The organism is Paenibacillus thalictri (assembly GCF_004307995.1).
Taxonomy (GTDB): Bacteria; Bacillota; Bacilli; order Paenibacillales; family NBRC-103111; genus Paenibacillus_AF; species Paenibacillus_AF thalictri.
Window position 1 is genome coordinate 173,015 of the sequence record NZ_SIRE01000007.1, and the last position, 57,671, is coordinate 230,685.

General features: G+C 52.4%; 42 protein-coding genes (1 of these 42 cut by a window edge). 30 read left to right on the top strand and 12 right to left on the bottom strand.

Features of this window, described 5'->3' with window-relative positions; genetic code table 11:
- Positions 1 to 29 precede the first annotated feature (29 nt).
- The 6 genes from EYB31_RS11195 to EYB31_RS11220 all read left to right on the top strand — a co-directional run bounded on the left by EYB31_RS11195 (position 30) and on the right by EYB31_RS11220 (position 10,156).
- A complete protein-coding gene (locus EYB31_RS11195; RefSeq protein ID WP_131013409.1) occupies positions 30 to 3,128 on the top strand; it encodes a hybrid sensor histidine kinase/response regulator in 3,099 nt (1,032 codons plus the stop codon).
- A complete protein-coding gene (locus EYB31_RS11200; RefSeq protein WP_165452343.1) occupies positions 3,125 to 4,252 on the top strand; it encodes a response regulator in 1,128 nt (375 codons plus the stop codon). Before EYB31_RS11195 ends, EYB31_RS11200 begins: the two co-directional genes overlap by 4 nt.
- Positions 4,253 to 4,294: 42 nt before the next feature.
- Positions 4,295 to 4,846 carry an HAD-IIIA family hydrolase gene (locus tag EYB31_RS11205; protein ID WP_131013411.1) on the top strand — a complete coding sequence of 184 codons (552 nt, stop codon included), beginning with the start codon at positions 4,295 to 4,297 and terminating at the stop codon, positions 4,844 to 4,846.
- 160 nt (positions 4,847 to 5,006) lie between these two features.
- On the top strand, positions 5,007 to 5,144 hold the full coding sequence (locus EYB31_RS40185) for a hypothetical protein (RefSeq protein ID WP_165452344.1): 138 nt from the start codon (positions 5,007 to 5,009) through the stop codon (positions 5,142 to 5,144).
- 318 nt (positions 5,145 to 5,462) lie between these two features.
- Positions 5,463 to 7,049 carry a dockerin type I domain-containing protein gene (locus tag EYB31_RS11215; RefSeq protein WP_131013413.1) on the top strand — a complete coding sequence of 529 codons (1,587 nt, stop codon included), beginning with the start codon at positions 5,463 to 5,465 and terminating at the stop codon, positions 7,047 to 7,049.
- A complete protein-coding gene (locus EYB31_RS11220; protein WP_131013414.1) occupies positions 7,046 to 10,156 on the top strand; it encodes an S-layer homology domain-containing protein in 3,111 nt (1,036 codons plus the stop codon). The genes EYB31_RS11215 and EYB31_RS11220 overlap by 4 nt, the downstream gene beginning before the upstream one ends.
- A gap of 369 nt (positions 10,157 to 10,525) precedes the next feature.
- Here the strand turns inward: EYB31_RS11220 and EYB31_RS11225 are convergent, their stop codons facing one another.
- Positions 10,526 to 11,452: an AraC family transcriptional regulator gene (locus EYB31_RS11225; protein WP_131013415.1), complete on the bottom strand. Its 927-nt coding sequence runs from the start codon at positions 11,450 to 11,452 to the stop codon at positions 10,526 to 10,528.
- 189 nt (positions 11,453 to 11,641) lie between these two features.
- Between EYB31_RS11225 and EYB31_RS11230 the strand changes: the two genes are divergently transcribed.
- The 3 genes from EYB31_RS11230 (at position 11,642) to EYB31_RS11240 (ending at position 14,193) form a co-directional block, all read left to right on the top strand.
- Positions 11,642 to 12,379, top strand: a complete 738-nt coding sequence (locus EYB31_RS11230) for an SDR family oxidoreductase (RefSeq protein WP_131013416.1) — start codon at positions 11,642 to 11,644, stop codon at positions 12,377 to 12,379.
- 204 nt (positions 12,380 to 12,583) lie between these two features.
- Positions 12,584 to 13,351 carry a cysteine hydrolase family protein gene (locus EYB31_RS11235; RefSeq protein WP_131013417.1) on the top strand — a complete coding sequence of 256 codons (768 nt, stop codon included), beginning with the start codon at positions 12,584 to 12,586 and terminating at the stop codon, positions 13,349 to 13,351.
- Positions 13,352 to 13,623: 272 nt separating this feature from the next.
- Positions 13,624 to 14,193: a hypothetical protein gene (locus EYB31_RS11240; RefSeq protein ID WP_131013418.1), complete on the top strand. Its 570-nt coding sequence runs from the start codon at positions 13,624 to 13,626 to the stop codon at positions 14,191 to 14,193.
- Positions 14,194 to 14,955: 762 nt separating this feature from the next.
- Here the strand turns inward: EYB31_RS11240 and EYB31_RS11245 are convergent.
- A complete protein-coding gene (locus EYB31_RS11245; protein WP_131013419.1) occupies positions 14,956 to 15,510 on the bottom strand; it encodes a redoxin domain-containing protein in 555 nt (184 codons plus the stop codon).
- A gap of 184 nt (positions 15,511 to 15,694) precedes the next feature.
- Entirely contained in the window at positions 15,695 to 16,429 is a 735-nt protein-coding gene (locus tag EYB31_RS11250) for a Crp/Fnr family transcriptional regulator (protein WP_131013420.1), read from the bottom strand.
- A 178-nt stretch (positions 16,430 to 16,607) separates the two neighbouring features.
- Here EYB31_RS11250 and gap point away from each other — a divergent pair, with 178 nt between their 5' ends.
- The 9 genes from gap to EYB31_RS11295 all read left to right on the top strand — a co-directional run bounded on the left by gap (position 16,608) and on the right by EYB31_RS11295 (position 29,174).
- Positions 16,608 to 17,693, top strand: coding sequence for a type I glyceraldehyde-3-phosphate dehydrogenase (gene gap / locus EYB31_RS11255; protein WP_240762344.1), 1,086 nt, complete (start codon positions 16,608 to 16,610; stop codon positions 17,691 to 17,693).
- Complete coding sequence (locus EYB31_RS11260; RefSeq protein WP_131013421.1) at positions 17,669 to 17,890, top strand: GapA-binding peptide SR1P; 222 nt, start codon at positions 17,669 to 17,671, stop codon at positions 17,888 to 17,890. Before gap ends, EYB31_RS11260 begins: the two co-directional genes overlap by 25 nt.
- 46 nt (positions 17,891 to 17,936) lie before the next feature.
- Complete coding sequence (pckA, locus tag EYB31_RS11265; protein ID WP_131013539.1) at positions 17,937 to 19,517, top strand: phosphoenolpyruvate carboxykinase (ATP); 1,581 nt, start codon at positions 17,937 to 17,939, stop codon at positions 19,515 to 19,517.
- A 251-nt stretch (positions 19,518 to 19,768) separates the two neighbouring features.
- Entirely contained in the window at positions 19,769 to 20,539 is a 771-nt protein-coding gene (locus EYB31_RS11270) for a GntR family transcriptional regulator (protein ID WP_240762312.1), read from the top strand.
- Positions 20,540 to 20,592: 53 nt separating this feature from the next.
- Positions 20,593 to 22,227, top strand: a complete 1,635-nt coding sequence (locus tag EYB31_RS11275; RefSeq protein WP_131013423.1) for an extracellular solute-binding protein — start codon at positions 20,593 to 20,595, stop codon at positions 22,225 to 22,227.
- A gap of 63 nt (positions 22,228 to 22,290) precedes the next feature.
- Positions 22,291 to 23,226: an ABC transporter permease gene (locus EYB31_RS11280; RefSeq protein WP_131013424.1), complete on the top strand. Its 936-nt coding sequence runs from the start codon at positions 22,291 to 22,293 to the stop codon at positions 23,224 to 23,226.
- A gap of 16 nt (positions 23,227 to 23,242) precedes the next feature.
- Positions 23,243 to 24,139 (top strand): carbohydrate ABC transporter permease, encoded by an 897-nt coding sequence (locus EYB31_RS11285; protein ID WP_131013425.1) that lies wholly within the window; start codon positions 23,243 to 23,245, stop codon positions 24,137 to 24,139.
- Between the two features lie 41 nt (positions 24,140 to 24,180).
- Positions 24,181 to 26,154 carry a CehA/McbA family metallohydrolase gene (locus tag EYB31_RS11290; protein WP_131013426.1) on the top strand — a complete coding sequence of 658 codons (1,974 nt, stop codon included), beginning with the start codon at positions 24,181 to 24,183 and terminating at the stop codon, positions 26,152 to 26,154.
- A gap of 230 nt (positions 26,155 to 26,384) precedes the next feature.
- On the top strand, positions 26,385 to 29,174 hold the full coding sequence (locus EYB31_RS11295; RefSeq protein WP_131013427.1) for a phosphodiester glycosidase family protein: 2,790 nt from the start codon (positions 26,385 to 26,387) through the stop codon (positions 29,172 to 29,174).
- Positions 29,175 to 29,235: 61 nt separating this feature from the next.
- Here EYB31_RS11295 and EYB31_RS11300 read toward each other — a convergent pair whose 3' ends face one another.
- The 3 genes from EYB31_RS11300 to EYB31_RS11310 are packed head-to-tail and all read right to left on the bottom strand — an operon-like array spanning position 29,236 to position 32,700.
- On the bottom strand, positions 29,236 to 30,288 hold the full coding sequence (locus EYB31_RS11300) for a Ger(x)C family spore germination protein (RefSeq protein ID WP_131013428.1): 1,053 nt from the start codon (positions 30,286 to 30,288) through the stop codon (positions 29,236 to 29,238).
- Positions 30,285 to 31,355 carry a GerAB/ArcD/ProY family transporter gene (locus EYB31_RS11305; RefSeq protein ID WP_131013429.1) on the bottom strand — a complete coding sequence of 357 codons (1,071 nt, stop codon included), beginning with the start codon at positions 31,353 to 31,355 and terminating at the stop codon, positions 30,285 to 30,287. Before EYB31_RS11305 ends, EYB31_RS11300 begins: the two co-directional genes overlap by 4 nt.
- Positions 31,348 to 32,700: a spore germination protein gene (locus EYB31_RS11310; protein WP_165452345.1), complete on the bottom strand. Its 1,353-nt coding sequence runs from the start codon at positions 32,698 to 32,700 to the stop codon at positions 31,348 to 31,350. The genes EYB31_RS11305 and EYB31_RS11310 overlap by 8 nt, the downstream gene beginning before the upstream one ends.
- 120 nt (positions 32,701 to 32,820) lie before the next feature.
- Here EYB31_RS11310 and EYB31_RS11315 point away from each other — a divergent pair, with 120 nt between their 5' ends.
- Positions 32,821 to 33,555 carry an SDR family NAD(P)-dependent oxidoreductase gene (locus EYB31_RS11315; protein ID WP_240762314.1) on the top strand — a complete coding sequence of 245 codons (735 nt, stop codon included), beginning with the start codon at positions 32,821 to 32,823 and terminating at the stop codon, positions 33,553 to 33,555.
- Between the two features lie 100 nt (positions 33,556 to 33,655).
- On the opposite strand, the gene EYB31_RS11320 is transcribed toward EYB31_RS11315, so the two are convergent.
- On the bottom strand, positions 33,656 to 34,570 hold the full coding sequence (locus EYB31_RS11320; RefSeq protein ID WP_165452346.1) for an ArsR/SmtB family transcription factor: 915 nt from the start codon (positions 34,568 to 34,570) through the stop codon (positions 33,656 to 33,658).
- Between the two features lie 120 nt (positions 34,571 to 34,690).
- Here EYB31_RS11320 and EYB31_RS11325 point away from each other — a divergent pair, with 120 nt between their 5' ends.
- Together EYB31_RS11325 and EYB31_RS11330 are read left to right on the top strand one after the other, a co-directional pair.
- Complete coding sequence (locus tag EYB31_RS11325) at positions 34,691 to 36,460, top strand: glycoside hydrolase family 2 protein (RefSeq protein ID WP_131013433.1); 1,770 nt, start codon at positions 34,691 to 34,693, stop codon at positions 36,458 to 36,460.
- A 57-nt stretch (positions 36,461 to 36,517) separates the two neighbouring features.
- Complete coding sequence (locus EYB31_RS11330) at positions 36,518 to 37,510, top strand: aldose 1-epimerase (RefSeq protein WP_131013434.1); 993 nt, start codon at positions 36,518 to 36,520, stop codon at positions 37,508 to 37,510.
- A gap of 122 nt (positions 37,511 to 37,632) precedes the next feature.
- On the opposite strand, the gene EYB31_RS11335 is transcribed toward EYB31_RS11330, so the two are convergent.
- The gene (locus EYB31_RS11335) at positions 37,633 to 38,520 is read right to left on the bottom strand and encodes a helix-turn-helix domain-containing protein (protein WP_165452347.1); all 888 of its coding nucleotides are present in this window, start codon (positions 38,518 to 38,520) and stop codon (positions 37,633 to 37,635) included.
- 268 nt (positions 38,521 to 38,788) lie between these two features.
- On the opposite strand from EYB31_RS11335, the gene melA reads away from it, so the two are divergent.
- The gene (gene melA, locus EYB31_RS11340; protein WP_131013436.1) at positions 38,789 to 40,258 is read left to right on the top strand and encodes an alpha-glucosidase/alpha-galactosidase; all 1,470 of its coding nucleotides are present in this window, start codon (positions 38,789 to 38,791) and stop codon (positions 40,256 to 40,258) included.
- A 270-nt stretch (positions 40,259 to 40,528) separates the two neighbouring features.
- Positions 40,529 to 41,812 (top strand): MFS transporter, encoded by a 1,284-nt coding sequence (locus EYB31_RS11345; protein WP_240762346.1) that lies wholly within the window; start codon positions 40,529 to 40,531, stop codon positions 41,810 to 41,812.
- Between the two features lie 231 nt (positions 41,813 to 42,043).
- Here the strand turns inward: EYB31_RS11345 and EYB31_RS11350 are convergent, their stop codons facing one another.
- The 4 genes from EYB31_RS11350 to EYB31_RS11365 form a co-directional block, all read right to left on the bottom strand.
- Positions 42,044 to 43,468, bottom strand: a complete 1,425-nt coding sequence (locus EYB31_RS11350) for an ABC transporter substrate-binding protein (RefSeq protein WP_131013438.1) — start codon at positions 43,466 to 43,468, stop codon at positions 42,044 to 42,046.
- Between the two features lie 71 nt (positions 43,469 to 43,539).
- Positions 43,540 to 44,361 carry a carbohydrate ABC transporter permease gene (locus EYB31_RS11355; RefSeq protein WP_131013439.1) on the bottom strand — a complete coding sequence of 274 codons (822 nt, stop codon included), beginning with the start codon at positions 44,359 to 44,361 and terminating at the stop codon, positions 43,540 to 43,542.
- Entirely contained in the window at positions 44,358 to 45,245 is an 888-nt protein-coding gene (locus EYB31_RS11360) for a carbohydrate ABC transporter permease (RefSeq protein WP_240762316.1), read from the bottom strand. The genes EYB31_RS11355 and EYB31_RS11360 overlap by 4 nt, the downstream gene beginning before the upstream one ends.
- Positions 45,246 to 45,565: 320 nt before the next feature.
- Positions 45,566 to 47,854 (bottom strand): helix-turn-helix domain-containing protein, encoded by a 2,289-nt coding sequence (locus EYB31_RS11365; protein WP_131013441.1) that lies wholly within the window; start codon positions 47,852 to 47,854, stop codon positions 45,566 to 45,568.
- Between the two features lie 350 nt (positions 47,855 to 48,204).
- Between EYB31_RS11365 and EYB31_RS11370 the strand changes: the two genes are divergently transcribed.
- The 7 genes from EYB31_RS11370 to EYB31_RS11400 form a co-directional block, all read left to right on the top strand.
- On the top strand, positions 48,205 to 48,936 hold the full coding sequence (locus EYB31_RS11370) for a glycerophosphodiester phosphodiesterase (RefSeq protein WP_131013442.1): 732 nt from the start codon (positions 48,205 to 48,207) through the stop codon (positions 48,934 to 48,936).
- A 16-nt stretch (positions 48,937 to 48,952) separates the two neighbouring features.
- A complete protein-coding gene (locus EYB31_RS11375) occupies positions 48,953 to 50,482 on the top strand; it encodes an MDR family MFS transporter (protein WP_131013443.1) in 1,530 nt (509 codons plus the stop codon).
- Between the two features lie 347 nt (positions 50,483 to 50,829).
- Positions 50,830 to 52,080, top strand: coding sequence for an ankyrin repeat domain-containing protein (locus EYB31_RS11380; protein WP_165452348.1), 1,251 nt, complete (start codon positions 50,830 to 50,832; stop codon positions 52,078 to 52,080).
- Between the two features lie 93 nt (positions 52,081 to 52,173).
- On the top strand, positions 52,174 to 52,752 hold the full coding sequence (locus EYB31_RS11385) for an SMI1/KNR4 family protein (RefSeq protein ID WP_165452349.1): 579 nt from the start codon (positions 52,174 to 52,176) through the stop codon (positions 52,750 to 52,752).
- A 56-nt stretch (positions 52,753 to 52,808) separates the two neighbouring features.
- Positions 52,809 to 53,714, top strand: coding sequence for an HPr(Ser) kinase/phosphatase (gene hprK, locus EYB31_RS11390; protein WP_131013446.1), 906 nt, complete (start codon positions 52,809 to 52,811; stop codon positions 53,712 to 53,714).
- Positions 53,715 to 53,904: 190 nt separating this feature from the next.
- A complete protein-coding gene (locus tag EYB31_RS11395; protein ID WP_165452350.1) occupies positions 53,905 to 56,286 on the top strand; it encodes a helix-turn-helix domain-containing protein in 2,382 nt (793 codons plus the stop codon).
- A gap of 276 nt (positions 56,287 to 56,562) precedes the next feature.
- Positions 56,563 to 57,671, top strand: partial view of an ABC transporter substrate-binding protein gene (locus tag EYB31_RS11400; RefSeq protein ID WP_165452351.1) — the 5' portion only. The gene runs 595 nt beyond the window's last position; only the first 1,109 of its 1,704 coding nucleotides appear in the window; its start codon is at positions 56,563 to 56,565; its stop codon lies beyond the right edge, outside the window.

Consider the following 57,671-nt stretch of genomic DNA (forward strand, 5'->3'; position numbering starts at 1 on the left):
ACGGCTATTCCAGGCGATGGTGGTGGATCATGCTTCAAAGCAGGCGAATCCGGTTTGCCTTTTTATTTGCCATTGTACTTGCATTGTCCGCCGCTTTGGCTCTGCCGGTCTATTGGCTCTCTCCCGATAAGGCGGAGCCGGCGGCGAAAGACGGTGTGTTGGATTTGCGCGGCTGGAGTCTGGATACGGACGGAACGGTGCGCCTTAACGGCATATGGTCGTTGTACCGGGAGCGGCTGCTTTCATCCGCAGACGGTGGAGCGGCCGGGCCTGAGCTGTTGGCGAAAGTGCCCGGCGTATGGACCGGCTACGGCATGCCGGGCCGCGATTATGCGACATATCGTCTTCAAGTGCTCATGTCGGAGACTGTCGGACCACTCGCCTTGCACATTCCCGCCATTGCGCCGGCTTACAAAGTTGTCATCAACGGGCGTGTCGTCGCCGCAACGGGGGAGATTGCCGCCGACGGCTCGCAAGTCCATGCCGCTTATGCGCCGAAAACGGTCGCATTCGATCCTCCGGGCAAGGAATTTGAGCTGTTTGTGCAAGTCGCCAACGGCATTTATCCGCAAGGCGGGATCTGGTACAGCATGACGCTTGGCACCGAACGCGACATGCTGAACATGAAGCAGCGGCAATGGATGATCGATATGGCGGTGTTTGGCGGCGGGGCGCTGCTTGGCTTGTATCAAATGATGGTGTTTTTGCTGCGTCACGCAGAGCGGTCGACGTTGTATTTCGGCGTCTGCTGTTTGCTTGGCGCCGTCCGCCAATGGGTTGTGGGCGGTATCTATCTTGTCGACATTTTTCCGGCCGTGGACATTGGGCTGATCATTCGCCTTGAGTATTTGACTTATTACGGCGGCATTACGATGGCTCTGCTGTTCGTGAGGGAACTGTTCCCTCAGGAATTTAACCGCTCCCTTATCAAAACGCTCGCTTGGATCGGTTGCGCTTTCATCGGCACGGTTGTGCTGCTTCCGGCCGAAATGTTCACATCGCTGCTGTGGGTTTACAAGCTGGTATCGCTTGTGTGCCTGGCTTATTTTATATACGGGTTTTCGCTGGCTTTATGGCGGGGGCGTGGCGGAGCGCTGTTGCAGCTTTTTGGCTGGCTTGTTTTTATGGCCGCGGCCGTTCACGATATTTTGTACAGCAACAGCCAAATTGTATGGATCGATCTGCAGCTTGTTCCTTACGGCTATATTTTGCTCGTCTTTATTGAAGCGATGGAGCTGGCTCGCCGGTTTACGAACGCCTTCCGCGTCATTGGGGCGATGTCCGAAGAATTGATGGCGATGAACCGGATGAAAGACGAATTTTTGGCCAACACATCACATGAGCTGAAGACGCCGCTGCATGGGATATTAAATCTGTCCCAGGCGCTGGCCGAAGAAAAATACGGACCGCTCAGCGGGATTCAGCGCGAGCAGCTGGGAGGCGTCGTTTCGGTTGCCCGCCGGCTGTCGAACCTGATCAACGATATTTTGGATTTGTCCCGCTTGAAAAATAAAGGCATCCAGCTGCAGCCAAGATCCGTCGACATTCGTGCGGTCGTCACGGCGCAGCAGGAGGTGTTCCGCCACTACATCGGCAGCAAGCCGGTCACGCTGCGGCTGGAATGGCCGGAGACGCTGCCTCATGCGTTTGCCGACGAAAGGCGGCTGCTGCAAATTTTGTACAATCTGATCGGCAATGCGATCAAATTTACTCCTGCCGGGGAGGTCAAGGTTTCGGCGCAGGCATCCGGACATATGCTGCATATCGCGGTTGCCGATACGGGCATTGGAATCCCGGCGGAAAAACAAGAGATCATTTTTCAATCGTTCGAGCAGTTTGGCACGTCCGTGGCCCGGGAGTACGGGGGAGCGGGGCTTGGCCTGGGCATCGCCAGGCAGCTGGTGGAGCTTCACGGCGGGACCATCTCGGTTGCGTCGGAGTTTGGCAAAGGTTCGGTTTTTACGTTTACGCTTCCCGTCAGTGAGGAAAGCGGCGACCAAACCGCCGAATTTCGGCCGGCGGCGGACGATGGCGCGGCAGCGGCGCGGCTGCCCGCGGAATGGCCGAAGACTGCGGCGGAAACACGTGTTCCGGGGCTTACCGCCAATCCGGAACAGGGGATATTGGCCGTCGACGACGATCCGGTTAATTTGCGCGTCATTATGGCCGCTTTAAAAGACGAACCTTACGAGGTATTTACGGCGTCGGGCGGAGAAGAGGCGCTTGCACTGCTGAGCAGCGGCCGTTGTCCTGTCGGGCTTGTGATATTGGATGTCATGATGCCCGGATTGTCGGGATACGAGACGTGCCGGGCAATTCGCCAAACGCATGCGCTTTCCGAGCTGCCGGTGCTGCTGACGACGGTGCGCAGCGAACCGGAAGATGTGATGTTTGGATTCGAGGCGGGTGCCAACGACTTCCTGACTAAGCCGTTTCATCCATATGAGCTGCGGGCCAGAGCGCAAACGCTGCTGCAGATGAAGCGTTCCGCGGAGGAGGCGGTCCGTTCGGAAATGGCATTTCTTCAGGCGCAGATCAAGCCGCATTTTTTATACAACGCCTTAAATACGATCGTCACTTTTTCCTTGGAGGAGCCGCAGACCGCACACAATTTGCTGCTGCAGCTGAGCAGATACTTGCGGGGCAGCTTCGATTTCAAAAATAAAGAACGGCTTGTTCCGCTGCGCAAAGAGCTGGAGCTGACGGACGCTTATCTGCGCATCGAGCAAGCCCGGTTCGGAAAACGGCTGCGCATTCGCATCGAGGTGGACGACAGCGCCGATTGCTTGCTCCCGCCGCTGTCGATACAACCGTTGGTGGAAAATGCCGTAAGGCACGGCGTCACGAGGAAAGACGAAGGCGGCACCGTGACCGTAACCGTTCGCAAGGACGGCGAAGACACGGTGATTGCCGTGGAAGACGACGGGGTCGGCATTGCGGCGCCCCATGAGGACCTGCTTGCGCAGGAAGCCGGACGGGAAGGAGGAGTCGGGCTGAAAAACATTCATCAGCGGCTGCTTCGTTTGTATGGCAAAGGGCTGGACATCAGCAGCGGGGCTGCCGGCACCCGAATAACGGTACGCATTCCGCCTGCCGCGGGCAAGGAATGGAGGAGGGAACGATCTTGATTCATGTCATTGCCGTAGACGATGAGCCGCCTGCCTTAAGAAGAGTGGGTGCGCTCCTGCAAACGTTCGACGAAGTCCAGGTCGCCGGCCTGTTCGAAAGCGGCCAGCTTTTTCTCGATCATGTGCTGACAATGCCCGGGCCGATTGATCTGGCGCTGCTCGATATGGAGCTGCCCGGTATGAACGGGCTGGAGCTGGCGCGCCGCCTGCGGGCTGTTCGTCCTGAAATCCAGATCGCTTTTTTGACGGCTTATGAGGAATATGCACGCGACGCTTTCGATGTAGAGGCTATCGACTATTTGCTCAAGCCGATCGCCAGAGAGGACCTCGCCCGGACACTGGACCGCTGCCAAAAGCGGAGCAGCCGCATCATGCAGCAAGCACAACCGGAACGCGGCATCTCCGTAAGCAGTTTCGGGCCTTTTTCCGTGACGACGGAAGCGGGGGAAACGGTGCGGTTCCGCAACTCGAAGAGCAGGGAGCTGCTCGCTTATTTGCATTATCATGGGGGAAGGCCTGTCAGCAAAGTCAAGATCATGGACGATTTGTGGTATGGCCGCGATGCGGCGCGGACACAAGTTAACCTGCACTCCACCGTCTATCAGCTGAGAAAAGATCTGGAGGCCGCGGGGTTGCCCCGCGTGCTGGAACAGTCGAAAACGGCGGGCGGCAGTTATCAGATAAGCTGGAACGTTGCGTTTGACGATCTTGCCGCATATGAGGAAGAGTGCCGGCTGTACCGGCAAACGTTATCGATCACGCATGTGATGCGGGCGATTCAGTTATACGGAGACGGTTATTTGGAGGGCAGCGGTTACGGTTGGGCGGCGCCTCGTCAAGCGGAGCTTGAACTGGGGTACGCCGGGCTGCTTGAGGTGATGGTGGATACCTATGTCAGGCAGAAGCGGTTTGATATTGCGCTGAAACCGCTGCAAAAGTGGGTCCGCCTGCAGCCGCTGGAAGTGCGGCTTCACGGCAAGATGATTGCCTTGCTGCTGCTTATGGACAGAGAGGCGGATGCGATTTCGTATCACAGGCTGGCGTTGGAGCTGCTCGAACTGGAAGATACGCCGCATATGCTGGATTTGCCGGGTTTGCGCGTTGATCCGTTTGCGATGTTTTGAGTTAAGTGGGCTTATTATGCATCTTAAGGAGGCGTATTTGCGATGAAACCGATTCAGGCTGTGTTTGTGGACCGTGACGGCACTATTGGCGGGACCGGACGTTTTATTCACCCTAGGGACTTCACACCGTATCCCGGTTCGCTCGAAGCATTGCGTTTATTAAAAGATCGCGGCATTAAGATCTTTGCGCTGACGAATCAGCACAACATCACAAAAGGTATGGCGTCGGAAAAAGATTTTAGGGATGAATTTGAAGCCTGCGGTTTTAATGCTGCGTACATATGCCCGCATGAGCCGGATGATGGCTGCGAATGTCATAAACCGAAACCCGGCATGCTTCTCAAAGCTTCGCAAGAACACGGCTTGGATCTTGCGCGATGTGCGGTAATTGGCGATGTAGGCTCAACGGATATGCTCGCGGCGGCGGCTGTCGGGGCCCAGAAAATTCTTGTTTTGACCGGTTGGGGTAAACCGTCCTTAGAAACTTACCGGGATAAATGGTACGATCAGGCGCCGCCCGATTATGTTGCTGAGAATCTTTTGGAGGCGGCACAATGGTTGATTAGCATGGGGGAAATGCCGGAACGCGCTTAATCTGGTGGTGTTTCCGTGAAGATTAGCTCATTTGTTCATTCGCAGCCGCGACGGAGGCCACTTATGGACGGTTCCGCACTATGCGGAGTTGCTGTTCGCGACGATCCGGCGGTGTGTATGTGTTACCCCGATTTTATCAAGGATGGCGGGCGGCATTTTATTGCCGAGACGCAAAAAAACGGTTGCCCGCGTTCATGAAATCCACTCCCAATTGCTGGAGGCCATGTGGAACCAGCATCAGAATAACAGCGCGGCCACGCGCAGGCCGAGACCGCTTGCCGGTACGGCCTTTATTTAAATCCGTCTGCCTGGCTGGTGGCTGAATCCGCACGTATCCTGTTCTGTCATCCGAACCACACGTGTATAATGACTCATCTCACAAATTTCCACAAATTACCATAAATAAAATACAGCAATATCAAGGTTCCCCTTTACGCTTCACAAATGTTCAGAATCTGTTTAGAGCGGATGTGTATAATGAAGCACGTGAAAGTTTCAATCGATAGATCGGAGGATGAGAGCAAGAGGTATGATGGTTGAATCAGAAGTTTACTGAAGTCAATAAGTAAAGGGGAATCTATGAGTGGTTTATTTGCGAAATTGGAAGTTTGTCATTATGAGTATTGCATTGGCAGCAGCGTTATCTGTTTTCGCTTTCCCGGCCAAACCGACGGAGGCGGCTGCAAGCTGGGCACCTGTAGGCTCTGCAGGATTCAGCTCCGGAAAAGCGACTGACATATCACTGACAGTAGACAATGGGGTCCCTTATATTGCATATCGCGATGCGAATGTCGGCAACAAAGCTACGGTTATGAAGTATGACGGGACCGGATGGGTGCAAGTGGGGACTCCAGGGTTTTCAACCGCAGGAATTACTCGCTCTTCCCTGGCGATCGTGGAGGGGGTTCCTTACATCGCATTTTCAAGCGGGTGGCCGACGGTGATGACGTATGACGGAACCAATTGGGTGCCAGTCGGCTCCGCAGCCATTGACACCGTTTCAACCAACTCCACTTCGCTCGCCATGAAAGACGGGATGCCTTATGTCGCGTATTCAGATTTAGAGTCAACATCCCAGAAAATAACGGTTAAGAGGTTTGACGGAACCAACTGGGTGCCGGTAGGAACTCCGAAATTCGCTTATGGGGACACCATTTCTTTAAAGATGAATAATGGAACCCCCTACATGGCTTATCGCGACCTTGGAGACTGGGGCAGAGCGACAGTCAAAATGTTTGACGGGACGAATTGGGTACAGGTGGGACCTGCGGTTTCGAACGACAACGTGTCCCACGTTGTTTTGACCTTCGTCAATGGGACACCGTATATCGCTTATACAGACTCTTCAAACGGTAATAAAACAGAGGTCAAGAGTTACAACGGTACATCGTGGGAATACGTGGGGAGCGGATTTTTGAGCTCCGGTAACGGTGCTTTTAACTCGTTTGCGACAAATAATAATGGGGACCTGTATATTGCTTTCACCGACTTTGGAAACGGAACTAAGGCAAAAGTCATGAAATTGGTTGGAACGGATTGGGTGAAGGTGGGCGATTCGGACATTTCCGCCAATAAGGCAACTTATATTTCTCTGACTTTGGACGGCAATATCCCGTATGTCGCTTATTCGGATGATGGAAGCGGGGGCGCCGCTACGGTCATGACATTCCAGGATGATGCCACTTACACCCTCGGCGCCATTACGGACAAGACAGCATCCGTGCTGGCCGAGGGTTATTCGGCGAATACGCAGGAAGTCAAGACCATCATATTAACCAATACGGGTACCGGCAAATTGACCCATTTGACAGCAGCTTTGAGCGGCGCGAATGCGGCCGATTTTGTGCTGACCCCGCCGGCAGGCTCGCTGAACAGCGGGGCATCGGATTCCGGCTTAACGATCAAAGCCAAGGACGGCTTGGCGGCCGGCACCTACACGGCAACGGTGACGGTGACGGCGGATCATATGACGAATGTGACGTTTACGGTCACTCAGGTGGTCAATAGAAGAAAAGGGGATGTGAACGGCGACGGGCTGGTCACTCCGGCGGACGGGCTGTATATTTCCCGATATATGAACGGGCAGCTTGTCTTGTCGAAGTCGGGCCCGGAATTTCAGATATTGGATATGAACAATGACGGCGAGCTTGACGCCATGGATATCAGAATGCTTATGAACCTCTACCTGGGGGTGGCACAATGATGAATCAGCGAACAGGCCGGCGAACCAGGCGTTTAGGCAGCAGTTTACTGGCTCTGCTGCTTTTGATAAGTTTGCTCGTTTCCGGCGCTCCGATCGCCGGCGCAAATAATGCTCCCGACATTACGCTTAAAATCGGCGCCGTGTCGGGAAAGCCGGGGGAGCAGGTCAACGTGCCCGTTACAATAGACCCGGGCTCGCACAACATTCAGTACTACAATCTCAGCATAGCTTATGATCCCGCCGTGCTTGAACCGGTTGCGGGTGGCGGAGCGGTTACGGACGAATCGAGTTTTGACAGCAATGATCTGTTTATGCCCGACACCTCGACATCCGGAGTGGTCGGAGTTAATTTTGTTGCGGTAAACCTGATCACGGCGAAACAAAATCTGTTTACGATGCATTTCACGATTAAAGCGGATGCCGTATTGGGCGACTCAAACGTAACGTTTGCATCAAGTACCGTCATTGACTTGGTCACGCAGCAGACTCAGAACGTCGATGGCAAGATCGCGGTAACAGGATCGGCGACGCTTGGCATTGGCGAAATCAGCGGTTACCCCGGGGATACGGTCGCAGTTCCGGTTAAATTGGAAGAAGCGACGCGGGGCGTCGGTTCTTACGGCGCGCAAATCGCTTATGATTCGACTGCGCTCGAAGTAACGGAGATTACCGGGGCTAACGGAGATTATTTCGACTCCGTTTTCGACAATGCGGCGGGCAAGCTGAAGGTGATCTGGATTAACGGTGGAGGCGAAACCCGGCCGATTGAAGCTCCGCAGAAGTTATTTACGATCTTCCTTAAGATTAAGGCAAATGCCAACCCGGGCGATTATCTGCTGACGGTCGACGATCCGAACGACAAGGCGCAGTTGACGATGACAGATAAGAAATCAGTTGAGCTGCAGAAGACAGTGACGGCCGGCAAAGTCAGCGTATCGGCTGTACCGGTTCCGGCCGCTCCGTCTGGTCTGAGCGCTACGGCGGGCGATAGGCAGGTGTCGCTAAGCTGGAGCACGGTTCAGGGAGCCACCTACTATAACGTCTACTCCGGAACGGCAGCCGGAAACTACGATTCGACGCCTTTGGCCACGGCATTGACCGGGCTGAGCTATCAGGCTGTCAATCTGACGAACGGCACGACCTATTATTTTGCCGTCAAGGCGGGCAATGCGTCGGGCGAAAGCCCTTATTCCAACGAAGCAAACGCCACTCCGCAAGCAGAACTGCCGGGTACGCCGACACTGGCGCCCGCTGTGGCGGGAAATGGGCAGGTGAGCCTGACCTGGAACGCCGCGACGAACGCAGCCGGCTACAACATCTACCAGCGTACGGCCACGGGAACGTACGGTACGCCGGCAGCGACGGTGAACGGCGCCACCTACAGTGAAACAGTGAGCGGCGTCACCTATAGCAAAGTAGTGAGCGGTCTCAGCAACGGAACGACCTACTATTTTGTTGTGAGAGCAACACAATCCGGAGTAGAGGGTGCTTCTTCGAATGAAGTGAGTGCCGTGCCCATCACCGTGTCGGGCGCTCCGACTGCGGTACAAGCCGTGGCAGGCAACGGGCAAGCCATTGTCAGCTTCTCGGTGCCAAGCGATGACGGAGGCAGTGCAATCACAAGCTACGAGGTGACTTCCGTGCCTGAAGCCATTGTTGCCGTCGGAAGCGCCAGCCCCATCGTGGTCGGCGGTTTGACGAACGGCGTGTCCTATACGTTCATGGTTAAAGCCGTTAACGGCGCGGGTGCCGGAGCGGTATCGGCCGCTTCCAATGCAGTGACACCGCTGGTGCGGGGGAGCGGGACATCCTCAGGTGGCTCAGGTTCGGTTTCGGCCCCGGTTCCGGTTGCTGAAAGCGGAGCCGAAGTGTTGGTTAACGGAAAAGTCGAACAAGCCGGGACGGTCGTCACTGACAACCTGAATGGGCAAGCTGTCACAACAATCATCGTCGATTCCGTAAAGCTGGAACAACTTCTGGCGGCGGAGGGACAAGGCGCGGTCATTACGATTCCGGTTCAAACGCAATCGGCTGTCGTGATCGGCGAATTGAATGGACAGATGATTAAAAATATGGAGGGTCAACAGGCAGTTGTGGAAATCCGTACCGACACCGCTGCATACACCCTTCCTGCGAAGCAAATCAACATTGATTCCGTGTCCGGAAGTCTGGGCCGCAATGTTGAGCTGCAGGACATCAAGGTGAAGATAGAGATCGCCAAACCGAAGGAGGAGATCGTTCACATCGTTCAACAGGCAGCTTCCAATGGAAACTTTACATTGGTTGTTCCTGCTTTGGAGTTCTCTGTGCGGGCGACATACGGCGATCAGACGGTGGAAATTAGCAAGTTTAACGCCTTTGTGGAGCGAACAATCGCCATCCCCGACGGTGTCGACCCAAGTAAGATTACGACTGCAATCGTGGTTGATTCAGACGGTACCGTTCGCCATGTGCCGACCAAACTCGTAAGGATCGACGGGCGTTACTTCGCCAAGATCAACAGCCTGACCAACAGCACCTACTCTGTCATCTGGCATCCGGTGGTGTTTTCCGATACAGAAGTGCATTGGGCGAAAGAGGCGGTCAACGATATGGGTTCGCGGATGATCGTGAACGGCTTTGAGGACGGAACGTTTATGCCGGACCGGAACATGACTCGGGCAGAGTTTGTGGCGAGTGTGATCCGTGGCCTGGGTCTTAAAATGGAGAGCGGTCAATCCCGATTTAGCGACGTAAAGACCGGCGACTGGTATAAAGATGCAGTTCAAACGGCATCGGCCTATGCTCTTATCAATGGCCTCGAGGACGGCATATTCCGTCCGAACGATTCGATTACGCGGGAACAAGCGATGATCATCATTGCCCGAGCCATGAAGATCAGCGGTTTAACAGATAAGCTGCATAGACAAGATACGAATGAAAAGATCCGAATGTTTGCGGATGCGGATGAAATTGCCGCATGGGCGAAAACAGACGTGTTTGAAACCTTTCTGGCGGGAGTTGTGAGCGGTCGATCTGACAAAATGCTGGCTCCTAAAGCTAATGTTACCCGAGCGGAAGTTGCTGTGATGATTCGTAATTTGCTTCGCATCTCGGATTTAATCTAATCCAATTTGTAATGAAGGTCCCTGGAAAGGAAACTTCTCCGGGACCGGACGTTGCCGTCTACATTCCTCCGGAAGATGGATACACCGAGCATTTTCTCGTTTTTCAATGTCTAGTCAAGGATTGGCTCGTATTTGTGTGTGGACGCAAAGCTCGGTTGAAGGGAACGGGGACAACCATCTGGTCGTTGGGCGGAGCAAAGATCAATTGCAGTGGGCAACATAAGCATATTTCCCCTTGCCGTAACTAAATCCGGCCGGACATTTTGAAAAAAGAGCTTTACCGACGTAATATGGCGCTTAACCTTGGGAGGCCTTGACGATGTATGTCAGGGCCTTGTTGTGGTACGCTCGAATTTCCTTCTACGCATATCAGCCAAGCGAATTAAAAGCTGCGATCGAATTGCGAAGCTCCTGAACATCCAGCATCGGCGGCCGGCCGTACATGCGGGCGTATTCCCGGCTGAACTGGGACGGGCTTTCGTAACCTACGCGGAAGGCCGCATCGGCGGCTTGTACGGCTTCCGTCAGCATTAAGCGGCGGGCTTCTTGCAATCGCACCGTTTTCTGGTATTGCAGCGGGCTCATTGCCGTTACTTGTTTAAAATGTTTATGAAACGCAGAGGCGCTCATGTTTACGGACTTTGCAAGCTGTTCAATCACAAGCGGCCGGTCGTATTGCCGGTTAATCCGTTGAATCGCTTGGGTGATGTTATGCGCATGGGTGCCAATCGTTGCGAATTGACGGATGAGCGCACCTTGCTCGCTCTGAAGCACGCGATACAAAATTTCGCGAATGACAAGCGGCGCCAGAATCGGAACGTCCTCTGGGGTGTTTAACAGCTGTATAAGCCGCACAATAGCTTCAAGCAAAGCGGGGGATGTCCTGTTTACGGTGATGCCGCGGCATGCTTCCGAGGCGACTGAAGCCGAATGATTCGTTTCTTTTATGAGATCAAGGATAACATCGGCGTCAAAGCTTAGTTTTAAACTTAAATACGGGATTTCGGGCGAAGCCTCGATGATTTTGCCGATGATCGGCAATTCGACGGAAGTAACCAGGTAAGTGGAAGGATCGTATCGATATGTTTCATCGGCCAGTGTAGCTGTTTTCGCCCCTTGCGCCACAACGCAAATGGACGGCTTGTATACGGACTCCATAGGTTCCGACGGCTGTATGGCGTGCATCAACGTCAAAGCGGATACGGCCGTCGGATGCGTGCCGTTCGACGGAGCATGGCGGCGGATCAGATCAGCCAATTGCTGCAAAGTTTGCTCCATTCGAGTTGATTCATCCATGTCTGCTAATTCCTTTCCGAAAAGGGTATACTTTACTTTTATAATAGCCAAATAAAATAGGATTAGGCAAGGATTGAACAGATATGAGCTAACGGCTTGCTGCAAACATTCACTATAATGGGCCTATAAGGCCGAACACGAAAGAAACTGAGGTTGGCCAATAATGGATAGGTAAGGGAGAGAACAAATATGAGTTTGCATGGAAAAGTTGCAATCGTTACCGGGGCGTCGCGTGGCATTGGACGGCAGATCGCTCTTCAATTGGCGAAATCCGGCGCGCAAGTTGTTGTCAATTATTCATCGAACCGGGAGAAAGCGGATGAGGTCGTCAAAACAATTGAGCAGTCGGGTGGCGAAGCGGCTGCAATTGGCGCCGATGTGAGCAAGGTAAGCGAAGTCGAATTGTTGTTCTCAGAAACGATAAAGCGGTTTGGACGCGTAGACATTTTGGTCAACAATGCCGGTATCATGGAAACTACGGCTATTTTGGATGTAACGGAGGAGATGTTTGACCGGCATTTCGCAGTCAACGTAAAAGGAACTTATTTTGCCTGCCAGCAAGCCATGAAACATATGGCTCAAGGCGGGACCATCATCAACTTCTCGACCTCCGTATCGGGTGCGATGCTGCCGGGATACAGCGTCTACGCCGCGACCAAAGGCGCAGTCGAGCAGTTGACCCGTCAATTGGCCAAGGAGTTTGGGCCCAAGAACATCATCATCAACTGCATAGCGCCCGGACAAGTGTCGACCGAGCTGTTCTTGAACGGCAAGTCGGAGGAGTTGGTTGATTCGTTCCGCCGAATGAATGCATTCGGACGGCTTGGGGAACCGGAGGACATCGCCAATGCGATCGATCTGCTAGTCAGCGACAAAGCCCATTGGATAACGGGACAGACGATCCGCGTAAACGGCGGGTTCAATTGAATCCACATTTCATGTAAAAATTATTATTGATCCCGCAGATAACTAGTTTATGGTAAAATAGGTGCGCGGATACAAAATAAACCGACAGAAGATGATTCCTGCACACGTGGAATCATCTTTTTTTATTGCAATTGCCCGCATGGCATCAACCGTGAAGAGGGGGAGTCCCTTAATCAAGCTTAAGTCCGGGGAGGGAAGAACAAGATGAACGAGAATCCGAATCAACTTGGAGTTACGCTGCAGACACAAGAACTGGCGCACGATGCGCAAGGGTATTTAGTGTGGAAGAAAGAGCAAAATCCGACAGTGCTTGAAATGAACAAAACGGCAATTATTTTAAGCGATTTATGGGATTTGCATTGGTGCAGAGGCGCAGCAGAACGATTGCTGCCATTGCTTGGGAAAATCAATGAGGTTAACGCAAGGATCAGGAATTTGGGCGGATTGGTCGTTCATGCGCCTTCCAACACGATGGAATTTTACGATAATACACCGGCCAGAAACAGATTGCTGGAGGCCCGGCCGATCCAGCCTCCCAAAGAGAAGGACTTGCAGTTTCCGCCATTGCCAATCGATGATTCGGACGGCGGTTCGGACACTAATAATAATTTCGGAAAAGTCAATGAAAACGTATGGACCAGACAGCATCCTGAGGTACATATTGACCCATCGAAGGATATTGTATGCGGCGACGAAGGGGAGAAGTTATACTCTTTATTTACGCAAAAGCAAATTACCACTTTACTTTTTGCCGGGGTTCACACGAATATGTGTATCCTGAACAGAAGTTTTGGCATTAAGCAGATGCTGCGCTGGGGATTTAAGTGTATCCTCATCCGGGATTTGACCGATGCGATGTATAATCCGGCCATGCGGCCTTATGTCAGCCATGAGCAAGGTACGGAGCTCGTAGTGGAATATATCGAGAAATTTGTTTGTCCAACCGTTGCCAGCCCTGAAATTATAGCTTAATACATAAACCGTGGTCATTAAAGCCGGGAAGGGAAGCCGCGATACCACTTGTTTTGCAAGAGTTAGGCCAAACTAGAGGGATATACTGAGGCTGCCGTAGGTTTACGGCAGCCTCCTTTTACGATGCTCCAAAATGGAAAGAATCAGCAGCCGCAGCCTTCTCGCGCTAGCGGGCAGATTAGTTCAGAGTGACTTGCAACATTTGACAGATACGGACCGTTGTTAGAGTTATGTGGTCTGTTGTATGGCCGAAGTTAAAGGTGGGCTGTCTAATGAGAAAAATAACAAGTTTGATTTTGATGACGGTGTTAGTATTAAGCATTATGATGAGCTTCAAGCCATCGACTGTGTATGCATGTTCGTGCGCTCAGCCCCAGGATGTCGCAGCACAGTTCAATCGGTCGCAAGCGGTTTTTTCCGGTCGTGTTCTTGAATTCAAGGAGCAGAGGCATTTGAACGGAAGTTTGACGAAAGCCGCACTATTCGAAGTAAGCCATATATGGAAAGGCGGTTCTGAATCGAAAATCACGATTCACACGGGGACCGGCGGAGGAGATTGCGGATTTAAGTTCGAAAAAAATAAGGAATATTTAGTATATGCCCAACCCTCTACGATGTATGGCGGAAAAGAATTGCTTGTAACCATCCTATGCGATCGGACGAATGTGTTAAGTCAAGCGCAAGAGGATCTGGCTGCATTAGGTGAAGGTAAAGCTCCCACTAAGACGGCTAATCTTACTGGTGAATTTTACGGGTTGCAGCGGTATATATGGATCCTAATAATTGGAGTTGCTGCGCTAGGAACGATATTATTTTTTGCTCGGCGAAAAGCAAGAAAGTAAAGCGCGGAAACCGACCTTTCAATGAAATGTCCGGGGCTTGGATAAGCGATCCAATCGAAGCTCGCCTGGAACATCTGTGCCCAAATAATCACATGTGATGCGTAATGGCATAACAGGCGGGGGATATACATACTATGCCTGTGGGATTTCATCTGGACAATATGAGGTTGGCACCGAATGGGCAGTTCTGAAGACCATTCTCATGCGAATCGTCACGGCCCGAAGCTAACGGACCTGAGTGTACTTATTTGGTAAAATAGTACTTTGTTTACTTTTTAAGGGACATGGCCGCTCTTATTCGCTCAAAAAGTCAAGGAAACCACAGATGGTAGGCAAAATAAGGTAGCTGATGTCCATTACATTTGGCAAACCTCTAATTTTGTTTAAATTGCGGCGCTCACGTCCGTCCCTCGTAATTAGGGGGCAGGCTGATCGCATATTGGGTTATGTATGCGGCGAATGCGACTAGGAACAATGATGACTGCGACTAGAAGTCTCCAGCCGAGGTCCGTTAAAGCGAATTAGGCCTATCCTTCTATCAACTACACGAATCGCCGTACGGTGCCGTTCATGAGTATAACTTAAGCTTCGACAGTTTTGTTCGCTTCTGCCGGCGCTTCGAATGAAAGAGTGCATCGAGCTTGCGTTAGCGGCGCGACCGGATAAAAAAGCAGCCGCCTGAATGACCAAAAGGTCAAGACAGGCGGCTTTTTGCTGCTGCTCAAGTTCAGGCACATGGCGAAACTTCCGGCATGGGGGCGGCTACTTTTGTGAGGCAAACCGGTCGATCGTCTCCAGCGGCAAATCGTCCGTAATGAGCCGGTTGTAATGAACGACCCGCAGAATCCCGTCTTCGTCGATTAGAAATTCGGCAGGAATGCGGTGGAAATTGGAGCCCTCCTCGTGAGTGAGCTTAAATCCGGCCGCTTCGGCTTGGGCTATGGCCGATTTGGTGAAGGTATCGGATATTGTAGCCTGGACTTTTTGCTCGGAAACCTCCACTCCGTACAAATTGTAGATGCGGGCTTGCGGATCGGCAATCAGCGGGAACGGCGCATCTTGTTTGCCGGCATAAGCATGAAGGCTGGTCTCCGGCGATTCGAAAAAAGCGATGACGTCGAGGCCTTGCTCCCGCCACTGCGGATAACGGCTAATCAAGCGATGCATCCGCAAATTGCACAGCGCGCAAGCGGAGTTGCGAAAAAACGCGAGCAGCATTTTGCGGCCGCGGTACTGCTCCAGCCGAACGGAGCTGCCATTGTGGTCGACAGTTTGAAAAAGCGGGGCGGCGTTTCCCGGTTGAAGCTGTTGGATCATGAGTGTGACCTCCTAAAAGTTTTTGCGCCAGCAAAAACTGGCGTCGGAAGCAGAACTTAAGTTTCTGCGCCGGCAAAAACTGGCACCGGAAACTTCTTGCTTCATGCCAGTCAAGCTGAGCGCCGGTTAACATCAGTTTGCCTGTATCCACAGCTTAACGTAGTTCCGCCGCGCCTTCTGTGACCTAGTCACCAAACCCCTTTTCCAACTCCTCTCTACGGATGATTCGCAACCACCCTCGTCCGGACTCGATCCAACCTTTCGTTTGAAAACGCCGCAGCGCGCGGGAAACGACTTCGCGGACGGAGCCGATCTCTGCGGCAAGCTCTTGATGTGTCGCATGCAGCAGCGGAGCGCTGTCCGAAGTGCGGCGCAGCAGCGCACGGGCAAGCCGCGTTTCCAGCGGAACGCTCTGTTTCGCCTTGGCATGTTCGACCATATGGAGCATACTGTCGAGCAACCCGCCGAAAATCGCGCTGCGCACAAGCTCATGCTCTTGCACCCAGCGGAGAAAGCTGCTTTTGGCGATAAACAGCGCTTCTACCTCCGTCTCGGCAATGATGGAGCCGGGATAGTCGCGGCCGCTTAATCCGCTCAGAACAAGCAGCGAGCACACTTCCCCGGCGGATAGCAGGGCAATGACCGCTTCGCGGCCGCTTTCTTCGATCAACGTAATGCGGGCCGTTCCACGCAGCACAAACATGCCGTAGCTTGCGGCCTCTTCCTTTTGAAACATTCGGGCCTGGGCCGGGAAGGTCACGCTAAAAGGCCGGGCCTCCGCCCACTCCGCGGGAGAAACCGAACTTAAGAAGGGAAGAGTGGCCAGCAGCGGCGAGTTTTTATCGAACACGGATATGCTCCTTTCGTTAATAATATGGATGCTGTCCAAAGGGTATTTTCCGGCAAACCTTGTTTCCATTATTGTAGCACACTCGTTCAGAAGCTATAGACACTGATTCTTATTTATAGGTCCGTTGAACGTTCAAGGATCCTAACCGCAAACCACAAGATAGTCGTTCAATATTGTGTCACAAATACAAATAAATCTTTTTTATCACCCAAATTAAATAAATAGTGTACACTATTTAATAAATATGATGTACAATACAAAATATAAGGAGCAGCAAATGATGAAGGAGGAGAACATCATTAAAGGACTTGGCATAAGTGGTATGGGAAGAATCGGCAGGCTGCTGATCAGGAGCATTTTTGAAAGCGGAGATTTGATCAAGCAATTAAAAGCAATAAACAGCATATATCCGGTGGAAACGGTGGCCCACTTATTAAAATACGATAGCGTACACGGCACATGGGCGGCCGACTTAAGCGTACAGAACGGCAAACTGCTGATTAACGGCAACAAGATCGATGTGGTGTATCACCGCGAGCCGGAAATGATTCCGTGGGCTTCTCTCGGAGTTGAAATCGTCATCGATGCCACCGGCAAGTTCAACGACCGTGAAGGCGCGCAAAAGCATATAGAAGCCGGAGCGCGATCGGTCATTATTACCGCACCCGGCAAGATGATGGATTTGACGGTGGTCATGGGCGTTAACGACCGTTTGTACGATCCGGAGAAACATGCTTTATTATCCGCCGCTTCTTGTACCACAAACTGCGTTTCGCCGCTGCTGCGAATTCTGGACGACGCTTATCGTATCGAAAGCGGCTGGATGACAACGGTGCATTCTTTTACATCCGATCAAAATCATCTCGACAATCCGCATAAAGACTTGCGCCGGGCGCGGGCGTGCACGCAGTCGATTGTGCCCACAACGACCGGAGTAGGAAAAGCGCTTGTCGATGTGATCCCGCATCTGGCTCAAAGCATTGAAGGCATCTCGCTGCGCGTTCCCACACAAGACGTATCTTTGGTCGATCTTACGGTGAAGGTTTCGCGCAAGGTGAAGGCCGATGAGGTAAAGCATGTGTTTCAAAGCGCCGCGGCGGGGGCATATCAGCCTTATGTGGAGTATATTGAAAGCCCGCTTGTTTCCGCGGATTTTATCGGTTGTCCCAAATCGGCAGTTGTTGACGGATTGTCGATTATGGTGAACGGGGATCAAATTAAGGTTCTTGCCTGGTACGACAATGAGTGGGCTTATTCCTGCAGGGTTGTCGATCTGGCCAAACTGGTAGCCGAAAGGGGAGCTGACAAATGGAACGCAGTTACAGCCGTGTAGAGTTGGGAAATCTGATTTGCAGGCATTGCGGAGATATTGTAGGTACTCTTGACACCGAGAAGGTCATCAATTATTACGTGGAATGCGGCAAAGAGGGGTGCTCGGGCGGCCGCAGCGAAGAGGAAGGAAACAGCCCGGCCGGCACCGGTATCGCGGCAGATGTGAAGAATGTTGAACAAACCGTCAGCGGATTTTGATATAGCAAACAATATTTTTGAATGGGAGACGAGAGAACCGATGAGCATGATCAATATACAAAGAGAGGCAAATATGGTCACCGGGATGGGTCAACGCAACGTGCTTAGGAATTTGTCGGCAACCAAACTGGTTGAATTGGCCTTGCACCGCAGCGAGGGAGAACTGACGGAGACAGGCGCGTTTAACGTTGCCACCGGTCAATTTACCGGACGTTCGCCCAAGGACAAATATATCGTCCAGGAACCTTCGGTTATGGAACATATCGATTGGGGAAGCGTAAACCAGCCGATTGCGGAAGAACAATTCGAACGTTTGTACAACAAAGCCATCCGTTATATGGCCGACAAACAATTGTTTGTGTTCGACGGATACGCCGGGGCCGATACTTCTTACCAAATGCCGATTCGTGTCATCACGGAATACGCTTGGCACAACTTGTTTGTGCGGCAGCTGTTTGTCAGACCGACAGCGGAAGAGCTGGATTCGCATACGCCTGAATTTACGGTCATTGCGCTTCCCGGAGTTACGGCCGATCCGTCCGCAGACGGAACCAAGTCGGAGACGTTTATTGCGTTGTCTTTCGAGAAAAAGGTTGTGCTCATCGGCGGAACCCATTACGCCGGAGAAATGAAAAAGTCCATTTTCAGCGTGCTGAATTACATGCTGCCTTTTCAAGGCGTGCTGCCGATGCACTGTTCCGCCAATGTGGGGGCTAAAGGCGATGTGGCGTTATTCTTCGGGCTCTCCGGCACGGGAAAAACAACGCTGTCGGCCGACCCGGACCGCAGTTTGATCGGCGACGACGAGCACGGCTGGTCGGATCAAGGCGTATTTAATTTCGAAGGCGGCTGTTATGCCAAATGCGTCAATCTTTCGCAGGAAAAAGAACCGCAAATATGGAATGCCGTAAGGTTCGGCGCCGTATTGGAAAATGTGGTCATCGACCCGTTGACCGGTTCTCCCGATTTTGACGATATTTCGCTTACGGAAAACACAAGAGCCGCTTACCCGGTTGAGTTTATTCCGAATGCGGTCATTCCCGGAAAAGGCGGCCATCCGGAAACGATCATCTTTTTGACGGCGGACGCTTTTGGCGTACTGCCGCCGATCGCCAAGCTGAGCGAAGAGCAGGCCGTTTATTATTTCCTTTCCGGATACACTTCGAAGTTGGCCGGCACGGAACGCGGCGTAACCGAACCGGAAGCGACGTTCTCGACTTGCTTTGGCGCGCCTTTCCTGCCGCTTCGGCCGGGTAAATATGCGGAGCTGCTGAAGCAAAAAATTAAACGCCACGGCTCGCGTGTGTATTTGGTCAACACCGGCTGGTCCGGCGGCGCTTACGGCGTTGGCAAACGAATGGACCTGAAATACACCCGGGCGATGGTGACCGCAGCGCTGAACGGCAGTTTGGATCAAGCGGCATTTACGCCTGATCCTGTGTTTAACCTGCTGTGCCCGGACCATGTTGACGGTGTGCCCGCTCATGTATTGAACCCGCGCAATACGTGGCAGGACAAGGAAACTTACGACCGCACGGCTAAAAATTTGGCAGCGCGCTTTGTCGAAAACTTTCAACAGTTCGGAGAGGTCGGGGAGGACGTCCGCTCCGCCGGACCGAAGGCTTAATCGGCTTGTACTCAGCTCCAATAAGCGATAAATGTCATTGAAAGGCCGCTAGTTCCTTCCGGAACTGCGGTCTTTTTGTTCTGATTTTTTCTTGCGGCATCGCCGTATTTATTTTACAGGAATGTATTGACAGCACCTGTTATCTTATTATATTGTTATAACCAGTTAGAGGTTGAAATCGTTGTCTTCGAATTGCGGAGATCGGCGGTTTTGACGAAACAGACATCATAATTTATGGGGGAATCGCTTTGTTGGACGATACTTTGCCGGTGACATTGCAATACCAATTACGCAGCAAGCTGATTGAAAATATTAAGAAAAGGGTCTGGTCCCCCGGCTCCCAAATTCCGAGCGAGCGGGGGCTATGCGACGAATACGGCGTCAGCCGCATGACGGTGCGGGAAGTGCTGAAGGAGCTGGTGCAAGAGGGCTATTTGGTGCGCAAGCAAGGAAAAGGCACCTTTGTTGCATTGCCCAAGTTCGAGCATGAGCTGTCGAGCAACTACAGCTTGTCTCAGGAAATCGAAAAGCAAGGGCTGGAATCGGATTTTCGCTTATTGGGCTTTCAGAAAAAGAAGCCGAGCAGCTTGCTGATGCGGATTTTCGGACTGTCCGAGCATGAGCTGGTTTATGAAATAACCCGCCTGCGTTCGATCGGCGATGAGCCGTTTGCCTGGGAAAGGGCCTCCGTTCCTTGCTCGCTGATGGAGGATGTGGATGAGGCGAGGCTGGAGAAAGACGGCTTGTATTTATCGATATTCCGCTGCTCGGGGCTGATGGCGGAGGAAGCGGAGGTGGAAGCCGAAGCCGTGAATTGCCCGATCAACATCGCCGATCTGCTTCAGCTGAAGAAAAACAAAGCCGTATTGCACTTAGTGAGACTTACGACCGCGCAAAACCGCTGCATCGAATATTGCGAAAGTTATATCCGCAGCGAGAAATACAAATATAAGTACAAGCAATTTTTGCGGAAAAAGACCGCTTATGACGGCGCTTACGGGGATCAGCCGGACGGCAGATAGCCGGTGGGAGGTTGTCAGACCAGTAATCCAATTGATGAAAGGGGTTATTATTTATGAACAAAAAGGTTTCGATTTCCGTTTCGGCCGTCACCGCGCTTTCGCTGGTTCTGCTGTCCGCCTGCACAAGCGACAAGGCCGGGCAGGAGCAAGTGGCGGATGCCAATCGTCAACCCGCCGCCCCAAGCAATCTCAACGCAAGCGGATTTCCGATCGTCAAGCAGCCGCTGACGATGTCCGCGATGGTGCTGCTCAGTCCGTCGCAGCCGACGAATTGGAACGATATTCTGGCTTGGCAGGAATACGAGAAAATGACCGGCATCCATATCGATTGGAAAGCGCATACGAGCGCGGACATTACCGAGAAGCGCAACCTGGCGCTGGCCAGCAACCAGCTTCCCGACATCTTCTACCGCACCAAGACGCCGGACAGCGACGTGGACAAATACGGCGCCGAGGGTTCTTTTATGAAGCTGAACGGTTTGATCGATCAATATGCCCCGAACTTTAAAGCGCTGATGCAAAAATACAACGATGTCCGCAAAGGTGTGCAGACGGCGGACGGCAGCATTTATGCCATGCCTTATTTGACGGATTCTCCAAGCATTGAAATTACGAGCAAGCTGTTTCTTAATCAGGAATGGCTGAAGAAGACCGGCAAGAAGCTGCCTACGACAACGGATGAGCTGACCGATGTGCTGACGGCGTTCCGCGACGGCGATCCGAACGGCAACGGCAAGCAGGACGAGGTGCCGTTAACGTCCGATACGCTTGACAAGCTGATCTGGATTTTGCGGGGGTCGTTTGGCCTTGCCAACAAAGGCGTCGGCAACGAAAACTGGGATGTCGATCCGAAGAGCGGCAAGCTGCGGTTTTTCCCGGCCAGCGAAGGCTACAAAGAGCTGATGGCGTATATGCGCAAGCTGTATGAGAACAAGCTGATCGATCAGGAGATTTTTACAAACGACGGAAAAAAAGTGCTGGCCAAAAACGAGCAAAATCAAATCGGCGCTTTCGCTTTCGGCAATATTGTGGCGTTAGCCAACAAAAACGCCAACGATTTTGTCGGACTGGGCACGGCGCTGGCCGGCCCGCATGGTGATCGCTTGTTTACGAGCGCACGCGGACATTTCGGGGCCAAAGGCGCGTTTATGATCAGCAGCTCCAACAAAAATCCGGAAGCGGCGATGCGCTGGATCGATTATTTTTACGGCGAAGAAGGCATTCGCATGTTGTATATGGGCATCGAAGGCACTACATATCAGAAGGACAGCAGCGGCAACTACGACTTTATCCCGAAATTGACGGAAAATATTCCGGCGGGTTCGTCGTTTGACCAGGTGATCTCGAAATATGTGCCTTATGCGGGCGGATCCTTGCCTACGATTATTTTGGAGAAATATTTCAAAGGCGGCGAAACCCAGCCTGCGGCTAAGGCGGCAGCTGAAAACTTGCAGCCGTACCTGCCGAAGGAGCTGTGGGCGCCGTTCGGATTTACCGCGCAGGAATCCGCCGACAAGCAGTCGCTGGAAGCGGACATTAACGGGCTTGTCAAACAACGTACCGCCGAGTTCATTCAAGGGAAGGTATCGATCGACAAATTCGACGATTACGTGGCGCAGCTGAATAAAATGGGGCTCGGCGATTTGCAGAAGATGTATGAGACGGCTTACGAGCGCTACAAGAAGTAAGGATAGGACCCGGCGGGCGCTTTACGGCGGCGTGCCGGACATTTGCGGCGAGGGAGTGTTCCTATGACATCCGGTTCGGGGAGAGGGGTTTCCAAAGCGGTCATTCCTCGATCGATCAGCAAAAACTGGGATTTATACCTGCTAGTGCTGCCCGTGGTGCTGTATTTTCTGCTTATCAAATATTTGCCGATGTACGGCATTCAGATTGCTTTTAAAGATTTTTCCGTAGCCAAAGGGATCTGGGGCAGCCAGTGGGTAGGTTTCAAGCATTTCATCCGCTTTTTCAACAATTATCAGTTTTGGACGTTAATCCGCAACACGGTGGGCATCAGCTTGTATCAAATTGCCGTCGCTTTTCCGATGCCAATCCTGTTTGCACTGCTAATTAACGAGGTCCGCAGCAAAAGGTTCAAAAAAACCGTGCAGTCGATTACATTTATGCCTTATTTTCTTTCCACCGTGGTGCTGGTCGGGATTGTCATGGCGTTTCTGGCGCCGTCCACAGGGCTGGTGAACCATGTGATCAGCTATTTCGGGGGCGAACCGGTGTATTTTATGACCGAACCGGGGATGTTCAAGTCGATTTACGTCTTTTCGGACATTTGGCAGACGATGGGTTTCAGCTCCGTGTTGTATATCGCCGTGCTGGCCGGCGTCGACGCACATTTGTACGAAGCGGCGATCATCGACGGGGCCAGCAAATTTCAGCGCATGATTCATATTGCCGTGCCATGCCTTATTCCGACGGCGATAATTATGCTCATTTTTCAGTTCGGCTCAATCATGGATATCGGCTTTGAAAAAATATTTCTGATGCAAAACGAGCTGAACCGGACTTCATCCAGCGTGATCTCCACGTATGTGTACGAAATCGGCCTGCTTGGCTCGCAATACAGCTTTTCCGCCGCCGTCGGGCTGTTTAATTCGGTAATCAACTTTGTATTGATCATTATTGTGAACCAAGTGGCCAAACGAGTCAGCGGCATCAGCTTATGGTGATGGGAGAGCAGGGAACATGGATTACGCAAAATCGGTAAGCCGGGGAGACCGCATATTTGATGTGGCGGTATATACGATACTTACGGTCATCATGCTGGGAACGCTGTACCCGCTGCTGTACATTGTGAGCGCTTCATTCAGCGATCCGATGTCGATCATCAAAGGGGAACTTTGGCTGCTGCCGAAGCATGTGACATTGTCCGCTTATCAAAAGGTGTTTCAAAATCCGGACATATTGCTGGGTTACCGGAATTCCGCGATTTATCTTGTGGTAGGCACGGCGGTCAATATCGTGATGACAACGATGGGCGCTTATGCGCTGTCGCGCCCGGATTTTAGAGGACGTTATGTTTTGACCTTGATATTCACCTTTACGTTGTTGTTTAACGGCGGCCTGATTCCGACGTATCTGGTCTACAAAAATTGGCTTGGGTTGTACAACAACCTGTGGGCGATGGTTATACCGGGAGCGGTCAGCGTGTGGAACATGATTATTATGCGCACGTATTTTCAAACGTCCATTCCGGGGGAATTGTATGAGGCCGCTTATATCGACGGCTGCAGCAATATCCGGACGCTAACCAGTATCGTGCTGCCGCTATCGAGGCCGATCATCGCCGTGATGATCATGTATTACGGTGTCGCTCATTGGAATTCGTATTTTACGGCATTAATCTATTTGAACGATCATTGGCGGCTGCCGCTGCAGATGGTGATCCGCAGCATTCTGATTCAGGACAACATGAACGGCATGGCCGGCGGCGACGGCGAAAGCCTGGTGGAGCAGCTGCTTCTAGTCGAAGGGGTGCGGTATGCAGTGATTGTTGTGTCAAGCCTACCGATGCTGCTGTTGTATCCGCTGGTGCAAAAGCATTTTGTCAAAGGCGTTATGATGGGTGCGGTCAAGGGGTAACTGCGGTAAAAAGGTAACGGTCAAAAGAAGATGGCGAATCTATGGCAGAATGGGAGACAGCGACAATGGGACAAATCGGGAACACGCAGGACGGGCAAGCCGTTCTGCTGAGCAAAGGTAAAACCGCCACGGCGGACAATGAGCTGGCCGGCTGCGAAGCGGGAAAAGCGATTGACGGCAAGGCCGATACGTATTGGGCTGGGGCGCCTTATTACCAGTGGTGGAAGCTTGACTTGCAGCAAATATGCCCCGTCACGCAAATCCGCATCGCAGCGGGTTCGGGCGGGGATGAAGAGACGTTATATTTTATCGAATACAGCGAAGATAACTTGAATTGGAGCGCGGCCGCCGAAAAGACGGAGCAGCACGGTACGGCCGGCGGCGAAGAACGTTATGACGTCAGCTTTGACGCCCGTTACATACGGGTTACCGTGACGTACAGCTCGGCGGGAGAGACAGCCATTCTCCGCGATGTGCAAGTATTTGGCCATGAACCCGCCGAAGGGTCGGCGTCAGCTGCGGATGCGCTCCGCAAAGCGGCGCAGCGTAAGTTTGCCGCTGTGAGCTGTGATGAGGCGAGCGGGTTCGATGAAACGGAGACGGAAGAAATCGAAGCCGGGCAGAAGGACCGGGTATTGGTCGGCGGAGAAGCCGGCAGCTATCTTGTGTACCGCGCGGTCGATTTTACGGCAGGCGGTGTCGATCAGCTGCGGGGGCAATTCGGGTTTACCAATCTGGACAAGGAAAAACGGATGACCTTGGAAGTTAGAGTTGACGCCTTGGACGGAGAGAAAATCGGCTCGCTTGTGTTGTTTAAGCAGTGGAAGCGCTGGTCCATTCTTGGCGGCCGGCTGTCGCATAATGATGCGTCGCTGCTGACCGGCGTTCATGACGTTTATTTGGTCATTACCGATGCTGCGCCTGAACAGAACCTCATAATTCACTGGCTGGCTTTTGTCCGAAAGTCGCCTCTGCCGGCTCCGAAGCCGCGTCCGCAAGCGCTGCCCGCGCCAACAGGCGAATACAATGTGTATTTCGGAAATTTGCACAGTCATACCGGGTTTTCGGACGGCATCGGCGTTCCGGAATACGCGTATGATTATGCGCGGTATACGGCGGGGCTTGATTTTCTGGCGATTACCGAGCATAGCAACTTGTACGACCATTATTTGGACTGGGACCTCAGCCGCAAATGGGTCGATATTCAGCGGACGGCCGAGCGAAAAACGGAGGACGGCGCTTTCCTTGCCCTTTTTGGCGCGGAAACGACCTGGTACAACCAGTTTGGCCACATGAATACGTATCATATGGACTTTTTTATCAACGCTTACGAAACCGAATATAACGATATTCCGCATTATTACGATACGCTTAAGCAATATCCCGATTCGATCAACCAATGGAACCACCCGTGGTCGTGCGGCAAACGCCACCTCGACGGATTCGACCCGTATGACGCCGAGCTGGATAAAGTGATGTATATGCTGGAGATTAATACGATCGAATCGAAGGAGCTCGGAGGACTTTATTATTACGTGATGGCGCTGGACAAAGGGTGGCATATTTCACCCGTGGGCAGTCAAGATAATCACCACGGACAGTGGGGCACGGAAAATACGCTGCGGACCGGCGTGCTGGCCGCCGAACTGACAAGGGAGCATTTCTTTGATGCGGTCAGGCACAACCGGGTGTATTTTACATCGGCGCTGCATTTGCAGGTGTGGTTCCGGGTGAACGGGGCCATCATGGGTTCGCGAATTCAGCGGACCGACATGCTGGAGCTGGAAATTAAAGCGCTGTTTGGCGCCGATACCGGCAGCCGCATCGTCAAAGCCGAAATTATCGGCGAACGCGGACACGTACTTCATGCGATTGAACATAACGGGCAGCAGATGGACTGCCGGGTGTCGCTGCCGTGCGACCAGCGTTATTATTTCGTCAAGGTGTATCAGGAGGATGGCGAATTTGCGGCAACGTCTCCCGTCTGGATTGAGGAGGTGGCCGGGCAGGAGTAACCTATCTGTAAGATCGGTCACTGAGGGTCATACCGTTACACCGGCAAGACCGGCAGATACTGACAATGCGGGCAGATCAGGTTGCTCCTGCTGCTAACAGCATCGGGCAGCAGAGGCAGCATGATCGCACCGCCAGCAACAGGCATTGATGCAACACCGACAGCATTGGCAGCACCGACAACACGGGGAACGCAAGGTAAAACTATACCTTATCTCGGGAGGTACACGCAATGCGCTTTGCAAGTAGAATGGCCCGCTTGTTTCTGAGCATCGTTTTGCTCACATCCATGCTGTTTACGCTTCAAGCTCCGTCCGGGGTCCATGCGGACACGGTCACTTCCATCGGCAGCCAGGCGGATTTGGAGCTGATCCGCAGCAATCCGTCAGGAAGCTTCAAGCTGACCGCCGACATCGCTTTCACCGGCTCTTTTGATCCGATTCCTTCCTTCAGCGGTACGTTGGACGGTAACGGACACATCATCTCCGGACTGCATATCGTCGGGGACGCGGCCCATCCTAAGGCGGCGTTTATAGTTGAAAATTTGGGCGTCATCGAAAAAATCGGGTTTGTAAACGTATCCGTCACTTCCCTTGACACCAACTCCACGTTTTGGGCAAGCGGCATGGTCGGAAGCAACAAAGGGACGGTCCGGGAAAGCTTTGTGACCGGTTCGGTCACCGGCGGTTACCGCAGCGCCGGCATCGTTGTCACCAATTACAGCCAAGTGCAGAACGTGTACACCAAAACGACGGTTAGCGCCAACGTCGAAAGCGGCGCATTAGTTGCGGTATCGGAAAGCGGTTCAACGCTGCAATCGTCGTATGCGATTCCTAATGTGCATTCCGCTTTAAACAACACCGGCGGTATATCCGCTTATGCCTACACCAATGCCACGATCAAAAACAACGCGCTGCTGGCCGGCACAATCACCAACGGCGGCAACACCAATATCGCCAGAATTACCGGCCGGGAGAACGGCACCCCGACGTTTCAGAACAATATCGCTTCCGCGAACGCGCTAGTTCAAGGGGCGGCAGTGTCAGGCGGAACGGCCGGCAATAATCAGGGCTTGTCCGTGACGGATAACGAGCTCAAGCAATTGAAGACCTATGAGGATACGCTGGGCTGGGATTTTTACTCCGTCTGGGAAATGAGCACCGTGCTGGGCCGGCCTATTTTGCGGCACGTGCAGGAGCGGAAAGATACGGTAATCGCTTCGGCGGCCGATTTGGAGCTGATCCGCAGCAACCCGTCGGGGGATTTCAAGCTGACGGCCGACATTACATTAACCGGCGCGTTTGTGCCGCTCCCTTCCTTTAGCGGGACACTCGACGGCGACGGGCATATCATCTCCAACCTGACGGTGACAGGAAGCGCCACACGGCCCAAAGCCGCGTTTATGGCGGATAATACCGGGATTGTGGAAAAAATCGGTTTTGCGAATGCGGCGGTCATTGGCATCAATACGGCTCAGGACGATTGGGCGGCAGGTATCGCCGCTGCAAATCACGGCACGATCCGGGAAAGTTTCGTCACCGGCGTTGTTGTCGGGGGCTACCGCAGCGGCGGCATTACCGCACACAATTACGGCAGCATCAAAAACTGCTACACGGATATCATCGTCAAAGCCAAAGGTGAAAGCGGCGCCTTGGCGGCAGTGTCGGAAAGCGGCTCGACGCTGGCGTCGTCTTATGCGAAACCCAATGTGTATTCCGAGCTGAACAATACCGGCGGCATATCGGCTTATGCGTATACAAACGCCGTGATTAAAAACAACGCGCTGCTGGCCGGTACGATCACCAACGGAGGCGGCTCCAATATTTCCAGAATTACCGGGCGGGTCAACGGCACGCCGACGTTCCAGAACAACATCGCTTCGACCAATGCGCTTGTTCAAGGAGCGGTTGTAACGGGCGGAACAGCAAGCAACAACAAAGGTTTGTCCGTGACGGACAGCGCGCTTGGCACGCAGTCGACATATGAAAGCACGCTCGGTTGGAATTTTTCCGTCATCTGGAAAATGAGCCCTACGCTGGGCCGGCCGGTGCTGCAGATTTTCCCGAACCTTCCGGCCGCTCAATCCAACCCGATTATCTTCAGAGTGTTCAGAGACGAATCCAATACACTTTCGACCGGCGTTTCGCATAGGCAGATGGACTTTGTTGATGTGAACGGCAACATCCAGAAAGCCAACATCATCGACGTCAACTTGACGCTTCCGCAAAACTCGATCATCGTGGGCACGAAAAACAATCAGATTCCGCCGACCGACACTAACGGCAACTACGTTCGCACCGTAGGCTCCGACGGACACGACGTGTTTAAAGGCACGATTCCCGAGCAGGCGGCGACAACGGTAATTGCCGGGAAAAAAGTTGTTGCCGGCGTCAACGGCGAGTTTTACACGGAGCAAGGTCCCGAAGGTTACATGATCAAAGACGGCTCCTCCATTATCAACGGCGTTCGCGTACCCGGAGTTGACGGCAAAACGTATCCGTTCCACGCCTTCTTTGGCATCAAAGACGACGGTACCCCCGTCATCGGCAACTACAGCACGGATTGGCAGGCGCTGAAAAACGATTTGTACCAAGCTTCCGGCGGACAGTTCCGGGTCGTAAAAGACGGCGTCGCGCAAAGTTTCAGCGGCCAGGTCATCTCCAATCCGAGCGATCCGAATTATGACGAGCAAACGTACTACCGCTACAAAGACCGGCATCCCCGAACGGCGGTTGGCATCCGCAGCAACGGCACGGTATTTTTCCTTACCATCGACGGGCGCGGAGCTAACAGCTCCACCGGCTTCTACATTGAAGAGCTGGGGCTGTACATGAAAGAGCTGGGCGCTTACCAGGCTCTGAATATGGACGGCGGCGGTTCCACGACAGCTGCCACGCTGAACGCTGCAACCGGCGTCTACGAGGTGAAAAATACGCCGATCAACAAAGTGAACGGGGTTGAAACGCCGGGAGCTTTGCGGGAAGTGTTCTCTTCCATACTTGTGCTGGTCAATCAGCCGTAAAACCGCTTTTTTTGCACAGGGGACGATGCGCTTATATTCATGCGTATCGTCCCTTTAGGTGTTACTTCAAGTTTTCGTTGTTGCGGATGTCTACGTCTATGACCGTTTCGCATTGCAGCTTCGGAAACAGCTGCGGTTTCCAGTTTTTTCTCTGTTCCTCCGTCAGCGTGTTTCTGAAATACCGTCCCAAGCCAAGCGCATCGGAGTTGTTGTCCTGCAAAGTTTGGAACAACTTCTTGAATCTGTTTGCGATAAGCTGCTCCAACTCTTTTTTGATGATGTCCTCATTTGTTTTTCCCTGCTTCTCTTCGATTGTTGCGCTGACCTTCAACGTAATGAGTATTTTCGGCTGAGCTCCGTCCCAAACGGCCTTGTTGCTGACGGTAACCTGATCGGTAACGACGGTTGCATGATCCATTACGTCAATTGTCCCTTCCACGTACATCCCTTGAAACAAGTTGTAGATGATTGTTTCATCGGGCGATATTTTCGCCGCCATCCGGTCTCCCTGCATAATGGCCGAACCTTCCAAATGATATAACGTATCCTTGCCTTTAGATATAATTGGCACCGCCATATCTCTTGTGTAGGATTGAATGTCCCGGTACGCCTCCCAGGCGTGAACGATGGAAATTCGCGGCGTCCATCCCGCTTCTTTGCTGAAGAAGTCAAAGGAAATCGTGCCGACGGTCGTTTTTCGTTTATCTTCCATCAGTTGCTCGAAATCGCCCGATACGATGGCCATTAACGCTTTTGGCGTCAATTCCTTGGAACGTATCGTGTAATCCAAAATACTTCTGATCCCTTTGCGGGCTAGAGGTTCATCGATCAGCAGCAGCTTTGTATGCAGCAAATCGAGGCTTTGCTCGGCATCGGCCCGTATTTTGTCAACCGCCTTGCCTATCGTTTCCGCCTCCACTTCGATAGACCTGATCATTTCTTTGCCCGGCACCGGTATCCGCAAAACCACATGATATTTCTCCTGCTTTCCTTCCGATACGCCAAGCACGATCGGCAGCAGCCGGCGATTAATGTCTTTATGCCCCCAACAGCCGCTTAAGCAGCACACGCTGCAAAGCAAAATGGCGGCTTTAACCGCAAAACCCGGTTTCATACAGGACTTCTCCTTTTGCTCCAACTCATCATGTATACGATAACAGGGACGGCAACCATGCAATAAATCGAGATCCGGGAGTCAAGATTAAACAGCTTTTCACCCGTCGTTTGGTTCGGGATGGACATGGTAATCCCATACGCGGCACAGGTAAATCCGATTTGTAAATAAGTTACCGGGACCGGAAGATACAACTTACGGGTCACTTCAACCATCATCCATAACAACAAGGACGCATAGACGAATACCAAGACTAACGACGCTATAATGTAAAACAAGGAGAGCCGGTCAAAAAAAAGCCATTCGATTTCGACCGTATCCATGGACATACTCATCGCATACTGCAGTTTCGACGCCGCTTCTTTTCCGAAAATAAGCAGTGGAATATAGGTGAACAGCAAATAACAGACAAGAAGAATCAGAAAGGCCGGCAGGATGTACCGCCACCGGCTGAATAAAACGCGATCTTTACCGGAAAAAAAGCCGACAACCGTAAATCCGGAAAACGCCAGCAGGCTGGAATAATAAGCCGGATTGCTTAAAAAAGACAATTTCGTGTCCCAGAAGGGCATGACATTGTGAATATCGTAGTTAGCCGCAGTGCTGGCAAGCGAGAATAAAATGACCGGCCCGGAAATGATCATAAACACTAGGGTGGCCCGGAATATTCCTTCCAGCCCTTGCCTGACGGCATATAAGGGGATGACAAGAAGCAAGGTCAGTACCCATATCGGTGTATCGCGAAGGAAAGTGACGGTCAGCAGCGAAGTGTTCATCATTGTGGTTAAGGATAAGGTCAGCAGCAAATAACAAAGAAAGGGCAATAAGACGATTCTTGCCGCCCATTTCTTAAGTTTATTATCGAAAATGTCCATCAAGCTTTGATTGGGGAAGGCCGATAATCCTTTCAGAAGCGCTGCGAACAAAACGGCTTCCGCAAGCAGACTTAATACAATAGGTTCCCAATGCCCCGAATTAGCCGAGCTGATGCTCACTTGCGGATAGGAGTGCCACATCAAGGACAGGTGAACGATAAAAAAAGCGGCAAGCGGCTTAACTTTATTCATGATGACTCCTGCCCTTCAAGCTGAAGCTGATATAAGGAACTTTGCATATGGTTAGCCCGGAGAAATAGATAATGACCAGCATGATCCCGATGGCGATCCCCAATACGCCAAGCATGGAGCCCAGCAATAACATAAAATATTTCACCAGTCGCACAAGAATCGTGTTCTGATACCCCGTCATGGAGAAATTGGAAATCGCCGTTACAGCCAGGATGATGATGAGCAGATTGCTGACCAATTCGGCTTGCACTACCGCTTGGCCTAGCACGATACCTCCGACTGTGGTGACTGTCGGACCTATGCTTTTCGGAAGCCGGATGCTGGATTCGATGAGCATCTCCAACACAAGCAGCATCATAACAACTTCGATGATAGCCGGATACGGCACGGCTTCCCTGCTTTTGGAAATCGATAAGGCAAGCTGAATCCGCAGAGACTCGGGATTGACGTTAACCAAAGCGACATATAACGCAGGCATAATGGAAGCAATAAATATGCCCATAATACGGATCAACCGAATGGCGACCGTAAAAGGCAGCGGATAATTGTAGTCGGCCTGAATGCTCCATAAATCTCTGATGATCGCAGGAACGGCAAGCGCAAAAGGATGCTCGTCGATAAATAAGACCACTCTGCCTTCTTCCAGATACTTGACCGTTTCCGTAGGCAGTTCGGAGGAAAGCAGCACGGGCATGGGGGTCAGCAGCGGAAGCTTAAGCATTTTAAGCAGTTCCTGCACATTGGTGATACTCTTTGTTTTTATCCGCTCGATTTTTGCCGATATATCGGAAATCACTTCTTCTACAACGATGCCCTCTATATAACAGACGCCGATTTGCCGCGGATGCACGCCTCCGGCGGTAAACGTTTTGACGATCAGCCTTTCGTTTTTCAATTTAGTGCGCAGCAGACTAAGGTTGATAGGCAGCGCTTCCGTAAAAGCGTCAAACGACGATTGAATCACATTGTCGTTTTGCGGTGAAGTGATGCTTCTCTGGATGGAAGGGGACACAGGCTCAAACACAACACGGTGGTTATGCCCGGTTTGCGGCAGGACGACAAGTTTTCCGTCGATCAGCTCGCCTGCAAGCTCGCTTTCGGGTATTTCGCTGTTACCGCCGCAGGCCAGCGAAGCTTGGATAAAGTCTTCGGCGGCTGTGCCGACGGAATCGTAGAACTGCTGCAAATGAACTAACGTTTTCTGGATGTCGACCAGCGATTGAAAATAAAACAACTCCGCTTTGTACCCGAATAACATGTATTCCTGATGAACAAAATCGGAATTTTGCCCGAATAATTGAATGAGTTGTCCGGATAGATTCGAAGACACGGCAGACTGCTTCACAATGGATGCTCACCCCCTTGGTAGGATGGATTTTCCATTGAAATTTTATGCATATCATTTATTTACGCGATCTTTTTGTTTATAGTGGAGATGAAGACAAGCATGAAGGAGGGGACTGGCTTGAAAGGGAGATGTGCAGTCATTACCGGGGGAGCGACAGGTATTGGGAAAGCGATCGCGCTTCGCTTGGCGAAGGAAGGAGCCGACATCGTCGTTAATTACTCGCGGTCGGAGCAGGATGCGCTTGATACGAAACAAGAGATCGAAGCCTTAGGTGTCCGCTGCGAGCTGTTTAAAGGTTCGGTCGCTGACGATGCGGCTGTTCGCGGCATGATTGGTTTTGCCGTCGAGTCGTTTGGCCGGGTGGACATTTTGGTGAACAATGCGGGCGTGACGGATTTCGTCAAGCACGACGACCTGGAAGGGCTAAAAGAAGAATATTGGGACCGGGTGATGGACGTTAACGTCAAGGGCATGTTTAACTGCTGCCGTGCGGCTTATCCCGAGCTGAAAAAGCAGCTGGGCTGCATCGTCAACATCACTTCCGTTGCCGGCATAACGGGGCTTGGCAGCTCAATCGCTTACGCGGCGTCCAAAGCGGCGGCGATCAGCGTGACGAAATCGCTGGCCCGCGTGATGGCTCCGGAGGTGCGTGTGAACAGCATCGCTCCCGGTATCGTGCAGACGAGATGGGTGGAAGGCCAGGAGGAGCACGTCAGAAAGCTTGGCGAAGGAACGCCGCTGGGCCGCGTGGCGACTCCGGAGGATGTCGCCGAAACCGCCTATTCGCTGATCGCTTATTCGCCGTTTGTCACAGGGGAAACGGTCAAGGTCGACGGCGGCATGTTTATTTAACTTATGACCGCATACGGCTCCAACTTGGCGTGCGGGGAGGGCATCCGCCTTTCCCGCGCCGTCATTAACGTGCTGCGCTTGTTTTGCGTATTCGACGCTTTTACCTGATAAAAGTGAGCCGGATCGCCTGCTGTTCATTGCCAAAGCAGGCGCCGAACAAATTCAGCCCTCCCCGGTTCCGGGCGCCCGCTTTCACCTCAAAGCGGACGACAATCGTTTCTTCCCGCTCCAGCCCCAAATCGTTTATCTTCATAGCGGAGCACGGCTGACCGTTCAGCAAACTGCCATCGGCGCCGACCCGCCATTCGGTCAATTGCCCGTGCTGCGTACCCCCGTACCACCAGCTTGGCGTATAAGCCCCTTTATTTTCCCCGAAGTCGCCTGTGCTTGTATACGTCCCGATTTCTCTTCCATTAATGGAAAGCGTAATGTCCGAAGGCCAATCTTCCTTATATCCGATAAATTCCGAGCACAGTTCCGCGCTGACCGCAATCGCCTTGTAGTCCGCTTCGGACGGCAGCACGTTCGGAAACCGGTATTCCACATATCCGTCTTCACTGAACCAAATTAACATCGCCCCGGACCGTTCGGGCAAATAAAAGGAACGCGGCTCGTCCACCTGACCGATCAGCCCATTCTGGCCGATCAGTCCGCACGGCGATTTGACCCGAAATTCGTTGTACATCCCGACGGGCATTTCGACAGTTTTCCATTCCTCGGAAATGTCTCCGTAGCTTCGCGGCAGCTCCAAAACGATGGAGTCGCACGTACGCGAGCACTGCTTGCCCCTTCCGAAGCGCTGCGCCGTTTCGATTAAACCGGCTTCTTCCAGAATGGCGACATTAATGGACACGGTAGGTTGGGCGAAACCAAGCAGCTTGGCCAGCTCGGTGACACTCATCGGTTTATCTCCTAGAACCTCTAATATACGCAATCTCAAATCGCTGGACAGCGCTTTGGCCATTTCCAGCAGTTGGGGGGCAGGGACCTTCTTTTCGTTGCCTGCTAACGTCATGGTGCGCAAGCTCCTCATCTTGATAAAGTTATTTACAGCGGGTACGATGCATTGTAATATAATCATTATAATATGATAAAGTGTATTGTCAAAATACAATGTTATAAGAGGTGTTAGCGCATGCCGCAAAGAATGGAATATCCGCGTCCTCAATTTGTAAGAAACGACTGGCTTAATTTAAATGGAGAATGGGAGTTCGCCTTTGACGATGAAAATACGGGCGAACGGGAAGCTTGGTTTGAGGATGGCAAGCAAGTGTTCGACAAGCGCATCCAGGTGCCTTTCTGTTTTCAGAGCGAGCTCAGCGGTATCGGCGAGACCGGCTTTCACGATATCGTGTGGTACCGCAAGGCGGTGACGCTGCCGCCGGAATTTGCCGATAAATCGGTGTTGCTTCATTTTGGAGCCGTCGATTACGAGGCAAGCGTTTGGGTGAACGGACGTTTGGTCGCTACGCATACGGGAGGGCATACTCCGTTTTCCGCCGATGTGACAAGTGCGCTGCGCGACGGCGAGAATGCCGTCGTAGTCCGCGCCCGCGACTACAGCAAAGATATGACGCTTCCGCGCGGCAAACAGTTCTGGGAAGAGAAATCGCGGGGCATTTTTTACACGCGGACAACGGGAATTTGGCAAACGGTTTGGATGGAGCCGGTTGAAGCTTTGCACATCGATAAGGTAAAGCTGACGCCGGATATCGACAAGGATCAAGTCGGCGTGCGTGTCTTTGTAAACGGTTCCTTCGGGCAAAGCAAAGTGCAGTTGAAAACAATCATCCGTTTTGCAGACGTTCTGATCTCCGAAGATGTCATTACCTTGCAGCAAAACGAAGAAAGCAGACACATCCGCCTTTACGACACCAACGGCGACAAAACGGGGCGGAAATGGACGCCGGAGCGGCCGAATTTGTACGATATCGAATGGGTGCTGCTTGTGGACGGAGTCGAAGCGGACCACGTGCAAAGCTATTTTGGGATGCGCAAAATTTCGGTCGAAGATGGCGTGTTGTGCCTCAATAACCGTCCTTATTATATGAAGCTGGTGCTCGATCAAGGTTATTTTCCCGAAGGGCTGCTTACGGCGCCTTCCGACGATGCGCTTCGCGCCGATGTCGAGTATACTAAAGCCATGGGCTTTAACGGAGCGCGCAAGCATCAGAAGGTGGAAGACCCGCGTTATTTGTACTGGTGCGACAAGCTGGGGCTGCTCGTCTGGGGTGAAATGGCCAACGCTTACATCTACTCCGAGCAATATGTGTCCCGCATGACAAGCGAATGGGTGGAAGCCGTCGAGCGAGACTACAACCATCCTTGTGTTGTCGCCTGGGTGCCGCTTAATGAAAGCTGGGGCGTTCCGAATATTCTTGTGGACAAAGCTCAACAGGATCACGCGCTCGCAATGTATTATTTGACCAAATCGCTGGATCCGACACGTCCGGTCATTTCCAACGACGGCTGGGAACACGTAAAGTCCGACCTGTGCACGATTCACGATTATGAAAGCAGCCGGGAGGTGCTCGCCCACAGATACGGCAGCGCCGATACCGCAGTAAGCTCCAAGCCGGGCAAGCGGTGGATCTATGTGCCGGGTTATGCCCGCGACCAAGAACCGATCCTGGTGACCGAGTTCGGCGGCATCTCTTTCCGCAAAAGCGAATGGGAGGGCTGGGGGTATTCGGCAGCCGAAAGCGACGGGGATTTTGTCAGCCGTCTTGCGGCTGTTGTGCATCCGCTGCTGGAATCTCCGATTGTGCAGGGTTTCTGTTACACCCAGCTCACCGATGTGGAGCAGGAGATCAACGGGCTGCTCACCTATGACCGTAAACCGAAGGTACCCCTGGAATGGATTAAAGCGATTAACGAAGGCAAGCTCCCCGACATGAAGTCGTAGCGCCGGCGGAGCGGGACAAACTCAATTTTAAGATAGGTAACCAGGAGGGTTAATGACATGGCACGCGCATTCGAACAGCAATATTTCGGCGAACCGGCCGTTTGGCTGAACGCAGGTCCCTATGAGGCGGCGGTGCTGCCAAACATCGGCGGCAATCTGATCGCATTCCGGGATACGGAGAAAGGTTATCATTTCCTGCATGAACCGGGCCTTGAGGAAATGGAGCAATTCCGCGCCCGGCCGTTTGTTCATGGCATTCCGGTGCTGTTTCCGCCGAACCGCTACGAGGACGGCAAGTTCCCATGGAACGGCCGCACGTATACGTTTCCTGTTAACGAACCCGCGACGGGAAACCATCTTCACGGATTTCTGCACAGCGTGCCGTGGAAGGTGGAGCAATACGGGGTAAACGGCGAAGAAAGCTTTGTGCAGCTGTCGATCAAAGTGGATGCAGCGCATTCGGTGTATGAGTTTTTCCCGCATGAGTTTACGTTCCAATTGCGATATACGTTAAGCGATAAAGGATTGCAGCAGCACGTGCTGATCCGCAATGACGGTGCGGAGCCGATGCCGTGTCTGCTGGCATTCCATACTTCGCTGAATGCCCCGTTTGCGCCGGGCAGCAAAGCCGAGGATTACCGCTTCAAGATGACGCTGGGCAGCCGCTGGGAGCTGGATGAGCGGATGCTGCCGACCGCTGAAAAGCAGCCGCTTTCCGCTCAGGAGGAGCAGTTGAAAGGCGAAGGCATTTATCCGTTTTTTGAGTCGATGGACAACCATTACACCGCGGTGCCGCAAAACGGCAGAAACCGCGGCGAGCTGACCGACCTGCGCGAAAAGGTGACGTTAGTTTACGATGCGGGCACATCGTACAAGATGTGGATGATCTGGAACAATGGAGCAACCCCGGGTTTCTTCTGCCCTGAGCCGCAGATGAATCTCGTCAATGCGCCGCATGTGCAGCTGCCTGCGGAAGAAACCGGCTTGTTTTCGCTAACATCCGGGGAACTATGGGAAGCAACAAGCAGACTTTACGTTAAAAACGCTTAGGAGTTGTCCAACGATTTTGATGGATTTTTATTCATGTAGCTATGAAGAGAGAGTAACAATCCCATTCTCCGCAATAGCCGCAGGCATGAATAAATCCATCGTTGCTTCGTATGGACAAACTCCTAATTCAAAAACAAATGGTCGGCTGCTAGGCTTTGTTCGCTGCGGAATTTGCCGGGCGGCATGCCGACCCAGCTCTTGAATACTTTGGAGAAATAATTGCCGTCGGTAAAGCCGACCGTACTTGCGATTTCATTGACCGTCTGGCGGGTCGTTCGCAGCAGTCCGGCGGCTTTTTCGATTCGCAGCTTGTTCAGGTATTCCAGCGGCGTCATGCCGGTATAACGCTGAAACTGCCTGAGAAAATAATATTTGGACAAGCCCGCGAAGTCGGCCATATCGTCCAGATTGCCGATGCGGTCATAATTTAATTCGATATAATTCAGCGTTTTTTGAATCGCGTCCGGCATAGGCGGCTGGGCGTGAACAACGCTGGTGCTGCGCGACAGCTCAATGGCGAATTGGTAGGCATAAGATGAATTAATGAAGCTGTCGGTAATTTGCCGTTGTTTGGCTTTCTCCAAAATCGTATTCAACATGCGGATAGGTGGGCTGTCGACCTGAAATTCAGGGAAATGGCCCATTTTTTGTATCCATTCCAGATAAGGCGCGTACAGCCGCTCCCCTTTCATCAAAATGTACACATATTCCCAGTGATCGCTGTCCTTCGGGAAAAAGTACACATGGCGGCTTGGGATCCAGACGAGAAACGCTTTGCCGGGAACAAGCGGATGGATCTGATCTTCAAGCATCATCGACCCCCGTCCCGATAACGTGTATTGGAATAACATCAGCCCTTCGTCTCCGCGCTGCATGCCGTCCCAATAATAGTCGGCGCTTGTTCTGTTTTCCCAGCCGACCCCTTGAATTTGTGCCAAGTCGAAGGAAGGGACTTCACGAAACCGGAACCCGTAGGAATGACTGAAGGGTTCTTTTATTTTGGTATGCATAATTGATGTATGCCTCCCGCATGAATGTGCTGCATTCTCGTTGAAGCCAGCTGTGGATGGATGTCGTTCTCCCATTATAAAACAAAGCGGAGGTATTCGGTTAAGGAAAATGAAACATACTGCCCCGGTCTGCGTGGATGAGCAATATTTTACCTCTATATCGCAGTTAATTACCATTGAAGCGTCGCTGCAAATATAATAACGTTGATATTGCGGGAAACGGTTTCAACAGCGAATGGCAATATACGACGATATGGAGGAAGATACGATGCTTAAAGTGGCAATGATCGGTGCGGGCAGCATCGGTTTTACGCGACGGCTTATGATGGACATTCTAGCGGTGGAGGCATTCCGCGATACGGAATTTCGCTTAATGGACATCGATGCGGACAATTTGCGAATGGTCGGCGACTTGTGCCGTAACATGATTGAGAAAAACGGGCTGGCCGCCCAAATCGTTGAAACGACTATTCAGCGCGAAGCCATCGCCGGAGCGGACTATGTGATATGTATGGCCCGTGTAGGGGGGCTTGAAGCGTTTCGTCACGACGTGGAGATCCCGCTGAAATACGGAGTCGATCAATGCGTGGGCGATACGCTTGGACCGGGCGGCATCTTTTTTGCGATGCGGACGATTCCGGTGCTGCTTGGCATAGCCAAAGATATGCGGGAAACGGCGCCAAACGCACTGCTGCTGAACTACTCCAATCCGATGGCGATGAACACTTGGGCGCTGCGGCGCGCCGGGGGCATTCACGTGGTCGGTTTATGCCATGGCGTGCAGGGAGGCCATCGGCAAATCTCGCGGGCGCTCGGGCTGCCGCAGGAAGAAGTCGATTTCATATGTGCGGGCATCAACCATCAGACCTGGTACATCCGGGTGACGCATCAAGGCCGGGACATGACTCCATTTTTGCTTGAAGCGTTCGAGAAACATCCCGAATTGTCCAAACGCGAGCCTTGCCGCATCGACGTGCTGCGCCGCTTCGGTTATTATTCCACGGAGTCGAACGGTCACTTAAGCGAATATTTGCCATGGTACAGAAAACGCAAAGAGGAAGCCGCCCAGTGGATTTATCAGGACGAATGGATCGGCGGCCGGACAGCCGGGTACTTGAATCACTGCATCTCCAAACGAGACGAGTACTTGGAAATGTATCCGAAATGGATGAGCGGGGAAGCGGAATACATTAAGCTCGGCCAACGTTCCGACGAGCACGGTTCCTATATTATAGAAGCGTTGGAGACGGGCAAGACGTACCGGGGCCATTTTAATATTGAAAATAAAGGTTTTATTACGAATTTGCCGGACGGCTGTACGATCGAAATTCCATGTTACGTCGATCGCAACGGAATTAATGTCGCTTGGGCCGGAGATCTCCCGCTGCAGTGCGCAGCAACGTGCCGGACCAGCATCAGTGTGCAGGAAATGGCCGTACAGGCGGCGCTGACGGGGGACCGCGAGCTGGTGAAACTAGCCGTGCTGCACGATCCGCTGACGGCGGCCGTGTGTACGACACGCGACGTCTGGAGTATGTGCGACGAAATGTTCGAGGCGCTTGCGCCATGGATGCCGCAGTTTAACGGGGATGGAGCCAAGTGGCAGGATATCCCGCATCCCGGGGGATTTTTCAAGCCGAACAAAACCGCGGATGGGTACCTGCCTCCTACGCTGCGCGAGGGCCATGAAACGGCGGTTGTACAGGAACGGTTATCCGTCGGATACAAGGATTCGTAATGGAAGGCAATATGAAGAAAGCATCCGCTGTTGGCGGATGCTTTTTTGTCTATCAAATTTAAGATGTCAGCATATGAAACTATGTGAGCCGTTTGATTTTCCATAGCTTATGTAAAAATCTAATTTATGCTTATCTTTGTTTGTTCCTGCTTTATCTTTAAACTATACGCGCCAAAAAAACTGATTATTGCACATTAACGCGCATTGGATTAAAGTAATGGAACAAGGAAGGGGGCGGGATAGACGAATAACAATAAAAAACAAGTGAAGATGATGGCGCTGGTGACGGCGGTTTGTTTGATGGGCGATTCAATGCTCTATATTGCACTGCCTGTGTATTGGCGTGAGGTTGGTCTTGCCTCTTTGTGGGAGGTGGGCATACTGCTGTCCGTGAACCGGCTTGTCCGTCTGCCGCTCAGCCCGTTGATCGGCTGGTTGTATTCGAGAATGGATAAGCGGACAGGGCTTGTCATCTCGGTGCTGCTTGCTTTTATAACGACAACGTCGTATGGGCTGCTAAGCGGGTTTGCCTGGTGGATCGTACTTCGCTGCTTATGGGGAGTATCGTGGACCTTTTTGCGTATCGGCGCTTATTTGACGATTATCGATTTGTCCGACGAGCGAAACCGGGGAGATCTGATGGGCACTTACAATGGCGTATACCGGCTTGGCAGTCTTGTCGGGATGCTGGTGGGCGGCGTCATGGCGGATTTGTTCGGTCTGCGGCCAATCGCGCTTGCGCTTGGTATTGTGCCGTTGATTGCGCTGCCGCTGATATGGAAGCATGCCGCGCCGCAAGCGGCGGCTCTCGGGGATGGTACCGGATCGGCACATGCCGTTCCGAAACATGGCGAACTTAAACCAAAACATAGCGAATCAGAACCGGCCCCAGGCGGACAAACGAACCGCCCGGCTGGAAGCGCTTCCGTGCTGCGCTTATTGCTTCAAGGGGGATCGGGCGTCGTATTTATCGTCATGACGGCATTGCTTGTTTCCATGTTTTGCGAAGGGATGCTCACCGCAACGCTCAGCCACCTTATTACCGTGCAATATCCTACGGTTTCACTCGCCGGTGTATTGATTGGAGCTACTACGGTGTCGGGAATTTTGCAAGCTTTGCGTTGGGGCTGGGGGCCATGGCTGTCCCCGTGGTTTGGCCGCAGATTCGACCGAACGGCGCGTAAAAGCCGGCTGCTTGCAGCCGTGCTGGTAGGAGCGGCTTTGTTTTTGGCGGTGATCCCGTTTGCGCTGCCGTTCTGGATATGGGTCGTGTTTGTAATTGGCATCATGCTTACATCGACAATACTGACAACAGCGATTGATGTGCTGGTGACAAACGCCGCATCAGCGTCGATCAAAGTGGCTGTCGTTACTTTCTACACCTTGGCGCTTGATGTAGGTTCCGCGCTTGGCCCGGTGGCCGGATATTCGATGGATATTCATACCGCCTTGTGGACTTCCGCCGCTGTTATGGCTGCGCTGGGCTGTGTATGGTTTACGGTATCGCGCCGAAGCGGCGAAAATCGTCGGGCGGCTGAGACGTTGTCTGCATAAAGCGGCGAACAGATACCGCATCACGAATCAAGTCATCGCATCTGCACGGTAAAGCAAGGAGGAAAGGCTGCAAATATTATGATCAGCTAGGCTGCCGGCAAGTAAAGCAGGAAGCTTACAAACAACCCGGAGAAGATCGACGATCTTCTCCGGGTGTTTTGGCTTAGGGTCTGACGCGGAACTTGCAAGTAACTATGGGATTGGCGAATGAACCGCGAGCTGCCTTCTTCTCTATTTGCCAACCGTCTTGTTGTAGGTTTGAATTTTGGCGGTAATGTTCTGCGCAGCGGCATCCAGTGCTTCTTTCGGCGATTTCTTATTGTTTAACGCTTCTTCGACGGCGTTTTCCACCAGCTGCCTAGCTTCCGGAAATACGCCGATGACCGCGCCTTGCGTCGCCTTGTTGATTTTGGTGGCGTGTAGCTGGTCGACGGCTGTTTTGAACTGCGGGAATTTGTCCATGTTTTCTTTGACGCTTGGATGCTCGTAAGCTTTTTTGGTAACCGGGAAGTAGCCGGTGTTAATATGCCAAAACGCCTGCTGCTCCGGAGACAACATAAACTTGATAAACTCCCACGACGCTTTTTGCGCTTCTTTTGGCTGGTTGTTCAAAATGTACAAGCTGCCGCCGCCAACGACAACGCCGCCTTCCTTGGCATCGTCAGGTTTGGGCAAAAATGCGGTGCCGACTTCGAATTTGCCGTTTGCGGAGTTGACGATTTCCCGCAGCGATGCGGTGGTTGCAAACATCAGGCCGATCTGCTCGGCGGCAAACGCCTTTTTGACATCGTCGACCTTGCGCCCGAGATTCAGCGCCAGCTTGCTGTCGACCAAGCTTTTCCACCAGGTGAGCGTTTTGACGGCGGCTTCGCTATTGACGATGGATTCGGTGGCGGGACTTGTCCGGCCGTTGCCGTTGTTGACGAATTCGGCTCCTTGATTGGCCAGCAGTTGCTCGATATTCCAGCTTTCGATCGAAAACGAAATGCCGGTGACGCCGTTTTTCGTTAACGCTTGAGACGCTTTCCGCATCTCTTCGAAAGTGGCCGGCGGTTTGTTCGGATCCAACCCGGCTGCTTTAAACAAATTTTTATTGTAATACATAATCAGGTTGGACGTATTAAAGGGCATTGAGTTCAGCTTGTTGTCGAGCGTATAATACGCGAGAATATTTTGCTCGTATTGGCTTAAATCGTATTTGTCTTCGTCGATGAAATTTTGCATCGGTGTTATCGCTTTGGAATCGACCATGTACCGTGTGCCGCCGTCGTTGGCTTGCATGATCGTTGGCCCCGATTTGGAATCCATGGATGCTTTCATTTTGTTTAACGCTTCGTCGTAGCTGCCTTGGTAAACGGCTTCGACCTTGATGTCCTTTTGCGAGGCGTTGAACTTTTCGACCATCTGATCGATTGTTTTGCCGAGGTTGCCGCCCATATAATGCCACATAAGTACTTTCACCGGCGCTTTATCTCCGCCTGACGCCGGTTGGGCGGCGGGAGCCGATGAAGATGCGGAAGACGGCGCGGAGCCTGCAGCCGGATTCGCCGCACCGCCGTTATTGCTCGTGCCGTTCCCGCTGCCGCAAGCGGCGGTTGTCCATGCCGTCAGCACGGCAAGCAGGCTTAAACATAGCTTTTTATTCATTTTTACCATCGTACAAACCCTCCCTGTTTTTCTAGCTTTCACGATTCTTGTTTCACGTCCATGTTCAAGTTCACGTTCGATTATCCTTTTAGCGCCCCGGCCGTTATGCCTTGGACAAGCTGTCTAATCCCGACAACAAGCAGCAGCAGCGAGGGGATCAGCACGATGGTGACGCCGGCCAGCACCAAATTCCACGATTGCGACTCCTCCCACTGCAGCATGGAAATGCCGATTTGCACCGTACGCATCATATCGCTGTTGGTGATGAGCAGGGGCCATAAATACATGTTCCAGGCATGCAAATAACCGTAGATGCACAGCGTGGCCAGAGCCGGACGCGAGAGCGGCAGCACGAGGCGCAAGTAGCAGCGGAAAATGCCGCAGCCGTCGATTTTAGCGGCGTCGAACAGTTCGGCGGGAAGCTGGAGAAAAGACTGGCGCAGCAAAAAAATTCCGAACGCGCTTGCCATAAACGGCACCGTAAGCCCTTGATACGAGTCCATCCAGCCCCATGCCCGGATGGTCAAATAATTGGGAATGATCGTAATTTCCCAAGGAATCATCATAGTCGACAAAAACATAATAAACAGCAGCCCTTTGCCGGGAAAACGCAAGATGGCGAACGCATATGCCGCCATGGACGAAAAAACGAGCTGTCCGGCCGTTATCGATACCGATGTAATTAAAGAGTTGAGCAAAAATTTAACAATAGGCACCGTATTCAGCGTATCCGCAATATTCCCCCAATACAGTCCTTTGGGAACCAAAGGCGGGGGATAACTGCTGACTTCCTGGGGAGTCATAAACGCTGAGGCAAAGGTGAAATAAAGCGGGTATAGAATAGCGGCGGCGAGAAGAGCAAGCAGCGTATAATGCAGCGTTTTTTGCAAGCGCCAGTTCATTGGTAATGCACCTTCTTTTCCGCAAAACGAAACTGGATCAAGGTGAGCAGCAGCAAAATCGCAAACAACACCAACGCTTTGGCGCTGGCCGTCCCGAATTGGAAGTTGACAAACGCTTCCTGATAGATCGAATACACCACCACATCCGTGGCATGTGTCGGCCCGCCTTTTGTTAAAATATGCACTTGGCCGAAAGCCTGAAACGAGCCGATCATGGAAACGACCGACAGGAAGAAAAAGGTCGGCGACAGCAAGGGCAGCGTAATGCTGCGCAGCGTCCGCCAGGCGCTTGCCCCGTCGATGGTCGCGCTTTCGTAAATTTCCGCGGAGATGCCTTTCAGGCCGCCCAGCAGCACGATATATGAGAAGCCGGTGTTCATCCATATCGTCATCAGCGACACGGAAAATAACGCCCACCTCGGATCGGACAGCCAGCGTATCGGCTCGATGCCGGCGACGCTGAGGAAATAGTTAAGCATGCCGACGCTGGGATGAAACAGCAGCAGCCAGATGGCGGAGCCGGTCGCCACCGAAATGACGATAGGCATTGAAAACACCCACTGGAACGCCCGCATGCCGCGCAGCTTGTTATGGGTCAGCACCGCGAGCAGCAAAGACAAAGCGATGCCGGTTGGCACCGTATACAGCATAAACAGGGCTGTTACCTTCAAGCTTTCGAAAAAAGCGTCGGTGCGGAAAATATCGATGAAGTTTTCAAGCCCGACAAACATCGCCACCTTGCCCCGCGGGTTGGTCAGATGAAAGCTTAAGTAAACCGAACGGATCATCGGATAAAACAAAAAGATCGAAAAAAGTACAGCCGAAGGCAATAAGAAGAAGTAGGCCCATACAGCTTCCTTCCATTTTTCCGTACGCAGCGACAACGATGCAATCCCCCTTTTGTGTGATGCAGTTATGTGGTGACGGCGGTTTTTGGTGCGATCCTACGCTCCTCCTTTCCGGTTCGCGATTTATCGGCTTCTGCAGAAAGCCAAACAGCCAAGAGGTGGCTGTCCCTCTTGGCCTTAACAGTAAAACATCGCTTGTTTGTCAGGCAATAATCACTTGTTGAAACGGGCCGAATTTAAAGATAACCTGCGGCAAAAAAGGATAAGGGGATAGGTGAAGGCCCGGCAGGGCTAGGATAATACACCTTACGGCCAATAAACGGTTACGATAAATCAACGCGCGTGGCAACCAAATTTTACGATAAGTAACGCGATTGTCTGCGGTACTCCCCTGGGGGCATGCCGGTAATTTGTTTGAAAATACGCGTGAAGTTTTGCACGTTGGTATAGCGCATTTTTTCGGCGATGTCCTTGATCGACATATCCGTATTTTGCAGCAGGTCGACGGCTTTTTTCATCCGGTATTCAATCAAATAATCGCTGAAGTTGCGGTCCGTTTCCTCCTTGAAAATACGGCTGAGCTGGGAGGCGGAGACCGACAGCTGTTCGGCCACTTGCTGCAGCGTCAAATCGCTGTCGTACAAATCGTGAATATACGTGATCACCTGCTGAACGATCCGTTTCTGCCTGGATACGGACTGATTTTCCAGATGTTCCTTGATCGTCGGGAAGACGATGTCGACAAGCCATACTTGCACATCGGCCAATGTGGACTTGCTGTACAAAGTGTCATACAGATCGTTTTGAAAAAACTCGTTTACGTCAAGTTCCATCTCATGAATCATATATTCGATTTCGCCAAGCAAATACGAGAAGATGCCCAACGCGGTTTCCGATTTGTACACCTGCTGCGGGATTGTCTCGATCAACTCGGCCAAATGGCGGGACGCATCGTCCAAATTGCCTTGAATGACGGCGTGCACAATCTGCTTCTGGATCTGGAACATGCCCCGGTTCGACTTGCGGATCAGCGACTCCAGCTGATGGTCGGAGACGGTGACGTCATTACCGAGCAGCAGCTTGTAGTTCAGCATGGTGGATGCTTCATGATAACTTAAAGACATGCTGGAGTAGCCCCGGCGTGGTCTGCTGATGGACACGCTCAGCGTAAAGGGAAACTGGCTGCGCACTTTGGCCCGGTAGCGGTCGGTCAAGTCGCGCACCAGCTGATTGCCGGTTTCGACAGGATGATCGGTGCCGGTCAAAATGACAACTTGTCCATGGCGGGGCGTAAACGTCACACACGACATTTTATCCTCGAACGTCTCGATCGCCATGACACGCAACGTGTTGTGCACGATCAGTTGATCGTTTTTGTTATAGCTGCCGGTGAACTGCTTGTATTTGTCGATAACCGCAACGCAGATATAGAAATATTCGCCCTTCAGCGGCAGCTTCAACTGCTCGACTTTGCCCTGCAGCTCGGCTTCCGTCAATTCGCCCCACAGCAAATGCTGGAACGTGCTTAACTTAAGATCCGGCATATATTTGGCAAGCTGGTCTTCCATCTCACCGTTCGCCCTGACGACTTGCGCCATAAACATGCCTAACGCCTGGAACTCGTCGGCATGCCGCGGATTGTATGTCCCGCCGATTTCGTATTTGTCCAGCAGCCGTTCCACAGGTCCGTACAGCCGCATTGTGCCTTCGTAGGAAACGATAAGCCAGATGAGTATCATGACGATAGCAAAAAGCGAAGAAACGATGGGGATATATTCCGTCTTGGCCGCGAACTGGGCGGCCGGTGTCATGACAACGGTGGTAAACCCGGTGGCGTCGGAAGTAACCGCGGACACGTAATAAGTTTCTCCGGCGAACGGGACGATTTGTGTCAGCGTTGCCGGCGCATGCCGCCAAACTTCATAAGGGGCGGGGACCGCCGGCTGCGCATTGCCGGTTATACTGGCGTCGGTACTAAGCAGCAGCTTGCCGTCCGGCGCCGTCAGCCAAAGCTTTTGCCGTTCCTCGAAGGCAAGCCGGCGCGACATATTTTGCAGCTCCCGGCTGCTTACATGCAGCGCGATAGCCGCATCTGCAGAAGGCAGCGGGGAAAGCAGCAGCAGCTCATCTTGGCCGGCGTATGTATGCGGGGGGATCAGCAGCGGCGAGTCCGCTTTTAACGTTCCGGGTCCAAGCATGTTTTGAAAATAAGCATACGGTTTCCCGGTTGTCGTCAGCACATCGGCTTTGGCCGTATCGATGAACGAAATGTCGTATTCGGCATTCAGGTCGCGCTTTAGCGCCTGCGCCAACTCCAGCAGACTGGCAAACGGCAGACGGCCGGTTTCGCCCGTCTGCGGACGGGCCAAGCCCGAAGCGGCGTCGCTTGCCGCCAAACTGCGCGTGACTGTCTTCAGCTCGCCGAAGGCGGCGTCGGCGCGATTTTGCATATGGGTAAGTTTGTTCCGGTAATGGTCTTCGATCTCGATGTTGACGCTTTCAGTCCATAACGTATAAAAAATAAATGAGCAGACGGCAATCGGCAGCAAACCGCCCAATACGGCAAACAGCAGCAGCTTATGTTTAAGCGACATCGTTTTCCAGCGGTAAGGCCATCTGGAAGGAAGCGGATTAAGCGGATTCATGTTCTCACCTGCACTCGATTTTTTTACGGCTCTTCAAGTGTATAACTTTCGCCATATTTGTCAAATTAACCAATTGCATGGGGGGGATGGCCAAGGGGGGGCCCGAGGTTGCCGGTCGTCATGCACCGTCTTGCTCTGTCACGCCTAGCGTTGCCGTAGCCGCGCACCCGGACCGTGTTCTCCCCGCGCCGTTGCGCCTCGTGTGGGAGCGGGGTACCGATTACGGTTTATCTTTGTTTCCGCCGCGTTATCTTTATTTTGTGTGCGCCGCATAAAGTGATAATTGCCCATAAGGGATACCGTGCATTAAAGTGATTGGCGAAGGGAGCGTAGGACTGAATATGGAAAAAATGAGCGTACCAATGATTATAGGTCACCGGGGCGCAGCGGGAGAAGCGCCGGAAAATACGCTGGCTTCGTTCCTGCTTGCCGTCCGGCAAGGAGCTCATGCCATTGAGTTGGATGTGCAATTATCCAAAGACGGGGAGCTTGTCGTCATTCACGACGATACGATTGACCGCACCACCAACGGTAAAGGCGCCGTTGCCGAATTGACATTGGAGGAACTGAAACGGTACGATGCCGGTTTATGGTACGGGGAGCAGTTCGCAGGCGAAACGATTCCAACGCTGGCCGAAGTGTTCGAGCGGATGCCGGCCGAATGTGTCGTTAACGTGGAAATCAAAGGGGAGATGAACGGCGAGCTGGAGCGGAAGCTGGCAGAGTTATTGTATGGCAGCGGCCGGATGGAAACAGTGCTTGTCTCTTCATTTAAGCACAAAAGCTTAAAGACGTTAAAGCTAATTGCTCCGGAAGTGCGAGTCGGACTTGGCTATACGGGCGATGTGATCGATCATATCGCGTTTGCTGAAGCGTTCGGGGCCGAAGTCTTCTCGCTGCATCCGCATCACAAGCTGATCGGTTTGCACGAAATCGGGCTTGCCGTAAGCAAGGGGATCAGGGTATATCCATATACGGTAAACGGTGAAGAGGACATGCGGAAGCTGCTTCAGGCCGGAGCCTCCGGGCTGATTACCGACTATCCGGGCCGGATGCGTGCCGTATTGGAGCAGGGCATATAACAAGGAGCAGCGCAGCATGAATAAAAGAGACCGACGTTTAATTATGACCGCTATGCTGATTGCGACCTTTATGGCCGCAATCGAAGGCACCATTGTGAATACAGCCACTCCGGTCATTGTTGGCGAGCTGGGCGGGATGGAACTGATGAGTTGGGTGGTGTCGATTTATTTGCTGACCACAGCCATCGGTACGCCGATATCCGGCAAAATTGCCGATCTATACGGCCGCAAGCCGGTTTTTTTGCTCGGCACGGGTTTATTCCTGCTTGGCTCCATTTTATCGGGCATCGCCCAGACTATGGAGCAGCTGATTGCCTTCAGGGCGCTGCAGGGTTTGGGAGCGGGAGCGATTTTGCCGGTGACGATGACGATTGTGGGAGATATTTATCCGGTGGAAGAGCGGGCCAAAGCGCAGGGCTGGATCAGCGGCATATGGGGAATATCCGCTTTGATCAGTCCGCTTACCGGCGGTCTGGTGGTCGATTATGTGTCGTGGCGCTGGATATTTTACATCAATGTGCCGTTTGGCGCCGTTTCCGCGCTGCTGCTGGCTTTTGTTTTGCGCGAAGCTCCGGCCAGGCAGCGCAAACCGATCGGTTACGGGGCAATGGCCGCTTTTGCCGCCGGCATGACGTGTTTGCTGTATGCGCTGATGAACACCGACCCGCATGCCGGAGGAGGCGGAAACGCCGCGAGTCCGGTATTTTTTCTCGCTGCGCTCGGTTTTCTTGCGGTATTTTTTGGCCTTGAGCGCAAAGCCGCAGAACCTTTGCTGCCGGCGTCGCTGTTCCGTTTGCGGATGATCGGCGTGCCGAATGCGAGTGATTTTGTATACAGCGCCGTGTTGGTGGCGATTAATTTTTACATTCCGCTGTGGGTGCAAGGAATATACGGCGGCGGAGCCGTCGCTTCGGGACTGATCCTTATTCCGGTGTCGATTTTTTGGCCAATCGGGGCCAATCTGGCCGGACGGCTGCAGATGAAATTCGGGATGCGCGCCGCATCGCTAACCGGTCTTGGCATTACAATCGCCGCATGTGTCTTGATGGCGGTTCCCGACATCCGCATGTTTCCGTGGCTGCTGGCGGGCTGCCTCGCTTTAATTGGCCTCGGCTTCGGGGTCACCTTTACGGTGCATACCGTGTCTGTCCAATCCGCCGTAGATTGGAATATGCGGGGAAGCGCAATCGCTTCGAACAATTTTATCCGGTTGATGGGACAGACGATTGGCGTTGCTTTTTTTGGCGCGCTGTTAAACGCTATCGTATCGCGGCGTATTGCGGCAGGCGGACTCAGCGGGGAACTGACAGCGGCGGATGTCAACCTAGTGCTTGGCCCCGAGTCGGGACACGCCGGTCTCAGCGCTGCGGCGCTGAATGGACTACGCGAGGCGCTTGCTTCGGGGCTGCATGTCATTTTTGTGGCTATGGTAGTGCTGGCGGTAATTTCATTTCTTGTGACGCTCCGGCTACCCAAGGGCGGGCCCGGGACAGGTGCGGCAGCAGCGGGCGGCACCGCGGCATCCGCCGATTCGGCGGGGCGCTGAAAGACGGAGAACACCTGCGATACAAGCCCAGCCAAAAATATTCCGGGAAGAGTAGAGCACTAATTGGACAGCAGGCATAAATTCAACTTATATTAAATAAGTAAAAGACGATAGGATCCTTTATTTGCGGCCCACGTTCTGCCGAAACGTGGGCTTTTTTTCATGACTGCTGCAATGTTGATTCCGGCTGGCGGGCAATATAGCTGCAGGGCAGGTCTGTCTTGCGCCGCACGCAGCTTACGGGAAGGATACTGGAATAAAATGTTGAATATGTAGAACAAGGGAGAATGATGATGTTATGACCGATACAAACAACAATTCGAATATTTCAAAGGATGTGTCGGAACGTGGTTATTGAACAATTCAAGCAAGCGGTTGAGCGGAATGACCCGGATGCCGTAAGACGCTTACTGCATAGCCAGCCATTGCTTGCTGAACGGATCAACGAACCGTGGTTTGTTTTCGATACACCGGCGATTGTTATTGCTGCAAATAGAGGAAACCGTGAGTTGGTTGACGTGCTGCTAGAGTACGGGGCGGATATTAATGTCAAAAGCAGCTGGTGGGCAGGGGGATTTGGTGTCCTGCATCATGAGCATCACGATTTATCCCGTTACCTTATTGAGCGGGGGGCCCATGTCGATCCGCATGCTGCGGCTGCATTGGGAATGCTGGAGCTGCTGCGGAAGATGGTTGAGCAGGATGCGGACATTGTCAATCAGCGAGGTCCGGATGGGCAGGTGCCTTTGCATTATGCCGTTTCACCCGAGATCATCGATTTTCTGCTGGACCACGGAGCTGTCATGGATATGCGGGATATTGACCACAGCAGTACGCCTGCCCAATATGCCGTCAATATTCCGGACAAATGCAGACATTTAATTCACCGCGGTGCCCAGACGGATATCTTCATGGCCTGTAAGCTGGGGGACGTCGAACTTGTCCATAACATTTTGAAAAAGGATCCCGACGCCCTTCAGTTCCAGGTGGGGAAAGGGGACTTTACCTCCGTCGGCGGTCATATATATGAGTACGTTATCGGCGCGAATGTCAAGCCGATCTTTCTTGCGCAGCATTTGGGACATGAAGCCATTACGGAGCTGATGTTGTCGTACAGTTCGGTTGAGCAGAAATTTCTGCTTGCCTGTATACGGGCAGATACGGAAACCGTTCGCAACATCTTAAAGGAGCATCCGGACATTGTTCAATTCCTCCAGCCGGAAGACCAGAGTGTTATCATCGATGCAGCACGGGATCATAACGCAGATGCGGTGCGGCTTATGCTGGATGTTGGTTTTCATGTGGATGCACGGCGCAATGAGCGTTCGATGACAGCTCTCCATCGTGCCGCAGAACGAGGAGACTATGAAATCGTCCGGCTGCTCATTAAACACGGCGCATCGCTGGAAATTCGGAATGAATTCGGCGGAACTCCAATGAACAGCTGTATCTGGGGATCTCTTCATACTCAAGATCCGCAAGGGGATTATGCTGCGGTTGCAGAGATACTCATCGAAGCAGGGGTTAAGCTGCCGGATCAGGCGATGGGCAGCGAGCCTGTGAGGAATGTTCTTATTAGGCACGGAGTGCGAGAGTAAAAGCCGGATAACATGAGGAAGCCGCCTCTCTTACCCTACGCGGCCGATTTGAATACGTGCAGAAAGAAGAGTTTGAACAAAAGGAGTAGAAAAATGAAGGTATTGTGGGATAGAATGGAGAATTGGCTTAAGGTCCATGCTCCTGACGTTTTAGCGGATCTCAATGAGGGGGCAAGCGAGCCCGAAATTTCTGGCTTAGAAGACGTTATAGGTTTTGCGCTTCCTGACGATATAAAAGAGTCGCTGCGCATTCACAACGGCCAGTCAGGCGATGCCCAGTGGCTTATTGCTGGTTGGGAGTTGCTTTCCACGGAGCGTATTTTGGAAGAATGGAAAGTTTGGAAGGAGTTATCTGACAAGGAGTCGTTTACAGAATGGAACGCAGATCCCCAGGAGGGGATAGCGAATGTCTGGTGGCAGCCTGCGTGGATCCCGTTAACCTATAACGGCTGCGGCGATCATCATTGTGTTGATCTAGGAGCGACGGAAGACGGTGCAAATGGTCAAATCATAACGATGTGGCACGATTCGGGAGAAAGAGCGTTATTAGCCAAAACGTATACTCAATGGTTCGAGTACATTGTTCAAACCTTTGAATCGCATGATGCGGAATATGTCTTTGAAAGCGGCGACTTCGAATTTGACGCTACCGAAGATAAAACGAACGGATAACGAATCGTTTCAGGCGAGTGCGCGTATATAACGTAATTAGGAAAGGGGCAGTCTGGATGAAGTCTTTGAAAGTTCAAGATTTGATTAACCGGTTCTCGCTGGAGGTGCTGGTGGCAGGGGATACTGCCCGCACGATATCGAAACCTAAAGCTCACAGGCCGGGCCTTGAGTTCGCCGGTTATTTCGATTTTTTCTCGCATGACCATGTGCAGGTATTAGGGCGCAAAGAAATTACTTATTTGCATAAGCTGACGGAAGAGGAGCGCAATGACCGGATCGGCAACGTCGTGAAATACCGTCCGCCTTGCTTTGTCGTGACGCGCAGCCAGGAAGGCTTAAAATATTTAACGAAATATTGCGAGGAAGAAAACATCCCTTTATTGCGCACACCGATGCCGACTTATAAATTCATGGAGATGGCCGATATTTACATGACGACGGGTTTGGCGCCGGAAATGGCCATACACGGGGTATGCGTCAACGTTTCGGGAATCGGGGTGCTTCTGCGCGGCAAATCCGGAGTCGGCAAAAGCGAGACGGCTCATACGCTGATCCGGCGCGGGCACCGGCTTGTCGCCGACGATATGGTAGTCCTGAAAAAGATCAGCCCGGAAACGATTCTGGGCACACATAACGAAGTGAACAGAGAGTTTCTGGCGCTGCGGAGCATCGGACTGATCAACGTTTCCCGGCTGTACGGCCGGCGTGCGTTTCAGGAGGAAACAAGAATTGTGCTTGATATTGAGTTGACTCAATGGCAGGAGTATGCGTTAAACAACGAACTTGAGCTGGAGCCCAAATTTACGGAGTATTTGGACGTCCGGGTCCCGCATATCGAAATCCAGCTGCAGCCGGGCCGTGATGTGGCCGGACTTGTGGAAGCGGCGGCGAACAATTGGTATTTGCGCATGCAGGGGTACAGCGCAGCCGACGAGTTTATGAAAAGGCTGGAAAAACAATAATTCATTGCCGCGTACATCGCGGCTTTTTTCATTTCCGGGCAAATGAGATTCGAATTCCACAATCCAAGGCTTGATGTTATAATCTGTGATAACATTTATGAAAGCGGTTCATATTTCGCGTCGTCTGCCGTCTGCCCGTTTCGCACGATGTTTTCCGGAACGCGCCGTTTATGATAAAAGGGGGAAACATATGCTGTCGCTAATCCGAGTCGCCTTTTCCAATTTCAAATTCCGCAGCTTGTTTTTCCGCAATTTGCTGTGGCTCACCGGATTCATCACGCTGCCCGTGCTGTTTATGGGCCTGCTCGGCAATTGGTACAGCCAAACAAGCATCAATGAAGAAGTCAAGCAGTCCAGCACACAGATGCTGGAGCAAACACGCAGGCTGATGGATTTGCTGCTTAGCCAGGTCGACCAGGTATCCATCCAGCTGGCGCAAAGCAAAGCGATGTCCACCCTGCTCGAAAGCCGGAATATGGCCGAGTTGGACCCGGAGTTGTCCGAGGTGCGCAAATATTTGCTCGACGCTTATATCAACATGCCTTATATCGAATCCATTTACGTATATTATGCCGGACCCAATAAGGTACAGACGCCGCTCAGCCAGCTTATGGACTTCGACGAATTGGACGATAAAAGCTGGATTTCGCTGGTCAAAGGAGGCATCCGCAAGGAAGGGCAGTGGTATGTACGCAGCTACAAGGACCCTGACGATTCCATCGCTCCGGCTTCCGCCCAAGTTACTTTCATCCGGCCGCTGCCGCTCCTCGGAACGGGGATCAAAGGAGCGGTCATTATTAATATGAACCAGCCGGCGTTGTTCCAGAGCCCTTCGATGCGCCTGATGAGAAAAGGCGAGGAAATATGGGTGGTCAGCCCGGATGGCAACTATGCGTTTAACAAAGCGGGTCTGCGTGTTCCTCCCGCCGACTTCGAGCAAATTAAAAGCCGCATCGGCACCGACATTTCGGCATTTGACGGCAAGCTGGGCGTCGTCGATTATTCGTTTACGGCGGTGAATTCGCCATACACCTCCTGGAAATACATCGATATCATGCCTTCCGAATCGCTGCATACCCGCAGCATCAACATGCAGCGGTTTATGTTCATCTTGACCGGCTTATGTATGGCCGCCGCGGTCATCAGCGCTTTTATTATGTCGATTCGGGTGTACAGCCCGATTTATTCCTTGATGGAATTTATCCGCAACCGCAGCATCATCGGTCCGCTTAAACAGGCGCTTTCCGGCCGCAGCGGCGAGTTGTCCGTGATCGTCTCGGCGTATGAATCGCTGCTTCACAAAGGCGACTCTCTTGAGCAGCAGCTTGCCCAGAACAAGCCGATTTTGCAGCAAAGTTTTCTGAATTCGGTATTATTTGAAAAAACAAGCCTGCACAAGGAACGGGCCGAACGCTTCGCGTATTACGGTTTAACGCTCGCCGGATACGGCTGTTTCGTATGTGTGCTGCGAATCGATCATTACAGCTCGTTCACCTCCGCATACAGCCAGCACGATCAAAGCTTGATCCGTTATTTTATCGCCAAGCTGGCCGAAGAAATCGCGGGCGAATATATGCATGCTTACGCCATTCACGCGGAAAGCTCCGACATTAAACTGCTGTGCAGCTTAAAGGAGCCGCAGCCGCGGGAGACGTTTATGCTCCAGTCGGTCAAACTGGCCGAATTGATCTGCGCTCAAGTGCGCCGCCATTTGACTGTTACAGTTAGCGCCGGCATCGGTGACATCAGGATGGAACCGGGTCATATCGCAGATTCGTTCGCGGAAGCGTTGGAAGCGCTTAACGCCAAAGCGTTTAAAGGGCATGAGTCGGTTATTCCATGCTGGATATCGGATGGAGATGGAGACCAGCGCGGCGTGAAATCGCTGTACATGCAGCTTAAGGATTTGCGCAAAAAGGTGCCTCACGGCATGAACGAAGAAGGCTACAGCGAGCTGGAGATAAGCTTGGCGGAACTGGAAGAGCAGCTGCGGGTGTCGCCGGGCTGGAGTTTTGAATTGTTTCAGGCGGCGATGTTCCAAATCGTGCTTGACGTTTACAACAAATCGGTGGAAAACGGCCTTGAAGCTTTTGACGAGGAGCGGTTGACGCTGCTTCACGCCAGCTTTAATCAAGTGGAAACGGCAGAGGAGCTGCTTCGTTGGACGCGGCAGTACGCGGGGGAAACCAAACGGCTGATCACCGCCAGACTGCAGCAGCAGCCGGCCGCCGTCAGCACGCAAATTGCCGAATATATCGAAGCGCATTATGCCTACGATATTTCGCTTGGCGGCATCGCCGAGCAGTTGAGGCTGGACCCGTCTTATGTGAGCCGGTTGTTCAAGCAAGAGTATCGGATGAATTTTTCCGACTATTTAATTTCGCTGCGGATGGACAAAGCCAAGGAATTGCTGAAAAATACGACGCTTAGTATTAAAGATATCGGCATGCTTGTCGGATATGAGAATCAGCGAAGTTTTAACCGGATTTTCAAAAAGCAGGAAGGCGTTTCCCCTGGACAGTACCGCGATATGGCATCCCCGTCCACTTTGCATAAAGGCGAGGTGTACTAGGCGGGAGGGCGGTCATTGGGGGCCGTTTGGGGACGAAGGCCGCTGCCGGCATGGTTCTGTATGGCTGTTTATCGCAATGTTTCGGGCCCATCCGTTCCCGAAAAACATATCAAGTGCATCATGTCAGAAGAAGTCCATACGGCCCCAATAGGCCAAATAGCATTTCGGGTCCACAATTGCAGAAATAGTCATCTTTACGAAGCGGCGTCGCGGGACATAAGATCGGATTGCGGCAATGAAGCTGCGGCAGACCATCGTTCGAGGAGGTTTTTGGGCATGAAACGTTTTTTTGGAAAAAGCGGCATTGCAGCGGCGGGTACGGCTATCCTGCTGGCGGCAATCGTAACGGCATGCAGCGGAGGCGGGGGGAACAGCGGTACGGCGGCGCCAAAAGCAAACAATACGGCGGCGGAAAGTCAGCCTGAGAAAAAAGAACCGCCGAAGGCAGCGGGCGCTCCGGTTACATTTGCGATGTCGGAGGTTATCAATCCGGAGCAGGTGACCAACTTTAACCCGTTTCTGGCAACGGGCAACTGGAATACGATTTTCGATTACATGTTTGATCCGCTGCTGTACTTTAACCCGGTGAAAGGCAACTTGATTCCGCGCCTGGCGGAAAAAGAAGGGACATGGTCCGGCGATCAGAAAACGTATACCGTCAAGCTTAATATGAAAGCCAAATGGCACGACGGACAACCGCTTACGACGGACGATGTGTTGTACACATTTAACGCGCTGAAGGACAACAAAGTGCTTGACCGCTATTTATTATGGGACAAAAACCGGCTGCAGGAAGTGTCTGCGGAAGGCAAAGACACCATCGTCTTTAAGCTCGGCGACAAATTTCCGTCGCTTCCTTATTATTTGACGACCGTGTCGATTGTGCCCAAACATCAGTTCGAAAAGGAGAACCCAACGACTTTTTTAAACAAAACACCGATCGGTACGGGAACGTTCAAGTATAAATCGTTAAATGACAGCGCTATCATCTTGGAGAAAAACCCCGATTATTTCTTGGGAGCGCCGCAGATCGATCAACTGCAGGTCAGCCGCTTCAACAATTCGTCGACCTTGACGTTGGCTTTGGAAAAAGGCGATGTGCAGATGTCGGCCGGAACGTTGGCGATGCCCAGTGTGCCGAAGCTGCTGGAAAATCCGAACAATAAAATGCAGGTATATCCTGGACTCAGCACATATGCCGTTATCATGAACAACGAAAAGCCGGGTTTGTCCGATCAGGCGGTGCGCAAAGCGATCCAGCAGGCGATCGACCGCAAAGATTTGATTGAAAAAGGCGAAAGCAACGGCGTATTTCCGGCCAACCCCGGGTTCCTGTCGTCCGTGTTCGGAGAGATGACAAACAGCAAACTGCTGGACGATCCGGC

What these genes read in the sequence shown, in the direction of transcription:
- EYB31_RS11195 (WP_131013409.1), top strand. Translation starts at nt 30, where the DNA reads ATGCTTCAAAGCAGGCGAATCCGGTTTGCCTTTTTATTTGCCATTGTA.
- EYB31_RS11205 (WP_131013411.1), top strand. Translation starts at nt 4,295, where the DNA reads ATGAAACCGATTCAGGCTGTGTTTGTGGACCGTGACGGCACTATTGGC.
- EYB31_RS11215 (WP_131013413.1), top strand. Translation starts at nt 5,463, where the DNA reads ATGAGTATTGCATTGGCAGCAGCGTTATCTGTTTTCGCTTTCCCGGCC.
- EYB31_RS11220 (WP_131013414.1), top strand. Translation starts at nt 7,046, where the DNA reads ATGATGAATCAGCGAACAGGCCGGCGAACCAGGCGTTTAGGCAGCAGT.
- EYB31_RS11225 (WP_131013415.1), bottom strand. Translation starts at nt 11,452, where the DNA reads ATGGATGAATCAACTCGAATGGAGCAAACTTTGCAGCAATTGGCTGAT.
- EYB31_RS11230 (WP_131013416.1), top strand. Translation starts at nt 11,642, where the DNA reads ATGAGTTTGCATGGAAAAGTTGCAATCGTTACCGGGGCGTCGCGTGGC.
- EYB31_RS11235 (WP_131013417.1), top strand. Translation starts at nt 12,584, where the DNA reads ATGAACGAGAATCCGAATCAACTTGGAGTTACGCTGCAGACACAAGAA.
- EYB31_RS11240 (WP_131013418.1), top strand. Translation starts at nt 13,624, where the DNA reads ATGAGAAAAATAACAAGTTTGATTTTGATGACGGTGTTAGTATTAAGC.
- EYB31_RS11245 (WP_131013419.1), bottom strand. Translation starts at nt 15,510, where the DNA reads ATGATCCAACAGCTTCAACCGGGAAACGCCGCCCCGCTTTTTCAAACT.
- EYB31_RS11250 (WP_131013420.1), bottom strand. Translation starts at nt 16,429, where the DNA reads ATGGAAACAAGGTTTGCCGGAAAATACCCTTTGGACAGCATCCATATT.
- gap (WP_240762344.1), top strand. Translation starts at nt 16,608, where the DNA reads ATGTACAATACAAAATATAAGGAGCAGCAAATGATGAAGGAGGAGAAC.
- EYB31_RS11260 (WP_131013421.1), top strand. Translation starts at nt 17,669, where the DNA reads ATGGAACGCAGTTACAGCCGTGTAGAGTTGGGAAATCTGATTTGCAGG.
- pckA (WP_131013539.1), top strand. Translation starts at nt 17,937, where the DNA reads ATGATCAATATACAAAGAGAGGCAAATATGGTCACCGGGATGGGTCAA.
- EYB31_RS11275 (WP_131013423.1), top strand. Translation starts at nt 20,593, where the DNA reads ATGAACAAAAAGGTTTCGATTTCCGTTTCGGCCGTCACCGCGCTTTCG.
- EYB31_RS11280 (WP_131013424.1), top strand. Translation starts at nt 22,291, where the DNA reads ATGACATCCGGTTCGGGGAGAGGGGTTTCCAAAGCGGTCATTCCTCGA.
- EYB31_RS11285 (WP_131013425.1), top strand. Translation starts at nt 23,243, where the DNA reads ATGGATTACGCAAAATCGGTAAGCCGGGGAGACCGCATATTTGATGTG.
- EYB31_RS11290 (WP_131013426.1), top strand. Translation starts at nt 24,181, where the DNA reads ATGGCAGAATGGGAGACAGCGACAATGGGACAAATCGGGAACACGCAG.
- EYB31_RS11295 (WP_131013427.1), top strand. Translation starts at nt 26,385, where the DNA reads ATGCGCTTTGCAAGTAGAATGGCCCGCTTGTTTCTGAGCATCGTTTTG.
- EYB31_RS11300 (WP_131013428.1), bottom strand. Translation starts at nt 30,288, where the DNA reads ATGAAACCGGGTTTTGCGGTTAAAGCCGCCATTTTGCTTTGCAGCGTG.
- EYB31_RS11305 (WP_131013429.1), bottom strand. Translation starts at nt 31,355, where the DNA reads ATGAATAAAGTTAAGCCGCTTGCCGCTTTTTTTATCGTTCACCTGTCC.
- EYB31_RS11320 (WP_165452346.1), bottom strand. Translation starts at nt 34,570, where the DNA reads ATGACGTTAGCAGGCAACGAAAAGAAGGTCCCTGCCCCCCAACTGCTG.
- EYB31_RS11325 (WP_131013433.1), top strand. Translation starts at nt 34,691, where the DNA reads ATGCCGCAAAGAATGGAATATCCGCGTCCTCAATTTGTAAGAAACGAC.
- EYB31_RS11330 (WP_131013434.1), top strand. Translation starts at nt 36,518, where the DNA reads ATGGCACGCGCATTCGAACAGCAATATTTCGGCGAACCGGCCGTTTGG.
- EYB31_RS11335 (WP_165452347.1), bottom strand. Translation starts at nt 38,520, where the DNA reads ATGCATACCAAAATAAAAGAACCCTTCAGTCATTCCTACGGGTTCCGG.
- melA (WP_131013436.1), top strand. Translation starts at nt 38,789, where the DNA reads ATGCTTAAAGTGGCAATGATCGGTGCGGGCAGCATCGGTTTTACGCGA.
- EYB31_RS11345 (WP_240762346.1), top strand. Translation starts at nt 40,529, where the DNA reads ATGATGGCGCTGGTGACGGCGGTTTGTTTGATGGGCGATTCAATGCTC.
- EYB31_RS11350 (WP_131013438.1), bottom strand. Translation starts at nt 43,468, where the DNA reads ATGGTAAAAATGAATAAAAAGCTATGTTTAAGCCTGCTTGCCGTGCTG.
- EYB31_RS11355 (WP_131013439.1), bottom strand. Translation starts at nt 44,361, where the DNA reads ATGAACTGGCGCTTGCAAAAAACGCTGCATTATACGCTGCTTGCTCTT.
- EYB31_RS11365 (WP_131013441.1), bottom strand. Translation starts at nt 47,854, where the DNA reads ATGAATCCGCTTAATCCGCTTCCTTCCAGATGGCCTTACCGCTGGAAA.
- EYB31_RS11370 (WP_131013442.1), top strand. Translation starts at nt 48,205, where the DNA reads ATGAGCGTACCAATGATTATAGGTCACCGGGGCGCAGCGGGAGAAGCG.
- EYB31_RS11375 (WP_131013443.1), top strand. Translation starts at nt 48,953, where the DNA reads ATGAATAAAAGAGACCGACGTTTAATTATGACCGCTATGCTGATTGCG.
- EYB31_RS11385 (WP_165452349.1), top strand. Translation starts at nt 52,174, where the DNA reads ATGAAGGTATTGTGGGATAGAATGGAGAATTGGCTTAAGGTCCATGCT.
- hprK (WP_131013446.1), top strand. Translation starts at nt 52,809, where the DNA reads ATGAAGTCTTTGAAAGTTCAAGATTTGATTAACCGGTTCTCGCTGGAG.
- EYB31_RS11395 (WP_165452350.1), top strand. Translation starts at nt 53,905, where the DNA reads ATGCTGTCGCTAATCCGAGTCGCCTTTTCCAATTTCAAATTCCGCAGC.